The organism is Paractinoplanes pyxinae, from assembly GCF_026626335.1.
GTDB lineage: Bacteria > Actinomycetota > Actinomycetes > Mycobacteriales > Micromonosporaceae > Actinoplanes > Actinoplanes pyxinae.
Genome location: NZ_JAPNTZ010000005.1, coordinates 1 through 53,861, shown reverse-complemented (window position 1 = coordinate 53,861; position 53,861 = coordinate 1). Strand labels below are relative to the sequence as shown.

61 protein-coding genes (1 of these 61 running past the window's edge) are annotated in these 53,861 nt (G+C 70.2%); 24 read left to right on the top strand and 37 right to left on the bottom strand.

Annotated elements, in window-relative coordinates; genetic code table 11:
- The 3 genes from OWR29_RS14610 to OWR29_RS14600 all read right to left on the bottom strand — a co-directional run.
- Positions 1-1,201, bottom strand: partial view of an AAA family ATPase gene (locus OWR29_RS14610; RefSeq protein WP_267563337.1) — the 5' end (the start) only. The gene continues 1,472 nt to the left of window position 1, outside the view; 1,201 of the gene's 2,673 nt are visible here — the first part of the coding sequence; it begins with the start codon at positions 1,199-1,201; the stop codon falls past the left edge of the window.
- A 100-nt stretch (positions 1,202-1,301) separates the two neighbouring features.
- The gene (locus tag OWR29_RS14605; RefSeq protein WP_267563867.1) at positions 1,302-2,222 is read right to left on the bottom strand and encodes a helix-turn-helix domain-containing protein; all 921 of its coding nucleotides are present in this window, start codon (positions 2,220-2,222) and stop codon (positions 1,302-1,304) included.
- 56 nt (positions 2,223-2,278) lie between these two features.
- Positions 2,279-3,637, bottom strand: coding sequence for a cellulase family glycosylhydrolase (locus OWR29_RS14600; protein ID WP_267563336.1), 1,359 nt, complete (start codon positions 3,635-3,637; stop codon positions 2,279-2,281).
- Between the two features lie 221 nt (positions 3,638-3,858).
- Here OWR29_RS14600 and OWR29_RS14595 point away from each other — a divergent pair, with 221 nt between their 5' ends.
- Genes OWR29_RS14595 through OWR29_RS14585 form a run of 3 tightly spaced genes read left to right on the top strand, consistent with a single transcriptional unit; the run spans position 3,859 to position 5,932 of the window.
- On the top strand, positions 3,859-4,317 hold the full coding sequence (locus OWR29_RS14595) for an RNA polymerase sigma factor (RefSeq protein WP_267563335.1): 459 nt from the start codon (positions 3,859-3,861) through the stop codon (positions 4,315-4,317).
- Between the two features lie 2 nt (positions 4,318-4,319).
- Positions 4,320-5,363 carry a hypothetical protein gene (locus OWR29_RS14590; RefSeq protein ID WP_267563334.1) on the top strand — a complete coding sequence of 348 codons (1,044 nt, stop codon included), beginning with the start codon at positions 4,320-4,322 and terminating at the stop codon, positions 5,361-5,363.
- A 41-nt stretch (positions 5,364-5,404) separates the two neighbouring features.
- On the top strand, positions 5,405-5,932 hold the full coding sequence (locus OWR29_RS14585) for a GNAT family N-acetyltransferase (RefSeq protein WP_267563333.1): 528 nt from the start codon (positions 5,405-5,407) through the stop codon (positions 5,930-5,932).
- A 27-nt stretch (positions 5,933-5,959) separates the two neighbouring features.
- Here the strand turns inward: OWR29_RS14585 and OWR29_RS14580 are convergent, their stop codons facing one another.
- From OWR29_RS14580 to OWR29_RS14565, 4 genes are all read right to left on the bottom strand, one after another.
- Positions 5,960-7,630 (bottom strand): glycoside hydrolase family 43 protein, encoded by a 1,671-nt coding sequence (locus tag OWR29_RS14580; protein ID WP_267563332.1) that lies wholly within the window; start codon positions 7,628-7,630, stop codon positions 5,960-5,962.
- On the bottom strand, positions 7,542-8,528 hold the full coding sequence (locus tag OWR29_RS14575) for a methylenetetrahydrofolate reductase (protein ID WP_267563331.1): 987 nt from the start codon (positions 8,526-8,528) through the stop codon (positions 7,542-7,544). Before OWR29_RS14575 ends, OWR29_RS14580 begins: the two co-directional genes overlap by 89 nt.
- A 234-nt stretch (positions 8,529-8,762) precedes the next feature.
- On the bottom strand, positions 8,763-9,200 hold the full coding sequence (locus OWR29_RS14570; RefSeq protein ID WP_267563330.1) for an acyl-CoA thioesterase: 438 nt from the start codon (positions 9,198-9,200) through the stop codon (positions 8,763-8,765).
- A complete protein-coding gene (locus tag OWR29_RS14565) occupies positions 9,197-9,832 on the bottom strand; it encodes a TetR/AcrR family transcriptional regulator (RefSeq protein ID WP_267563329.1) in 636 nt (211 codons plus the stop codon). The genes OWR29_RS14570 and OWR29_RS14565 overlap by 4 nt, the downstream gene beginning before the upstream one ends.
- A 61-nt stretch (positions 9,833-9,893) precedes the next feature.
- On the opposite strand from OWR29_RS14565, the gene OWR29_RS14560 reads away from it, so the two are divergent.
- Positions 9,894-10,643, top strand: coding sequence for an SAM-dependent methyltransferase (locus OWR29_RS14560; protein ID WP_267563328.1), 750 nt, complete (start codon positions 9,894-9,896; stop codon positions 10,641-10,643).
- 410 nt (positions 10,644-11,053) lie between these two features.
- On the opposite strand, the gene OWR29_RS14555 is transcribed toward OWR29_RS14560, so the two are convergent.
- Both OWR29_RS14555 and OWR29_RS14550 read right to left on the bottom strand, forming a co-directional pair.
- Positions 11,054-11,593: a histidine phosphatase family protein gene (locus OWR29_RS14555; RefSeq protein ID WP_267563327.1), complete on the bottom strand. Its 540-nt coding sequence runs from the start codon at positions 11,591-11,593 to the stop codon at positions 11,054-11,056.
- A gap of 248 nt (positions 11,594-11,841) precedes the next feature.
- Positions 11,842-12,522 carry a hypothetical protein gene (locus tag OWR29_RS14550; protein ID WP_267563326.1) on the bottom strand — a complete coding sequence of 227 codons (681 nt, stop codon included), beginning with the start codon at positions 12,520-12,522 and terminating at the stop codon, positions 11,842-11,844.
- 120 nt (positions 12,523-12,642) lie between these two features.
- Here OWR29_RS14550 and OWR29_RS14545 point away from each other — a divergent pair, with 120 nt between their 5' ends.
- Positions 12,643-13,260 (top strand): CPBP family intramembrane glutamic endopeptidase, encoded by a 618-nt coding sequence (locus OWR29_RS14545; RefSeq protein WP_267563325.1) that lies wholly within the window; start codon positions 12,643-12,645, stop codon positions 13,258-13,260.
- A gap of 12 nt (positions 13,261-13,272) precedes the next feature.
- Here the strand turns inward: OWR29_RS14545 and OWR29_RS14540 are convergent, their stop codons facing one another.
- The 5 genes from OWR29_RS14540 to OWR29_RS14520 form a co-directional block, all read right to left on the bottom strand.
- Complete coding sequence (locus OWR29_RS14540) at positions 13,273-14,064, bottom strand: SAM-dependent methyltransferase (protein ID WP_267563324.1); 792 nt, start codon at positions 14,062-14,064, stop codon at positions 13,273-13,275.
- Positions 14,065-14,117: 53 nt separating this feature from the next.
- Positions 14,118-14,993: a Sco1979 family transcriptional regulator gene (locus OWR29_RS14535; RefSeq protein WP_267563323.1), complete on the bottom strand. Its 876-nt coding sequence runs from the start codon at positions 14,991-14,993 to the stop codon at positions 14,118-14,120.
- Between the two features lie 23 nt (positions 14,994-15,016).
- The gene (locus OWR29_RS14530) at positions 15,017-15,799 is read right to left on the bottom strand and encodes an SAM-dependent methyltransferase (RefSeq protein ID WP_267563866.1); all 783 of its coding nucleotides are present in this window, start codon (positions 15,797-15,799) and stop codon (positions 15,017-15,019) included.
- 174 nt (positions 15,800-15,973) lie between these two features.
- Positions 15,974-16,651 (bottom strand): MBL fold metallo-hydrolase, encoded by a 678-nt coding sequence (locus OWR29_RS14525; RefSeq protein ID WP_267563322.1) that lies wholly within the window; start codon positions 16,649-16,651, stop codon positions 15,974-15,976.
- A gap of 29 nt (positions 16,652-16,680) precedes the next feature.
- Positions 16,681-17,064 carry a hypothetical protein gene (locus OWR29_RS14520; protein WP_267563321.1) on the bottom strand — a complete coding sequence of 128 codons (384 nt, stop codon included), beginning with the start codon at positions 17,062-17,064 and terminating at the stop codon, positions 16,681-16,683.
- Positions 17,065-17,270: 206 nt separating this feature from the next.
- Between OWR29_RS14520 and OWR29_RS14515 the strand changes: the two genes are divergently transcribed.
- The 5 genes from OWR29_RS14515 (at position 17,271) to OWR29_RS14495 (ending at position 22,005) form a co-directional block, all read left to right on the top strand.
- Entirely contained in the window at positions 17,271-18,374 is a 1,104-nt protein-coding gene (locus OWR29_RS14515) for a ScyD/ScyE family protein (protein ID WP_267563320.1), read from the top strand.
- A 65-nt stretch (positions 18,375-18,439) separates the two neighbouring features.
- Complete coding sequence (locus OWR29_RS14510) at positions 18,440-18,766, top strand: DUF3817 domain-containing protein (RefSeq protein ID WP_267563319.1); 327 nt, start codon at positions 18,440-18,442, stop codon at positions 18,764-18,766.
- Positions 18,767-19,068: 302 nt separating this feature from the next.
- Positions 19,069-20,052: an ArsR/SmtB family transcription factor gene (locus tag OWR29_RS14505; RefSeq protein ID WP_267563318.1), complete on the top strand. Its 984-nt coding sequence runs from the start codon at positions 19,069-19,071 to the stop codon at positions 20,050-20,052.
- Positions 20,053-20,090: 38 nt separating this feature from the next.
- Positions 20,091-21,680: an SLC13 family permease gene (locus OWR29_RS14500; protein WP_267563317.1), complete on the top strand. Its 1,590-nt coding sequence runs from the start codon at positions 20,091-20,093 to the stop codon at positions 21,678-21,680.
- 28 nt (positions 21,681-21,708) lie between these two features.
- Positions 21,709-22,005 (top strand): FAD-dependent oxidoreductase, encoded by a 297-nt coding sequence (locus OWR29_RS14495; RefSeq protein ID WP_267563316.1) that lies wholly within the window; start codon positions 21,709-21,711, stop codon positions 22,003-22,005.
- On the opposite strand, the gene OWR29_RS14490 is transcribed toward OWR29_RS14495, so the two are convergent.
- Genes OWR29_RS14490 through OWR29_RS14480 form a run of 3 tightly spaced genes read right to left on the bottom strand, consistent with a single transcriptional unit; the run spans position 21,979 to position 25,484 of the window.
- The gene (locus tag OWR29_RS14490; RefSeq protein WP_267563315.1) at positions 21,979-22,302 is read right to left on the bottom strand and encodes an ArsR/SmtB family transcription factor; all 324 of its coding nucleotides are present in this window, start codon (positions 22,300-22,302) and stop codon (positions 21,979-21,981) included. The two genes, OWR29_RS14495 and OWR29_RS14490, sit on opposite strands and share 27 nt — an antisense overlap.
- Positions 22,295-22,732: an SRPBCC family protein gene (locus tag OWR29_RS14485; protein ID WP_267563314.1), complete on the bottom strand. Its 438-nt coding sequence runs from the start codon at positions 22,730-22,732 to the stop codon at positions 22,295-22,297. The genes OWR29_RS14490 and OWR29_RS14485 overlap by 8 nt, the downstream gene beginning before the upstream one ends.
- 34 nt (positions 22,733-22,766) lie before the next feature.
- Entirely contained in the window at positions 22,767-25,484 is a 2,718-nt protein-coding gene (locus tag OWR29_RS14480) for an ATP-binding protein (RefSeq protein WP_267563313.1), read from the bottom strand.
- A 50-nt stretch (positions 25,485-25,534) separates the two neighbouring features.
- Between OWR29_RS14480 and OWR29_RS14475 the strand changes: the two genes are divergently transcribed.
- Entirely contained in the window at positions 25,535-25,906 is a 372-nt protein-coding gene (locus OWR29_RS14475; protein WP_267563312.1) for a PCC domain-containing protein, read from the top strand.
- Positions 25,903-26,916, top strand: coding sequence for an NACHT domain-containing protein (locus tag OWR29_RS14470; RefSeq protein ID WP_267563311.1), 1,014 nt, complete (start codon positions 25,903-25,905; stop codon positions 26,914-26,916). Before OWR29_RS14475 ends, OWR29_RS14470 begins: the two co-directional genes overlap by 4 nt.
- 116 nt (positions 26,917-27,032) lie before the next feature.
- Here the strand turns inward: OWR29_RS14470 and OWR29_RS14465 are convergent, their stop codons facing one another.
- A complete protein-coding gene (locus OWR29_RS14465) occupies positions 27,033-27,587 on the bottom strand; it encodes a Uma2 family endonuclease (protein WP_267563310.1) in 555 nt (184 codons plus the stop codon).
- A 276-nt stretch (positions 27,588-27,863) separates the two neighbouring features.
- On the opposite strand from OWR29_RS14465, the gene OWR29_RS14460 reads away from it, so the two are divergent.
- Genes OWR29_RS14460 through OWR29_RS14450 form a run of 3 tightly spaced genes read left to right on the top strand, consistent with a single transcriptional unit; the run spans position 27,864 to position 30,369 of the window.
- Entirely contained in the window at positions 27,864-28,889 is a 1,026-nt protein-coding gene (locus OWR29_RS14460; RefSeq protein WP_267563309.1) for a methionine ABC transporter ATP-binding protein, read from the top strand.
- A complete protein-coding gene (locus tag OWR29_RS14455) occupies positions 28,886-29,542 on the top strand; it encodes a methionine ABC transporter permease (RefSeq protein ID WP_267563308.1) in 657 nt (218 codons plus the stop codon). The genes OWR29_RS14460 and OWR29_RS14455 overlap by 4 nt, the downstream gene beginning before the upstream one ends.
- Positions 29,543-29,550: 8 nt before the next feature.
- Positions 29,551-30,369, top strand: coding sequence for a MetQ/NlpA family ABC transporter substrate-binding protein (locus OWR29_RS14450; protein WP_267563307.1), 819 nt, complete (start codon positions 29,551-29,553; stop codon positions 30,367-30,369).
- Positions 30,370-30,431: 62 nt separating this feature from the next.
- On the opposite strand, the gene OWR29_RS14445 is transcribed toward OWR29_RS14450, so the two are convergent.
- Together OWR29_RS14445 and OWR29_RS14440 are read right to left on the bottom strand one after the other, a co-directional pair.
- Positions 30,432-31,118, bottom strand: a complete 687-nt coding sequence (locus tag OWR29_RS14445) for a SprT-like domain-containing protein (protein WP_267563306.1) — start codon at positions 31,116-31,118, stop codon at positions 30,432-30,434.
- A 24-nt stretch (positions 31,119-31,142) separates the two neighbouring features.
- Positions 31,143-32,072, bottom strand: coding sequence for a M56 family metallopeptidase (locus tag OWR29_RS14440; RefSeq protein ID WP_267563305.1), 930 nt, complete (start codon positions 32,070-32,072; stop codon positions 31,143-31,145).
- Between the two features lie 84 nt (positions 32,073-32,156).
- Between OWR29_RS14440 and OWR29_RS14435 the strand changes: the two genes are divergently transcribed.
- The 3 genes from OWR29_RS14435 (at position 32,157) to OWR29_RS14425 (ending at position 34,230) form a co-directional block, all read left to right on the top strand.
- Positions 32,157-33,563 carry an MFS transporter gene (locus OWR29_RS14435; RefSeq protein WP_267563304.1) on the top strand — a complete coding sequence of 469 codons (1,407 nt, stop codon included), beginning with the start codon at positions 32,157-32,159 and terminating at the stop codon, positions 33,561-33,563.
- A gap of 140 nt (positions 33,564-33,703) precedes the next feature.
- Complete coding sequence (locus OWR29_RS14430; RefSeq protein WP_267563303.1) at positions 33,704-34,090, top strand: hypothetical protein; 387 nt, start codon at positions 33,704-33,706, stop codon at positions 34,088-34,090.
- Between the two features lie 5 nt (positions 34,091-34,095).
- Positions 34,096-34,230 carry a hypothetical protein gene (locus OWR29_RS14425; protein ID WP_267563302.1) on the top strand — a complete coding sequence of 45 codons (135 nt, stop codon included), beginning with the start codon at positions 34,096-34,098 and terminating at the stop codon, positions 34,228-34,230.
- On the opposite strand, the gene OWR29_RS14420 is transcribed toward OWR29_RS14425, so the two are convergent.
- Positions 34,221-34,823 (bottom strand): TetR/AcrR family transcriptional regulator, encoded by a 603-nt coding sequence (locus tag OWR29_RS14420; RefSeq protein WP_267563301.1) that lies wholly within the window; start codon positions 34,821-34,823, stop codon positions 34,221-34,223. The two genes, OWR29_RS14425 and OWR29_RS14420, sit on opposite strands and share 10 nt — an antisense overlap.
- Positions 34,824-34,892: 69 nt before the next feature.
- On the opposite strand from OWR29_RS14420, the gene OWR29_RS14415 reads away from it, so the two are divergent.
- Positions 34,893-35,621 (top strand): SDR family oxidoreductase, encoded by a 729-nt coding sequence (locus OWR29_RS14415; protein ID WP_267563300.1) that lies wholly within the window; start codon positions 34,893-34,895, stop codon positions 35,619-35,621.
- Positions 35,622-35,627: 6 nt separating this feature from the next.
- Here OWR29_RS14415 and OWR29_RS14410 read toward each other — a convergent pair whose 3' ends face one another.
- Positions 35,628-36,884 carry an SGNH/GDSL hydrolase family protein gene (locus OWR29_RS14410; protein ID WP_267563299.1) on the bottom strand — a complete coding sequence of 419 codons (1,257 nt, stop codon included), beginning with the start codon at positions 36,882-36,884 and terminating at the stop codon, positions 35,628-35,630.
- Between the two features lie 117 nt (positions 36,885-37,001).
- Between OWR29_RS14410 and OWR29_RS14405 the strand changes: the two genes are divergently transcribed.
- A complete protein-coding gene (locus OWR29_RS14405; protein WP_267563298.1) occupies positions 37,002-37,718 on the top strand; it encodes an alpha/beta fold hydrolase in 717 nt (238 codons plus the stop codon).
- Here OWR29_RS14405 and OWR29_RS14400 read toward each other — a convergent pair.
- Entirely contained in the window at positions 37,702-38,724 is a 1,023-nt protein-coding gene (locus tag OWR29_RS14400; protein ID WP_267563297.1) for a methyltransferase, read from the bottom strand. The genes OWR29_RS14405 and OWR29_RS14400 overlap by 17 nt on opposite strands.
- Positions 38,718-39,155: a hypothetical protein gene (locus tag OWR29_RS14395; protein WP_267563296.1), complete on the bottom strand. Its 438-nt coding sequence runs from the start codon at positions 39,153-39,155 to the stop codon at positions 38,718-38,720. The genes OWR29_RS14400 and OWR29_RS14395 overlap by 7 nt, the downstream gene beginning before the upstream one ends.
- A gap of 78 nt (positions 39,156-39,233) precedes the next feature.
- On the opposite strand from OWR29_RS14395, the gene OWR29_RS14390 reads away from it, so the two are divergent.
- The gene (locus OWR29_RS14390; RefSeq protein WP_267563295.1) at positions 39,234-39,809 is read left to right on the top strand and encodes a GrpB family protein; all 576 of its coding nucleotides are present in this window, start codon (positions 39,234-39,236) and stop codon (positions 39,807-39,809) included.
- Between the two features lie 153 nt (positions 39,810-39,962).
- On the opposite strand, the gene OWR29_RS14385 is transcribed toward OWR29_RS14390, so the two are convergent.
- From OWR29_RS14385 to OWR29_RS14365, 5 genes are all read right to left on the bottom strand, one after another.
- On the bottom strand, positions 39,963-40,700 hold the full coding sequence (locus tag OWR29_RS14385; RefSeq protein ID WP_267563294.1) for a methyltransferase domain-containing protein: 738 nt from the start codon (positions 40,698-40,700) through the stop codon (positions 39,963-39,965).
- 83 nt (positions 40,701-40,783) lie between these two features.
- Positions 40,784-41,731, bottom strand: coding sequence for an NAD(P)-dependent alcohol dehydrogenase (locus OWR29_RS14380; RefSeq protein WP_267563293.1), 948 nt, complete (start codon positions 41,729-41,731; stop codon positions 40,784-40,786).
- Complete coding sequence (locus OWR29_RS14375) at positions 41,728-41,955, bottom strand: helix-turn-helix transcriptional regulator (RefSeq protein ID WP_251798487.1); 228 nt, start codon at positions 41,953-41,955, stop codon at positions 41,728-41,730. The genes OWR29_RS14380 and OWR29_RS14375 overlap by 4 nt, the downstream gene beginning before the upstream one ends.
- On the bottom strand, positions 41,949-42,338 hold the full coding sequence (locus tag OWR29_RS14370) for a hypothetical protein (protein WP_267563292.1): 390 nt from the start codon (positions 42,336-42,338) through the stop codon (positions 41,949-41,951). The genes OWR29_RS14375 and OWR29_RS14370 overlap by 7 nt, the downstream gene beginning before the upstream one ends.
- Before the next feature lie 190 nt (positions 42,339-42,528).
- A complete protein-coding gene (locus OWR29_RS14365) occupies positions 42,529-43,524 on the bottom strand; it encodes a zinc-binding alcohol dehydrogenase family protein (RefSeq protein WP_267563291.1) in 996 nt (331 codons plus the stop codon).
- 74 nt (positions 43,525-43,598) lie between these two features.
- Between OWR29_RS14365 and OWR29_RS14360 the strand changes: the two genes are divergently transcribed.
- Both OWR29_RS14360 and OWR29_RS14355 read left to right on the top strand, forming a co-directional pair.
- A complete protein-coding gene (locus OWR29_RS14360; RefSeq protein WP_267563290.1) occupies positions 43,599-43,976 on the top strand; it encodes a winged helix-turn-helix transcriptional regulator in 378 nt (125 codons plus the stop codon).
- A gap of 582 nt (positions 43,977-44,558) precedes the next feature.
- The gene (locus OWR29_RS14355; RefSeq protein ID WP_267563289.1) at positions 44,559-45,335 is read left to right on the top strand and encodes an ACT domain-containing protein; all 777 of its coding nucleotides are present in this window, start codon (positions 44,559-44,561) and stop codon (positions 45,333-45,335) included.
- Here OWR29_RS14355 and OWR29_RS14350 read toward each other — a convergent pair.
- Positions 45,302-46,534, bottom strand: coding sequence for an endonuclease/exonuclease/phosphatase family protein (locus OWR29_RS14350; RefSeq protein ID WP_267563288.1), 1,233 nt, complete (start codon positions 46,532-46,534; stop codon positions 45,302-45,304). The two genes, OWR29_RS14355 and OWR29_RS14350, sit on opposite strands and share 34 nt — an antisense overlap.
- Before the next feature lie 98 nt (positions 46,535-46,632).
- On the opposite strand from OWR29_RS14350, the gene OWR29_RS14345 reads away from it, so the two are divergent.
- The gene (locus OWR29_RS14345; RefSeq protein ID WP_267563287.1) at positions 46,633-47,742 is read left to right on the top strand and encodes an erythromycin esterase family protein; all 1,110 of its coding nucleotides are present in this window, start codon (positions 46,633-46,635) and stop codon (positions 47,740-47,742) included.
- A gap of 56 nt (positions 47,743-47,798) precedes the next feature.
- Here OWR29_RS14345 and OWR29_RS14340 read toward each other — a convergent pair whose 3' ends face one another.
- The 7 genes from OWR29_RS14340 to OWR29_RS14310 form a co-directional block, all read right to left on the bottom strand.
- Positions 47,799-48,914, bottom strand: coding sequence for an alpha/beta fold hydrolase (locus OWR29_RS14340; protein ID WP_267563286.1), 1,116 nt, complete (start codon positions 48,912-48,914; stop codon positions 47,799-47,801).
- Between the two features lie 129 nt (positions 48,915-49,043).
- Complete coding sequence (locus OWR29_RS14335; protein WP_267563285.1) at positions 49,044-50,228, bottom strand: serine hydrolase domain-containing protein; 1,185 nt, start codon at positions 50,226-50,228, stop codon at positions 49,044-49,046.
- A complete protein-coding gene (locus OWR29_RS14330) occupies positions 50,225-51,115 on the bottom strand; it encodes a hypothetical protein (protein ID WP_267563284.1) in 891 nt (296 codons plus the stop codon). The genes OWR29_RS14335 and OWR29_RS14330 overlap by 4 nt, the downstream gene beginning before the upstream one ends.
- Positions 51,116-51,247: 132 nt before the next feature.
- The gene (locus OWR29_RS14325) at positions 51,248-52,120 is read right to left on the bottom strand and encodes a class I SAM-dependent methyltransferase (protein WP_267563283.1); all 873 of its coding nucleotides are present in this window, start codon (positions 52,118-52,120) and stop codon (positions 51,248-51,250) included.
- Positions 52,121-52,235: 115 nt separating this feature from the next.
- Positions 52,236-52,628 (bottom strand): hypothetical protein, encoded by a 393-nt coding sequence (locus tag OWR29_RS14320; protein ID WP_267563282.1) that lies wholly within the window; start codon positions 52,626-52,628, stop codon positions 52,236-52,238.
- Between the two features lie 99 nt (positions 52,629-52,727).
- Positions 52,728-53,060, bottom strand: a complete 333-nt coding sequence (locus OWR29_RS14315) for a helix-turn-helix domain-containing protein (protein ID WP_267563281.1) — start codon at positions 53,058-53,060, stop codon at positions 52,728-52,730.
- Positions 53,061-53,109: 49 nt separating this feature from the next.
- Complete coding sequence (locus OWR29_RS14310; protein WP_267563280.1) at positions 53,110-53,604, bottom strand: GNAT family N-acetyltransferase; 495 nt, start codon at positions 53,602-53,604, stop codon at positions 53,110-53,112.
- Positions 53,605-53,861: the final 257 nt, after the last annotated feature.

The following is a 53,861-nucleotide window of genomic DNA, read 5'->3' as shown; positions in this document are numbered from 1 at the left end:
GCAGGCTGGCCACCTCGGCCGCGCGGATCAGCAGGCCGGTGCGACGGCGGCCGTCCCCGGCCAGTTCGGCTGCCCGGCGCAGGGCGGGCAGGGCGGCCGCCATCCGGCCCTGGGTCAACGCCGCTCCGGCGAATGTCTCGAGCCGGTCGGCCAGATCGTCGTCCGGTCCGATCGTCGCGGCGGCCTCGTGCGCGAGCCGCCGTTCGGGTGATTCGGCCAGCACCCGCGCCAGGGCCCGGTGGGCGGCCAGCCGCTCGGGGACGGTCGCGCTCTTGTAGATGGCCGAGCGCATCAGCGGGTGACGGAACTCCAGCCGGGTGTCGCTCAGGGTGACCAGCCCCGCGTCGACGCCCGGCTGAATGGCGTCCGGCCCCACCGCCGTGCCGGTGATGCCGCCCGCCGCCTCGAGCAGGCGGTCCAGCGGTGTTCCGGGTTCGGCGGCCAGCGCCAGCAGCAACGCCCGGCCGGCGGGGTCGGCGGCGTCGGTGCGAGCGGCGAAGGCGACCTCCAGCCGCCGGGTCAGCGGCAGCCCGTCGGGCTCGGCCGGCCCGTCGCCGACGGCCTTGGGCAGCTCGACCAGGGCCAGCGGGTTGCCGGCGGCCCGGTCCAAAATCAGCGAACGGGTGGTGGCGGGCAGGTCGGGCGCGCCCGCGTCGAGCAGCCGCTCGGCGGCCGCGCCGGCCAGCGGCTCGAGGTGCAGGTCGGGCATCAGATCCGGGCCGCGCCAGTCGGATTCGGGTCTGCGGGAGGCCCCGACGACCAGCAGGCGGTGGTTCACCGTGCGCCGGGCCACGAAGCCGAGCACGTCCCGGCTCGGCTTGTCGATCCACTGCAGGTCGTCCGCCAGCACCAGCACCGGCTGCCGGTCGGCCGCGTCGGCCAGCAGTTCGAGGACGGCCAGCCCGATCCGGTAGACGTCGGCGTCGGCCTCGGCGGGCCGGTTCGCCGCCTCCCGTCCGAGCGGTTGCAGCAGCAGGTGCAGGGCCGCGAACGGGAACCAGCGTTCGGTTTCGACGCCCGACGTGGACAGCACGAAGAAGCCGCGTTCGGCGGCCCGCTCGGCCGTCGTCCGCAGCAGGGCCGACTTGCCGAGCCCGGCGGCCCCGTGGATCCGCAGGGCGGTGCCCTGACCGGCCTCGGACGCGCTCAGCAGGGCGTCCAGGAGGCGCAGTTCGTCGTCCCGGCCGACCATGCGGTTCATCGTGGTTGCTTGCACAACCGCAACGATGACGCGCGTTCCTGCTCGGACGCCGGTTCGCGGCCGGGGTCAGCAGTCTCGGGCAAGAGCACCGCAGTGTGGGTCAAGCCCGCCATTCCGAGGGCGTCACGCCGTACGTCGTCTTGAACCGGCGGGTGAAGTGGGCCGCGCTGCGGAAACCGCGGCGGTGCGCGATCGCGGCGATCGACAGACCGGCGCACGCGGGATCGGTCAGGTCGGCCCGGGCCGCCGCCAGCCGCTTCTCGATGACCCACTGCTCGATGCTGAACTCGGCGCGCGAGCAGACGTCGTACAGATGGCGCACCGAGACGTTGAGGGCGGCCGCGATCGACATCGGGCCCAGCCCGGGCTCGTCGAGGTGATGGGCGATGTAGGCCCGGACCTGGGTCAGCAGAGTGCCGCGCTCACCCTCCTCGCCGGCCGCCGACAGCAGCAACGCCCGCACCAGTTCGATGCTGGAGCGGCCGACCCCGGCCGCCACCTCGGCCGCGCCGAACTGACCGGGGTCGCGGGTGACGGCGGTGAGGTGGGCGCTCGCCAGGTCGTAGAGCGGGCTGCGGGCCAGGTGCGGCGCGGCCCGCCGGATGACGTCGCCCGGCAGGCCCAGCCGGTCGAGCGGGATCTGCAGCGCGTAGCCGATGTGGCGGCCCGGCTGCCGGAACTGGTACGGCTCGGTCAGGTCGATGCAGGCCAGCGCGCCCCTCGGCACGATGCGCCGGACCCCGAACTGCTCCTCGTGGGCCGGGGTTACCGCGACGGCCAGCGAGACCATCGGCACGCAGGCCCGGCGAACCTGGCGTGGGGTGCGCACCAGGTCCATCCCGTGGCTGGTGCGGGCCTTGACGACCTGGGCGTCGCCGAGCCGCCAGGACTCGACCCGGGCCCGCACCGACGCCGGCGGCACCGGTTCGAACTCGACGCTGGAGGGGACGGTCTGGTCGACGAGCACGGCGCGCAGCGCCGCGAGCCGGTCGCGGACCGGCACGGCCTCGGTGTCGAACATGACGGCCACGGGCTGCATTCTAGGAACCACAGCCCGTGGCTCGCCAGGTTCCGGTTCTAGGCTGCGGCGCAGGTCACGGCCGGGGCGGTGTTGCTGCCGGTCCATGACCCGAGGAAGCCGAACTGGGTGCTCGCGCCCGCCGCCAGCGCGCCGTTGTAGCTGACGTTGCGGGCCGTGACGGCCGATCCGCTGCTGGTCACGGTGGCGTTCCAGGCCTGGCTGACGGTCTGGCCGTTGGAGTAGGTCCAGGTCACCGTCCAGCCCTTGATGGCGCTGCTGCCGGCGGTCACCTTGACGTCGGCCTGGAAGCCGCCGCCCCACTGGCCGGTGACGGCGTAGGTGGCGGTGCAGGCGCCGGTCGGCGGAGGCGGTGTGGTCTGGGTCGGCGTGGGCGTGGGCGTCGGGGTCGTCGGCGTCGGGGTCGGCGTCGTCGGCCCGGTGCCGAAGATGGTGGCCTGCTTGGCGGTCGCCTTGAGGCCGTTGGGGCCGTTCACGATCCGCTGGCCCCAGGTGGTGAGCTGGCCGGCGTCGAAGTTGGTGGTCATGTCGAGGATCGGGTCGGTGTTGCCCGACCACGACCAGGCCAGATAGCCGAGGTTGCGCTTGACCGCCTCGGACAGGATCGTCGTGTCGTCCACCTCGCCCGAGGCGAACTGCCAGCCGAACTCGCCGATCACCAGCGGCCAGCCGTTGCGCTCAAACGTGTCCAGGTAGCTGGTGATAGCGCTCGCCTGGTTGAACACGGCGTACATGTGAATGGACAGCACCGTGTTCTTGCGGGTGTCGGCGTCCAGGATCGTCTGCGCGTTGTCCCGCATGACGTACGTCCAGTCCTGACCCCAGTTGGGCGCGTCCACCATCAGCAGGTGCTCGAAGCCGTTGCTGCGCATCTTCTGGATGGCGGCCGTGGTCGCGGCCGTCCACTGGCCGGGGTTGGTGTTGCCGATCGGCTCGTTGCCGATGTTGATGACAACGTAGTCCTCCTGGCCGACCAGCACGCTCTTGAGGCCGATCCAGTAGTTGGCGGCCTGGTCGAGGGTGTACGCGGCGCTGTCCTCGCCGTACCCGGTCGTGTCGTGATTTTCGAGTACGCAGATGAGCTTGTTCTGCTTGCACAAGGTGATCACGTTCGACACGTCGGCGGCCGTGTTGGTGGTCCAGCGGCCGCCGCTGAGCACCACGCGGACGGTGTTGGCCCCGGCCGCCTTGATGTCGGCGAACGAGCCGGTGCGGCTGGCGTACCAGGCGTGCGGGTGGTTGACGCCGCGCATGACGAACGTCTGGCCGTTGGCCTCGACGATGTTGCGCCCGACGATGTGCAGGCCCGTCGCGGCGTACGCGGGACCGGTGAAGAACAGCACGGACGCGGCGGCGGCGAGCAGAGCGGCGGCGAGGACGGTGAGTTTCCTCTTCATGACCTACCTCTGGAGTGGGGGCGTGACTTCACGTCGACGTGCCCACTCACGCCGTTCACCGGGATCGCGCTCGGGCCGGGGGTGGTGGCCTCGCGCGCTCGCGGTGCCAACACCGTAGCTTTTTTGCGTACGCCTGGGAACCTCACGTGGTGCGCCCGCGTGTATCGGACATGGTGGTTCCCACGGCAGCGCCGCGATCCGTGTCCTCGTCCGATCCGGCGGTGGACGGGTTCGAGGCGTTCTACCGCGCGCACGTCGACCGGATCTACCGCGCGCTGGCGGTCACGCTCCGGCGGGACGACCTGGCCCACGAGGCGGTCGACGAGGCCATGGCCCGCGCGTACGCGAAATGGCCCGTGGTCGGCTCGCTCGACAACCCGGCCGGCTGGGTCTTCCGCGTCGGCCTCAACTGGGCGACGTCGTTCTGGCGCAAGCTGCGCCGCGAGAGCCCGCTCCCGGTCGACGCCGACCATCCGGTCTCGGACACCACTCCCACCGGCGCGCTGTTCATGCTGGCCGAACTGCCGCTTCCGCAGCGGGCCGTCATCACGTGCCGCGTCCTGCTCGACCTGTCCACCGCCGAGACGGCCGAGGCCCTCGGGCTGACCGAGGGGACGGTCAAGAGCCGGCTCTCCCGCGGCCTGGCCGTTCTCCGTACGCAGATGAGCTCCGAGGAGTGAGCATGGACCAGATTCCCCGCGACATCGAACTGGCCGTCCGCGCCGCGGCCGAGGACTCCAAGGGGTACGCCGGGGAGCTGCCGGGCGTCTACCGTCGGGCCCGCCGTCGCGCCCGGCGTCGCGTCACGGCCGTGGCGAGTGCCTTCGTCGTGCTGGCCGGCCTTGTCGGCGGCGGTCTGGTCGTGCGTCAGCGTCAGGCCGCGTACGAGCCGGCGGTCGCTCCTCCGGCGCCGGCCCAGCGGCTCATCCTGTCCGGCGTCGCGGGGGAGTACGAGGCGCCGCAGAACTTGCCGACCCCGGTCCGGCTGGGCGGCAACCTGCAGATCGGCGAGGTGTCGGCCGACGACCACCTGATCACGCATTCCGTCGTGGGCGGGGGCAGCTACGACCGTTCGATCGGCTTGCCGGACGGCCGGCTGGTCTCCCTGGGACCCCGATCCGGCGGGGCCATGCTGCTCACCGTCCAGTCCCTCGGCGGGGAGACCCAGCAGCGTGACATCCGGCAGATGGCCGAGCCGGTCGCCCTGGCCGCGGCAGACGCCGCGACGGCGTACCTGTGGCGGCCGCACGGCCTGTACGCGCACGACCTGGCCGGCGGCCTGGAACGCCTGGTCATCTCGTCGGCCATGCTAGACGTCTCCGAAGCCGATCCCGGAGCCGCCCTGGACGCGGCCGACGTGGTGGGCGACCGTTTGATCATCGCGGGCAAGAGCCGGTCGTGCCGCCCGTTGCTGCTGGGCATCGACCCGCCCGGAGGTGTTCGCTTCCTGCCGCTGACGTCGCTGGGGTGCTCGCGGGTGACCGATCTGCGCCTGTCCCCGAGCACCAACCGGCTGGCCGTGACCTACACGAAGGCGGCCGGCGGCGTGCGGGTCGCGGTGCTCAGCACCGAGGACGGGGCGATCCTGGCCGACCGGGAAGTGGCCACCGCCAGCACCTGCCAGGTGCGGATCGCCTGGCTGAACGAGCGAGTGGTGCGCGGCGTCACCGTGCCGCCCCGCTCGCCGGAGCCTCAGGAGCTGAGTCTGTTCCGCATCCCGACCTGACGCCCGCGGATTTCGGTTGACGCACGGCCGACGATGGCGATGTGGAACATCTTCGACGGCGGGCCCTGGACTACCTCGGCGAGCGTGGCAACGATGTCGACGGCGAACTGTTCGTCCTGACCGGCCCACCGTGGCCGCGGCCGCCGGCCGGCCCACCGGGCGTCGAGGTGGTGCTGCTCGACGAGAATGCGCCGGTCGCCCTGATCCGCGAGAACCTCGACGTCAACGAGCGCGGCTTCGACCCGTCGGCGGCCGCGGTCACCGACGAGCAGGCCAACGCATTCCGCCCGCAACTGGCCGGCGCCCGATCCGTCACGGTCCGGCTCGACGGCGAGCCGGCGGCCGCCGGCATGGCGCTGCCGGTGAGCTCCGGCGTGTCCGAGCTGGTCGGCATCACCAGCCTGGTCGGCCACCGCCGCCGCGGCCTGGGCCGCCTGGTCACTCACGCGCTCATCGAAGCCGTCGTCGGTCAGGGCGCCGACCTCGTTGTTCTCAGCACGTCCGACGGGGCCGCCCGCCGCCTGTACGCGTCGATCGGCTTCCGTTCCGTGCCGCTCGGCGTGGCGTGACGGCGCGGTTCTGTTCGACTGCGCGTTCTATTCGACGGCCCGGTAAGAGGCTCGGTCGAAGTCGGCGTAGGCCCCCTCTCGGCCCAGGTCCTGGACCCACAGGCCGACGAAGGCGCCGGTGAAGCCCCAGGCGGAGGGCTCGCCGTTGACGACACTCGCGGCGTACTCGTCGGAGAGCGTGGTGGCGTCCAATGTGGGACCTGCATCGTGAACGCCCGACGAATCAGTCGAGCCCGGGAACTCGTACGAGAAAGAAAGCGACGGACCCGCCAAGCGCAAGCCGAGTCGAACCGGCCCCGGGCCGGGGACGGGGGTGCGGACGCCGGGGACGATGCTGACGCGGCCGCTGTCGCAGGCGAGCAGGTCGAGCACCGGCGTGCCGTCGTCGTCGGCCGTGACGTGCAGGAAGTACCAGTTGCGGGTGTTGTAGTAGGCGGTGATGCCGGCCAGCTGGCGATAGTTGCGCGGGGTGAACTCCATGTCGGCCTCGAACTCGCTGCCGGTGGCGACCACGCGGCGGGCGACGAGGCTGGGCTGGTGCCGGCCCATCGGCGACCGGCCGCCGTGGATGCGCAGGTGGGACGGGCGCTCGGTGAGCGAGACCCAGTCGGGGGTGGCCGGGCGGCGCAGCGTCGACCAGTTCACGCCGAGGACGGGGGAGTCGAAGTCGTCGTCCTCCTGCTGTTCGGAGGAAACGGGAGCCTCGGCCGGCACCTCCACGCCGACCGGGGCGGGCACGGTGTCGGCGGGCCGGCCGTCGGCGATGCGGGGCCAGCCGTCCTCGGTCCAGGTGACCTCTTGGATGGCGGATTCGCGGCCGAGGACACAGCGGCCCAGCGGCGTGTACGGGCGGCCGACCAGATGGGCCAGGTACCACTGACCGCTCGGGGTCTCGACGAGGCTGCCGTGGCCGGCCTTCTGCAGCGTGAGCTCGGGGTGCCCGACCGAGGTGAGCAGCGGGCCGGCCGGATCGGCGAGATAGGGCCCGAGTACGTGGGACGAGCGGGCCACGGTGACCTGGTGCTCCCAGCTCGTCCCGCCCTCGGCCGTGACCAGGTAGTACCAGCCGTCCTTGCGGTACAGGTTGGGCGCCTCGGTGACCGCAGCGGCGGTGCCCGTGAAGATCATGTGCTCCGGGCCGGCCAGGCGGCGGGCCTCGGGGTCGTACTGCTGGATCGAGATGCCGCCGAAGCGGTTCCGGCCCGGGCGCCAGTCGGCCACCATCGACAGCATCCACGTGGCGCCGTCGTCGTCGTGGAAGAGCGAGGCGTCGAAGCCGCGCCCGTGCAGGACGACCGGATCCGACCACGGCCCGGTCGGCGTCGGCCCGGTGACCAGGAAGTTCTGCGGATCCCAGTAGCCGCCGGCGAACGTTGCGACATCGGAGTAGAGCAGGTGGAACTCGCCGTGCGCGTACGTGAGGTTGGGCGCCCAGACGCCGTTCGAGTCGCCGGTGCCGGTGAGGTCGAGCAGGCGCTTCTCGTTGAGCGCGCCGCCGAGCGGAGTCCAGTCGACCAGGTTGACCGAGTGGTGGATCCGCACGCCCGGGTACCACTCGAAGGTCGAGGTCGCGATGTAGTAATCGCTGCCCACCCGCAGGATCGACGGGTCAGGATGGAAGCCGGTCAGCACCGGGTTCCGGATGCCCCGGCTCGCGGTGGTGGCTCCGCTGAGCGTGCTCACTTCGGCGCTCGTCATCGATGTCCCCTGCCGCTCGACTTCCGCAACTTCCGGACTGTACCGCAAGTTCCATCGTTTCAGACCGGAAGTCCCTTATCCATTCCGTCGTCGCGCGCAGGCCGCCGAACGTGTAGAAGTGCAGCTTGACCCGGCCGTGCCGGTCGGGGTGGTAGTCGGTGGCGAGGGCGCGCAGGAAGGCGTCCGGGCCGGCGGTGGCCAGCAGGTCGGCGCCGTAGCGCTGGGCCAGGCCGGCGCTCGTGCCGACGCCGAACCGGGTGGCGAAGCGGAGCAGCCGTCGCACGCCGGCCGGGCCGGGCACGCCGACGCGGATCGGGACGTCGAAGCCGCGCTCGCGGACGGCGGCGATCCAGTCGAGCACCGGATCGGCGTCGAAACCGAACTGGGTGATGACCTCGGCGGCCAGGCCGCGGCTGTCGAGGGCGGCGAGCTTGCCGGTCAGCGTCGGCCACAGCACGTCACCGGGGATGCCGGGGTGACCCTCCGGATATCCGGCGATGCTCACTCGCCGTACGCCGTGGTCCTCGAGCAAGCCGGAGTCGATGACCGACCGTGAGTCCGCGAACGGGCCCTGCGGCTGGTCCGGGTCGCCGCCGGCCACGAACACGTTGTCGGCGGCGACCCGGACCAGCCGCAGGGCCTCGAGGAAATCGGCCAGCTCGCGTCGCGAAGACAGGCGGCGCGCCGAGATGTGGGGGACAGGCGTCAGCCCGTACGCCTTGACGGCCGCAGCCGCCGCCAGCCGCAGCCGGACGTCCTCACCGCCCAGGAACGTGATGTTCACCCGGGCGCCGGCGGGGAGGAGTTCGCGGGCGGCGCTGAGCTCGGCCACGTCCTTGCCGGTCATCTCCAGGGAGTAGTCGTCTAGCAGGCCTGCCAGCCGCGCAGCCGGGTCCATGGCCTCACCGTCCGATTCGAGGGTTTCGCTGCGCGGGGCCCGGCTCGCGTTCGTGCACGCGGCTTCGCGGCCGGGGCGATCTTCTGTTGGCCGTTGGCTGACCGCTGGTTGCTGGTCGCCGGTGGCAGTTCGCTAGCCGTCGGTTGCCGGTTGCCGGTTGCCGGTGGCTGATCGCCGGCTGCTGGTCGTCGGTGGCCGTTCGCTGGTCGCTGGTCACTGGTTGCCGGCCGTTGATCAGGGGCGCAGCAGGGTGGCGGCTATGGCTCGGCCGTCGGGGGTCCAGGGGGCTGGGCGCATGGTGGCGGGGTCGAGGCGGATGTTGACGCGGCGGCCCTCGGCGTACACGGTTTGCGCGTCGGCCGACGTGACCTGGAAGCCGTACTCGGCGCTGGTCGTGCCCATGCGGTCGAGCCAGAAGCGGACGTCGATCTCGCCCGTGCCGCGGATCGGTGTATGGAACGTGATCTGGTATTCGCGGACCACGTTGAACGCGTCCGGCGTGGTCGGGCGGCCGCCGGTGAACGACACGCGACGCTCGGCCCACCAGACGACGATGGCCCTTTCCACCAGAACGGCGTACCGGGAGTTGTGGAGAACGCCCATCGCGTCGAGGTCGTCGAAATGCACCGGCTGGGGGACGACGGCGCCGTAGGTGTGGACAGCGGTTGTCATGTCGGCTCCGGAAGAATCGTCGGGTCAGTGGCAACTGCTCGCAGGTGATCGAGCAGGGCGCGGCGGGCGTGCCGGAAGGTGACATCGGCGCCCAGCACCGGCGCCTGCATCACCGCGCACACCCCGAGGGATTCGGCCTCGTAGGCGAGACCGGCCGGATCCGTGCCGGCCCTTATTTCCTGGCGCGCAACAGCGTCGGCGGCCAGGCCGGTCAGGAAGCCCATCCAGTCCTTGAGTTCGACCGCCAGCCTGTCCTGCACCGGGCCCGGGCGGGCGTTGAACTCGAAATGCGCGTTCGCGAAGAAGCAGCCGCCGGGCAGGATCTCGGCCTCGTAGAAGTCGAGCCGCCGGTTGTGCACAGCCCACAGCCGGCGCACCCCGCGCGGGGCTTCCAGGGCAGGAGTGATGACCAGATCGGTCCATTGCGCCCGGGCGTGCGCGATGACGGCCAGCTGCAGCTCTTCCTTCGAGCGCCAGTGCGCGAACAGGCCCGACTTGCTGACGCCCAGCGAATCGGCGACCTGGCTGAGCGAGAGCCCGTCGAGGCCGGCCGAGGTGGCCAGCTGCAGGGCGCGGTCGAGCACCGCGGCGCGGGTTCGCTCGCCCCGCAGCAGCCTGCCGTCAGTCCCCATGACGACGACAATACAAAACGACCGACCGTTCGTAAATATAGTGTCGTGTTGACTGGACCACGTGGATCGTCAACGTGCCAGCGCCCTAGCCCACACCCATCACCCGATCGCCGCCCCGGTCGCCGGCGTCAACGTGAACAAGTTGCTGCGCCGAGCCGGCCGCGGACCGGCCGCCCGCATCCTTGATCTGGGCTGTGGACAAGCCGCGTGGGCACTCCAGGCGCTGGCGCACTATCCCGACGGCCACGCCGACGGCGTCGATCTGAGCGCACACGCCCTGGAACGCGCGGAGGCGGCCGCACACATGCGCGAACTCTCCGATCGCCTCACCCTGCACGAACGTGACGCGCGGGCATACGTCCCCGACGGCGATTACGACCTGGTTCTGTGCGTCGGCTCCACGCACGCGTTCGGCGGCTTCGCCGAGACCTTGGAGCTGGCCGGCCGCCACGTGAACCCGCACGGCGTGCTGATCATCGGCGACGGCTTCTGGGAGACGACGCCGACCCCGCAGGCGCTGGCCGCCCTGGACGCCAAGCCCTCCGACTTCACCGACCTCACCACGCTGATCACCACCGCCGCCGACGCCGGCTGGCACCCCGTCTACGCGCACGTGAGCGACGCCGCCGAGTGGGACGACTACGAGTGGTCGTGGACCGGTTCGCTGCTGGAGTGGGCCCTCGAAAATCCCGGGCATCCCGACGCCCCCGACGCCGCCCGCCTGGCCCACGACCACCGCGACCAGTGGCTGCGCGGCTACCGTGGCGTCCTCGGCTTCGCGACCCTCGTGCTGCGCCGCTCGACTCTCTAGAACGAGGCTCGCCTGGCTCACAACCACCCAGACCAGTGGCTGCGGGGCTACCCCCTGGCGTCCTCGGCTTCATGACCCGCGTGTTGCGCCGCTCGACCCTTTAGAACGCGGCTCGCCTGGTCCATGACCACCGTGACCAGTGGCTGCGCGGCTACCGTGGCGTCCTCGGCTTCGCCACCCTTGTCCTGCGCCGCTCGACCCTCTAGAACGCCGGCCGCCCGGCCCATGACCACCGTGACCAGTGGCTGCGCGGCTACCGCGGCTACCGTGGCGTTCTCGGCTTCGCCACCCTCGTCCTGCGCCGCTCGCGCGGATTGTGGCCGGTGGGTGCTTGCCCGGATGAGGTAGCCGACGAGGGTCAGGCCGGCGCGCTGGTCCGCAAGCGCGTCCTCCCGGACTTCGCCCGTAGGTCACGACAGGTGGTACTCCCAGCCTTCGGGTTGCCACTCGAAGGTGGCTGCGACCAGGTCGTGAACCGTGCGGCCGGTGGTCGCCTGTTCGAGGGCGCGGTAGGTGGCCATGTGGCCGATCAGCATGATTCGGCGGCCGGCCCAGCGGGTGGCCAGGTCGGGGAAGACGGAGGCCACGCGGGCGATCGCTTGCGTGTGGCTCTCGCCGCCGGGGTACGGGGTGTCGCAGTAGTTGAGGCGGTCGCGGCCTACTTGGGTTGAGGGCGCTCCGTTGTGCTCACCGAAGTCGCACTCGCGCAGGCGCCAGTCGTACAGGATGGGAATGCTGGTGTCGCCGAGGGCGATCTCCGCCGTTTCGGCCGCCCGCCGCAGGTCCGAGCTGAAGACTGCCGCGATCCCGTCGTCACGGCGCCGGCGCCCCATGTCGGCGGCGTTGGCCCGGCCACGCTCACTCAGGCGACCGGGCAACCACCCCGTGGCGAACCCGCGCTCATTGTCCTCGCTCAACGCGTGGGTCTCGAAGACGACGTCGATGGCCATCGCAGGCTTCTCCTTTGTCCGGCGTTCGGTCGACTGTTGGCAGCGCCGCGCGCGCCTGGTTATTCGACGGCGCGGGCGCGCTCGTTCGCGGCAACAGGTGTTCGTTTGCGCGTTTGGTGTCGTGTATTGCGCGACAGCGCTCGTTTGCGCGAGTTCGGCCGTCGCCTGTGTGCACGTTCGGCCGTGCGGGTGTGTTGCGGTTGCTCGTTTTTGCGCGCTGCTTAGCGAACAGCTCGGATGGGGAGTGGTCAGTCGAGGGCGGGCATGCTGGCCTTGCCCTTGTCGGCGATGACGAACGGGGTGTCGATGTCCGGGGTGCCCTCGCCGATTGTCACGGCGGCCACTCCGGTGCCGGTGTGGGCGATCTCGCCGGTCGGGTCCTGGATGACGTAGGTGTCCTGGCCGGTGCGGATTGTGTACGTGGGCTTTCCGTTCGACTCGCCGGTTTGGCGGAATCGGAACAGTTGGTCGGAGGCTGCAGCGTCGCAGGCTGTGGTCTTCACCGCGGCCGGCTTGCCGCCGGGGCCGAGCTTGGCCGACAGGCAGTACGGCTCGCCGCCGGCGCGCAGCTTGGCGGTCTGGATCCAGTACTGGTCGCCGCCGGGGCGTACGGGCTTCAGGACGAACAGTTCGTTGTCGCCGAACTTCTCCGAGAGGCCGATCTTGCCGTCCTGGACCACGCCCAGGGTCGCCTCGCTGTTCTTGGGGAGCAGGTTGACCTGGCGAGTTCCGCTGAAGACGCCACCGCCCCCGGACGAGGAAGTGCGGGTCGCCGTGGGCGAAGGGGACGGCGGTGGGGATGAAGGCGAGGGAGCGGAGGAGGCCGGCGCGGGGGCCGCTCCCGCGGAGTCGTCGGTCGCGCAGGCGGAGGTGAGCAGCAGGCCGCCGAGGAGGACGGCGGCGGCGGGGACACGCGAGGGCAGACGCACGGGAGAACTCCTGAGTCGGGGGGTATGGGTCAGGTGCTTGATGTGCATCTTTGGGGACAAGCCGACCCTGCTCCCGGTCCCACCGGTCCTGATGGCAGTAATGGGGGAGATCTTGCAACCGTGCTGACGGCCTTCGTGATCCTGCTGATGATCTGTGTGCGCGTCTGGAACTACCGTGGTCCGGGCGCGGCCCAGCCGATCACCGGGCCGGTCGCCGCCGGCCTGCTCCTGCTGGTCGCGTGGGCCGCTGGGCTCGAGCTCGGCCGGCCCACGGGCAGATCCGCGGCGTACGCGCTGGTCGGGGTTCTCGTGCTGGCCGCCTGCTGTGCCGCGGCGCTGGCGATTCCGCCCATCCGCCGGCTGCTCGCGCAAGCTACGCCGGCGCCCCACCCGTGGCGCTCGGCTCTGCGCGACATCCCGCTGGCCACCGTCACCTTTGAGGAGGTGGCCTTCCGCGGGGTTCTGTGGGCGTCGATCGCCCGCGACTTCGGCGGCGCCTGGGCCACCGTTGTGACGGCCGTGCTCTTCGGGCTCTGGCACATCAAGCCCCACCGCGAGCGCCCGGTCGTCGCGGCCGGAACGGTCGTCTTCACCGGTCTGGCCGGCGCCCTGCTGGCCGTGCTGTGTCAGGCCGGCGGCAGCCTGGTGGTCCCGTTCGCCATCCACTGGGCCGCGAACGCCTTCGGGGTCCTGACAGTGAAGGCCGCCCACACCGGAACCGATGAGGGCGGCCCTTGAAGCCGGCGAGCGTTACGGCTTGCGGCCGACCGCGCCGTAGGCCTCGATCGGCTCGATGCCGTCGCCGTCGGGGCGCCAGGAGCTGATCTGGGTGAGGCCGGGCTCGACCAGCTCGAGGCCCTCGAACACCGTGGCCAGCTGCTCGGGGCTGCGCAGGATGTACGGCACGCCGCCCATCTCGGCCAGCTTGGCCGCGCCCTCGACAACCGCCTCGGAGGTGTCGGTGCCGTCCCAGAAGACCAGGTAGCTGCCCGAGGGCACCTTCTCCATCACGGTGTTGACGATGGAGCGGACGACGTCGAGGTCGGGCTCGTAGCCCATCACGCCCATGAACATGACCACCACGGGCTGGCTGAAGTCGAGCGCGGCCGAGGCCTCGTCCAGGATCTTCTTGGGCTCGTGGTAGTCGGCGTGGACGTACGTCGTCACGCCCTCGCTCGTCGTGCCGACCAGCAGCGCGCGGGCGTAGGCCAGCACCATCGGGTCGTTGTCGACGTACACGATCTTGGACTCGGGGTTGATGCTCTGCGCCACCTCGTGCGTGTTCTGCATGGTGGGCAGGCCGGTGCCGATGTCGAGGAACTGACGGACGCCGGCCTCGGCGGCCAGGTGGCGGACGACCCGGATCAGGAACTTGCGCGACTGCTGCGCCATGACCACGATCTCGGGATAGACCTGGGCCACGGCGTCGCCGGCGCCGCGGTCGGCGGCGAAGTTGTCCTTGCCGCCCATCCAGTAGTTCCACATGCGCGCCGCGTGGGGCACGTCCGGCTGCAGTTCGGCGGGGGCCTCTTGGTCCGTCATGGGGAAGTTTCTATCGGGTGGCGTCACCGAGCACAACCACCCAATGTGGAGACTTACATGCGTTCCAGGTCGATCAGGACGGCCTTCAGGATGTCCGGCGTGCGGGCCGGTGGCGCGGCCTCGATGATGAGCCGGCCGAACGCCGCCGCGTAGTCGTCCACGTCCTCGCGTTTGTCCAGGTAGAGGGCGCTCGTCAGGTGCTCGATGTAGACGACGTCGTCGAGCTCTTCGTGCGGGAAGCGCAGGATGCTGAACGCCCCGCCCGCCGCCGCGTGCCCGCCCGAGTCGAACGGGATCACCTGAAGACGTACGTTGGGATTGTCGCAAGCCTCGAGCAGGGCCAGGATCTGCTCGCGCAGCACCTCGCGCCCGCCGATAAGCCGGCGCAGCACGGCCTCGTCGAGCACCGCCCAGAAGGTCGGCGATTCCGGCCCGGCCAGCGTCTCTTTGCGGGTCATCCGCAGTTTCGCGAGCCGTTCCACCTCGTGCTTGCTCGGGTTGTTGTGCCCGAGGCGGATCACCGCGCTCGCGTAGGCCTCCGTCTGCAGAAGGCCAGGAACGAACTGAATTTCGTACGTACGGATGAGCTCGGCCGCCTGCTCGAGATCGAGATAGCTGTGGAACCAGCTCTCGAGCACATCGCCGTAGGTGTGCCACCAGCTCGGTGAGTTGGCCGCCTTGGTCAGTTCGAGCAGCCGGGCGTGCTCCTCGGGGTCTTCGACGCCGTAGAGGACCAGCAGATCCGTCACGTCGCGGGCCTTGAAGCCGACCCGGCCCAGCTCCATGCGGCTGATCTTGGATTCGGACGCGCGGATGCGGTAGCCGGCCGCCTCCCGGCTCACGCCGGCCGCGAGGCGCAGCTCGCGCAGGCGTGCGCCCAGCTGCAATCGGCGGACGGTCGAACCGCCGCTGTCCCCTCGCCCGATCATGATGACCCGCTTGTCACTGTTGGTTACGGCTTGCGGCCGACGGCGCAGTACTGGGAGATCTGTGGACCATCAGATCGCCACCGGGTGACCGGGACCACCCCCGGATGGACAAGTTCGAGCCCTTCGAACAGGTGAACGATCCGCTCCGGACTCCGCAGATGATATTTCGGATTGGCCGAGACGTTCCAGATGCGGGTGGCCTCGCGCGTCGCCGGGTCGGTGTCGGCGCCGTCGTACATCGCCAGGTAGCTGCCGGACGGCAGGTCGCGCAGCAGCCGGACCAGGATCGAGCGGGCCGTGTCGTCGCTCTCGATGTGACCGAGCACCCCCATCAACGTCAGGGCGACGGGCTGGTGCAGGTCGAGGGTGCGGGCGGCGGCCCGCAGGATCGCCTCGGGGTCGCGCAGGTCCTCGTGGACATAGTCGGTCGCGCCCTCGGGCGTGCTGGTCAGCAGCTCGCGGGCGTGGGCCAGCACCAGCGGGTCGTTGTCGACATAAACGACGCGGGCGTCGGGCGCGGCGGCCTGAGCCACCTGGTGGGTGTTGTCGGCCGTGGGCAGCCCGGTGCCGATGTCGAGAAATTGGCGTACGCCGGCCTCGAGCACGAGGAAGCGGACGGCGCGGGTGAGGTAGGCCCGGGAGAGCCGAGCGTTGTCGGCCAGCTGGGGGAGTGTGGACATGATCTGGTCGCCCACGGCGCGGTCGGCCGCGAAGTTGTCGGTGCCGCCGAGCAGGTAGTTCCAGATCCGGGCGGTTTCCGGAACGTTGGTGTCCAGCCTGGACACGTCTTCGGCCACGCTGATCATCCTCACCTCGGTGGACCCCGGTGTCCAGTGTGGATCTGCCGTGATCGGCGCACGACGGCCTGTCCCGCCGGTCCCACGCGAGCGCCGGGCACGGACAGTACCGCACCCGGCGTTGCTTCGCGCCTACTCTCCGCCTTTTTTCTGGCGTGGCGCTCAAGAAAAGCCCGGTGACGCTCAGGCCGGGGCGGAGTATTCGCGGAACCGCTCGACGGCCTGGCCCGCGACCGCCTTGCCATGCCCGAACACCGCGTGCTCGAAGTTGTAGGAACCGAGCTTGGCCAGGCTGCGCCCCTGCTCGGCCGGGTCGGCCGACACCTGCTTCGGCCCCAGCGCCACCTTGCCGTCTTTCGTGCCCGACGCCGTGTCGCCGGCGAACAGGATGCCGCCGGCCCGGTCGAGCAGATAGGACACGTGCCCCCGGGTGTGCCCCGGCGTGTGGATCGCGGTGAAGCCGGGCAGCGGCTCCGACTCCTCACCGGTGATCACCTGGTCGAGCTTGGTCGGCTCGGCCGTGCCGATCAGGCGCACCGCGAACCGGGCCAGGCCCTTGGGTTCGGCCGGGCGGATCGCGCCGGTGATGGCCGGCGCGTCGGCGGCGTGCGCGAACACCCGGGCGCCGCTGCGGCGCCGGACGTCGGCCACGTTGCCGATGTGGTCGATGTGCTGGTGCGTCAGCAGGACGGCGGTGACGTCGCCGATCTGCTTGCGCAGCTCGTGCAGGGCCCGGTCGATCCGCTTGGCGTTGCGGGGGAGCCCGGTGTCGATCAGCACGACCCCGTCGTCGGTCACGACGAGATGCATGTTGACGAAACCCAGGCTCAGTTCGAAGACACCGTCGATTACCTCGCGCACACGCCCATCCTGCCAGGCGCGCCTCGCGGTCAGGCGGTAAGGCGCAGCACCGGCTCGGTGTCGGAAAGCGGCAACTCGGCGGCGCCGGCCCCGGCGATCGGGCGAGGACGCCGCGGATGGGGCTGGCCGTTGCTGCCGCCCCGGCCGGGATGGACGAACAACCCGTACGCGGGATCGGGCACCGCGTCGAGGGCGGCGGAGACCAGCGGCAGGGCCCGGTAGCCGGCCCAGGCCTCGTCGGTGCGGAACGCTATTTCGAACAGCACGCCCCAGGTGTGGGTGTGCCATTCCCATCGGTAGGCGCCGTGCGTGATGGCCGCCTCGGTCAGGGCATTGCCCAGGGAGTCGCGCCAGGCGCGCGCGGTGCCGCGGGGCCCGTCCAGGACCTCGATCGACCACCAGCGCAAATTCATGCCTCGACTGTAGATCCGCCGGGCCGGGGCCGGGATCCCTTCGCCGAACCTGGCACAAACGACCGGAACTGATCAGTTCCGGTGAGCACTAATCGGGGAGTCCTTTTTCCGCGGGGGCTGGCCGAAAGGACGGTTGCCGGGGTGCGCGGCACGTTCAAAGGTTGAGTTCGCTGACAACGCATAAACATATCTGTCGGGGGGACAGGATGAAATTCACGCATGCGTTGAAAATGGTCGCGGCGGTGGGGACGGGCGCGGCCACTGTGCTGGCCGGCGCGCCCGCTCTGGCTGGGGGTGGTCACGGCGGTTCCAAGCCGGCCATCAGGACCGTCACCACCAAGTTGAACGGTCCGTTCGGCCTGGATGTGCTGTCGCCGCACGTCGCGCTGGTCGCTCAGGCGGACGCCGGGAAGATCACGGCGGTCAATCTGAGAACCGGTAGCCGCACTTCCCTGATCTCGAACATGCCCGGGGTGACGGGGGTCGCCGCCGCGCACGGAAAGATCTTCGCGCTGACCGGCGGGCCGAATGAACAGGGCGCCACGCCGCCGTCGAAATACCCGGCGGCATCGGTGCTCGTGGCCGACCGGAATGGCAAGCACGTCCGTCCGCTGGCCGATCTTCTGAAATACGAGCTGAAGCACAATCCGGACCGCCAGAAACAGTTCGACAAGTCCGGAAAGCCCTATGACGCGTTGTCGAACCCGTTCAGCCTGGTCGCCACCCGGTGGGGGCTGCTGGTGGCCGACGGGGGCGCCAACGACGTGCTGCGGGTCAACCCGCGTACGGGCAAGGTGTCCACGTTCTTCGTGCCGCCCAACCCGCGTACGAAGGACTGTCTCAAGAAGGGCGCGCAGGCCAACCCCGGAACCGTGGGCTGCGACCCGGTGCCGACCGGCATCGCCGTCCTGGGTCGGCACGTCTACATCTCGACGCTGGGCGCCGAGCAGCCGGGCGCCGCGGCGATCTACAAGCTGGACGGCCGCAGCGGCAAGGTGCTGCGCAAGTGGTCCGGCTTCACGTCGCTGACCGGCGTGGCAGTCAGCCCGCGGGGCACGATCTTCGCCTCCGAGGTGCTCTTCGGCGCCCCGGCCGGTGAGGGCCCGCCGCCGCCCGGATTCGATCCGTCGAAGGTGGGCCGCCTGACCCGCATCGACCACGGCCGGGTCACGCACGCCGCCGTGACCATGCCGACCGGGCTCGAGTACGCGAACGGCAAGCTCTACGCGACCTCGTGGAGCATCGCCGGCCAGCTCGGCATCAAGGACGCCGGCCGCCTGGTCCAGGTGAACCCGAGCGCCTTCAAGTAAGGACACAGCGAACGCCGTTACGATCGGGCCCCGTCAGGTTGATCTCGAACCCAGGGGGCCCGATCGTGCAGCCGTACCGCATCTTCCGCATCACCGCCGTGGCGGAGGCGTTCTCGTGGGCGGGCCTGCTCGTCGGCATGTACCTCAAGCGCGTCGCCGAGGTGACCGACCTGGGGGTCTGGCTGTTCGGCCGGATCCACGGCGCGCTGTTCGTGGCCTACATCGTGGCTGCCCTGTGGGTGGCCAGCCGCGAGCGCTGGTCGCTGCTGCGCACGCTGACCGGGCTGGCCGCCTCGATCCCGCCCTTCACGTCGCTGATCTTCGAGCGCTGGGTCGCCAAACGCCGCCGACCGGCCGAAGCCGCCATTTCGGAAATGACTGTTCCGAGCTGAACGGCATTGGTCGCATCGGCCGTTCGGATGAACCCGGGCCCATGGTTTCAGGGACGCATTAAACGTCTTGTCGCACCCCTTGCCCACCGGCAATTGTCATCCCGCCGGGTCGGCCACGAGCCGGGCCGACGGGGTCATGTCGCATGACGGATATGCCGTTATCGGGGGTGCATATCCGAGACTTGCCCGATTCGTCGGTGCTGCTCGTGGCGACGCCCGCCCATCCGTAGGACCCGAGGGTCGTACGGATCTTTGTCGTGGACCGGTTAGACTTTCGGCCGTGAATCCTTGCTGAATGGCAAATGGGGGCCGACGTGTTGCGCATCCACTTCACGCCGGAGGATGTCGGCCGCGTGCGGATCGCGAGCGAACCCGATCCGCTGTGGGAGACGATCTTCAGCGTGTGGCGCCTGCGCCGCCCCGGGCCCGAGCTGATCTACGGCCGCTGGCGCGACCACGCTCTGCGCACCAGCCGCCGCGATGACCTGGAACTGCTGCTCCCGCTGGTCCGCGGCGCCTACTACCCCGACTTCCTCACTCCCGCCGAGGGTTCGCAGGGCCTGTCGGCCGCGCTCGAGGTGATCAAGTCGACCCCGGCCACCCGGCTCCGCGAGGAACTGGAAGAGCTGGTCCGCCACGCCGGCCCCAAACCGTCCTGGATGGCCCGCCTGGCCGAGGGCGAGAGCGAGATGATCCAGCGGCTGGCGGGCGCGCTGCAGTCGCAGTACGAGAGCGCGATCGCCCCGTTCTGGGCCGAGGGCCGCGCCCACATCGAGGCCGAACGCTCTCGCCGGGCCCGCGTGCTGCTCGACCAGGGGGCCGAGGGGCTGCTCGACAGCTTCCGCCCGATGATGCGGTGGGAGCCGCCGGTGCTCGAGGTCGACACCCCGTTCGACCAGACGCTGCACCTCGACGGCCGCGGCCTGGTGCTGCTGCCGTCCTTTCTCTCGTACGGCACCCCGGACGCGCTGCGCGACACCACGCTGCCGCCGGTGCTGGTCTATCCGATCGAGCACGACCTGACGCTCAACCCTGGGCTGCGGCCGGCCGACGGGGCCTCGCTGGCCGCGCTGATCGGCAAGACGCGGACGTCGTTGCTGGAATCGCTGGGCGACGGCCGCACCACTTCGGAACTGGCCCGGCGGGTCGGCGTCAGCGCCGCCTCGGTCAGCCAGCACACCGCGGTGCTGCGCGAGGCCCGGCTGATCCAGACCAACCGGGCCGGCAAGGCCGTCGTGCACACCCTGACCCCGCTGGGCGAGGCGCTGCTCGGTGATCAGCCCTAGTATTGAGTGATGTAGATCACTCGATCAAAGGGGCTGGTATGAACGGCGCCAAGACCGATGTGGAGAGCCGCCTGCTCGGCGGTGCGACCTACCGCAGCCTGGGCGAACAGAAACTGTCGCCGGCCGAGGAAAGATTCGAGCGGGGACGCCGTACGGTGGGGCTCTTCCTCGCCCCGGCCGTGACCCTGATATTCCTGGCTCTGCCGCTCAGCATTCCCCCCAGCCAGCAGGTGCTCGGCGGCCTGTTGCTGGGCGTCATCGTCCTGTGGATCACCGAGGCGGTGCCGATCCCGATCGGCGGGCTGATCGGCGTGGCCCTGATCGTCGTGTTCGGGGTGGCGGACGCGACCGATGTGCTGGCGCCCTTCGGCTCGTCCACCGTCTTCACCTTCATCGGCGCGTTCATCCTGGCCCAGGCGATGCTCAAGCACGGGCTGGCCCGGCGGTTCGCCTTCCGCATCCTGTCGCTGCCCGGCGTCGGCCGCTCGACGCCGCGGGTCATCGTGGCCTTCGGCGTGGTGACGTGCGCGCTGTCGGCGTTCGTCTCCAACACCGCCACGGTGGCGATGCTGCTGCCCACGGCGCTGGGCATCCTGTCGGTCATCGCCAAGCTGCTGCAGGACCGCGGCGTCGTCGAGGCCGGCTTCGACCCGACCCGGCTGCGGGTGGGGGCGGCGCTGATGCTGATGCTGGCCTACGGGGCGAGCGTCGGCGGCCTGCTGACGCCGGTCGGCTCGCCGCCCAACCTGATCGGGCGCGGCCTGATCGAGGAGGCCACCGGCGAGCGCATCTCGTTCGCACAGTGGATGGCCGTCGCGGCGCCCATCTGCCTGCTGATGTTCGTCGTCCTGGCGGTCGTCCTGCTGCTGCTCAACAAGCCGGAGATCCGCCGCATCGAGGGTGTGGCCGAGTACGTGGCCGAGGAGCGGGCCAAGCTCGGCCGGTTCTCGGTGGCCGAACGCAACACGCTGATCGCCTTCGCCGTCACGGTGACCCTGTGGATCCTGCCGGGTCTGGTTGCGCTGTTCGCCGGCACCGAGTCCGCCGTCTACGACACCGTGTCGGCCCGCCTCAACGAGGGCGTGGTAGCCGTACTGGGAGCCTCTCTGCTCTTTCTGCTGCCCGTGTCGTGGCGCGAGCGTGAGTACACGCTGAACTGGAGCGACGCCGCCCGCATCGACTGGGGGACGATCGTTCTCTTCGGTACGGGCATCATCTTCGGGTCGCTGCTGGCCGACACCGGGCTGGCCGAGACGATCGGCACCTCGAGTGCCGACGCGCTCGGGCTGAGCAGCACGTTCGCCATCACGGCGTTCGCGGTGGCGCTGGCCATCGTGGTCTCCGAGACGACCAGCAACACCGCCTCGGCCGCCGTGGTCGTGCCCATCATCATCCCGATCGCGGTCGCGGCCGGCGTCAATCCGCTGGTGCCGGTGCTGGCCGCCACCTTCGCGGCGTCGTTCGGGTTCATGCTGCCGGTCTCGACGCCGCAGAACGCGGTCGTCTACGGCTCGGGCGTCGTCCCGATCACCACGATGATCCGCTCCGGCATCTCGTTCGACGTGCTCGGCGCGATCATCATTCTGCTGCTCCTGCCGCTGATGGTGGCGGCGGTGGGCCTGGGCTGAGCACTGCTCGAAGTCCATACTGAACGGCATGGCTGACGAGCGGGTGCTCGTCGTGGGCGCCGGCATCTCGGGTCTGGCGCTCGCGCGGGCCTTGAGAAAACGCGATGTCCCGTACGTGGTGATGGAGCGGCACGCTCGGGCCGGCGACGCCGGGCCGGCCATCAACCTGCCGGGCAACGCGGTGCGGGCGCTCACGGCGCTGGGCCTGCGCGACGGGCTCGAGAGCTGGGGCGCCCGACGCGGCGGCGCGAGTACCGGTCGGAGCGGGGGCGGCTCGTACCGGAAGGCCTATGGCCCCTTACGAGTCGGTGGCGGCGTCGCGTAGGCGGTTGAGCGCGTCCGACCAGTATGCCTCGTAGCGAGCCACCCAGGGCGCCATGGCCTCGGCCATCGTGTCGGCGTCGATGGCGTAGCGCTGATGGCGGCCCTCACGCGTCGCGGTGACCAGGCCGGCCGCCCGCAGCGCCATCAGGTGCTTGGAGATGCCCGAGGCGACCAGGCCGGGGAACTCGGCGACCAGCTCGGCGACGGTCAGCGTGCCATGCTCGGCCAGCAGGTCGAGGATGCGCCGGCGGGTCGGGTCGGCCATCGCCCGGAACAGGTCGTCGCTGCGGTCAGGCACCGGCGCCCGCGTTCGCGACGGCCTCGGCCAGGCGCTGCAGCACCTGATGCTTGTCGGCGCCTCGTTCGTACGCCTCTTCGGTGCCCTTCCAGTCGGCCTTCCCTATCCCGGCGAACCCGTCGTGGACGAGCGCGACCCGGGTGCCCGCGGCGACCGCCTCGAGCGTGATGACCAGCCGGCCCGGATGCACCCAGCCCGCGTCCTCCTCCAGCCAGGACAGCACCAGCCGGCCCTCGGGCACCAGTTCGAGCACGACGCCGCTGATCCAGGTGCTGCCGTCGGCGCCCGGCATGCGGTAGGCGCCGCCGACCCGCAGGTCGATCTCGACCTCGGGGGAGAGCCAGCGGCGCAGCCCCTCCTGGGTGGACAGTTGCCGCCACACGGCGCTCGGCGGGGCAGCGATCTCCAGCGTGCGGGCGACCTCGGGCATGTCCTCACTCCTTACTGTCTGGTAATGCATTACCCTACAGTAAGGCGTCGGTCCGGCCAAGCTTCTGGCTCACCGCGGCTCCGGCCGGGTGCTGCAGGTCGTTGAACAGGGTGAGCGCGCGGCGCCAGGCGGCGGCCGCCTCGGCCGGGCGATCCATCGCGCTCAGCGTGTTGCCGATCCGGTCGAGGGTGGCGGCGTGTTCGTACACATCGGGCAGTTCCTCGTAGAGGGCCCGGGCCCGTTCGTAATTCTGGAGCGCGGCGCTGAACCGCTTGGCGCGGTGGTGGATCAGGCCGAGGCTGTCGCTGGCGGCCGCGATGCCGCTGCGGTCGCCCAGCTCCTCGAACAACTCCAGCGCCTGGGTGCAGCTCGCCAGGGCCAGCTCGTGCCGGCCGAGCACGGCGTTCCACCAGCCGACCTCGTTCAGCGCCACCGCCACCGCGCGCTGGTTCCCCGAGTCGCGCGCGGCGGCCAGGGCCTGCTCGGCGGTGTCCAGGGCCTCGGGCACCCGGTCGAGCAGGCCGAGCAGCCAGGCCAGCAGCGTGCGCAGCCGGTAGGCCCGGGCCGGGTCGGTGACCAGCGGGACCGCCCGTTCGGCCTCGCGCAGCGCCGCCTCGGCGCGGCCCTGCCAGCCCAGGGCCCGGGCCAGCTCGATCAACGTGTCGGCCACGTCGCCGACGTCGCCCAGCCGCCGGGCGCCGGCCAGCGCGATCCGCTGCGCGTCGTGGTATTCGTGCCAGCGGCCCTGCCGGATCTGGTAGTTGGCCGACATCCGCGGCAGCTGCACGGCGTACCGGGGAAGGCCGGCCCGTAGCGCGCGCTCGGCCACCGCGGCCAGGTTGAGCGCCTCGGCCCGCAGCCAGGCGGTGGCCGCGGCGTCGTCGGCGAGCGGGGTGACCACGACGCCGGGCGCGGGTGGCACGCCGTCGGCGACGTGCGAGTACGGCCCGAGCACGCGGTCGGCCGCGGCCGCGGTGTGCAGGTAGTGGTCGAACAGGCGAACCGTGGCGGCCGGGTCGTCGTCGTCCACCTCGGCGGCGTACTCCCGCAGCAGCGCATGCATCGCGTAGCGCCCCGGCGCGGGCGAACTGACCAGGTGCGCCGCGGTCAGCTCGGCCAGCGGCGGATCGGGCTCGCCGGTCAGGCTGGCCGCCGCGGCCACGGTGAAGTCGGGCCCGGGATGCCGCGAGAGCAGCCGGAACAGCCGCGCCGCGGGGGCCGGCAGCCGGTGGTACGACCATGAGAAGGTCGCGCGCGGGTCGGTCGGGCCGTCGCCGGTGGCGATCGCGTCGAGCCGCCGGCCCTCGGCCCGCAGCTGCTCCACCAGCTCGGCCAGGGGCTGGTCGGAACGTTCGGCGGCCTGCGCGGCGACGATCGCGAGGGCCAGCGGCAGCCCGGCGCACAGCCGGATCAGCTCGGCCACCACCTCGGCCGGCTCGCCGTCCAGACGCCGGCGGCCGAGCCGGGCGGCCAGCAGATCGCGGGCGGCCGGTTCATCGAGCAGTTCCAAGGTGAGCGCGGCGGCGCCCGGGGCGACGGCCAGGCCGTTCAGGCGGGTGCGGCTGGTGACGACGGTCAGGCACGAGTCGGACCCGGGCAGCAGGGCCCGCACCTGCTCGGCGTCGGCCGGATCCTCGAGCACGATGAGCAGGCGGCGGCCGGCGGCGAGGCTGCGGAACAGCCCGGCCAGCTCGGCCTCGCCCGAGGGCAGCCGGTCGGGCGGCACACCGAGAGCGCCCAGGAAACCACGCAACACCTCGCCCGGCTTCCGCAGGTTCGCGTACAGCTGCCCATGGGGATAATCGGCGGCGACCGACCGGGCCCAGTGGACGGCCAGGGTGCTCTTGCCGACCCCGGCGGTGCCGTAGACGAGGACGATCGGCGGGCGCGGGCCGGTCAGGTCGGCCAGCTCGGCCAGGCGGGCCAGTTCCCGCGCACGCCCGGCGAAGTGAGCCGTCACGGCCGGCAACTGACGAGGGACGGCGGTGTCGTGTCCGTCCCCGCCCGGAGTGCCCAGAAGCGGGTCGCGCACGCGGATACGGTCGGCCAGCGCACGGGTGGCCGGGGCCGGCGTGGTGCGCTGGGCCAATCTCTCGTACGCCTCGACGGCCGTACCGTAGTCGCCGGCCAGATAGGCCGCGTGCATCTCGAGCCGCACCACCCGCTCGTCGTCCGGGCTCTCGGCGGCCAGGCGTTCCGCGTCCGACCGGGCCTCGTCGACCAGCCCGCACCGCAGCCGCGCCTCGGCCAGCCGGGTCGACGCCTCACGCCGCTCCCGTTCCAGCTGACGGCGGATGCCGGCCGCCCAGTCGCCGGGCACGCCCTCCAGCGCGTTCGCCGAACCGTGCCACTGCTCCAGGCTGCGCTCGAGGTCGGCCAGCGCGGCGGACCAGTCGCCCCGGGCGATCAGCTGCCGTGCGGCCTCGGTGGCAGAACGGAAACCGTGCACGTCCACCCGGTCGGGCGGGACGTCGAGCTGATAGACGCCACCCTGCCCCTGGCGGGGCAACGTGAAACCGTACCGGCGAAGGGCGAGCCGAAGGTCGCCGATGTAACCCCGCCGGGTTTCCGGGTTGCGGGCCTCGGCGCCCCACAACGCGTTGTCGAGGAAGGTGCCGGTGACCGGCCGCCCGCGCGCGAGCAGCAGCGCGGCCAGGACACAGTGCACCTTGGGCAGTTCGGCGTCACGCCCCAGATGGATGCGGGTGTCGCCGTCGAACAGGCCGACCGGGCCGAGCAACCGGAAATCCATGCCCCCATGTTCCCCGCCGGATTCCCCGTTACCGAAGTCAATGTCTCCACATGGACATCGAGAGCAACGGCAGCCGCATCTTCGTACGGGTCGACCAGGACGAGGACGTGGTGGCCACCGTACGCTCGGCCGTCGAACGGCTCGACCTGTCGGCCGCCGTCGTGACCTCGGGCATCGGCCTGGTGCGCTCGGCCGAACTGGGCTCGGCGGCGGGCCGGCGATCATTTGCCGGCCCGCTCGACCTCAGCGCCCTGTCCGGGAGCGTCCTGCGCCGCCACGGCACCCAGGTGGCCCGGTTACAGGTGGTTCTGAACGACGCCCGCAACCGTACGATCGGCGGTCGCCTGCTCTCGGCCAAGTGCCACGGGGTGGTGGGCGTGCTGCTGGCCGCGGTCGACCTGTCCATGGACGTATCGACGTGAGCACGCCCTACCTGCCGCCGGCGCTTCGGCTGCTGCGCCCCGGGGAGCCCCTCGAACAGCAGTTGTGCTTCGCCGAGGCGTTGTGGACCACTTCCGAGTACGCGCGGAAGGCCGCCAACTTGCTCGAGCTGCACACCTCGTGGCGGGCGGTCGTCTACGGCGGTCCGGGCAGCGGCAAGTCGACGTTCGCCGCGCTGGCCGCGCAGGGCCTGACCGACCGCCGGGCTTCCGTCGTGCCACTGCTGTTCTCGATGAACTCGCGGCGGCACCCCGACGACCTGTCCGGCTGGCTGAGCCGGCGCATGGCCCGCGCGTACCCCCACCTGCCGCGCAACGCGGTGGCCCGCCTGGCCAACAGCGGCGAGTACCTGTTCATCCTGGACGGGCTCGACGAGATGCCGGCCCGGATGCGGCGCTGGGCGTTGGAAGAGGTCAACCTGCTGTTCGGCGTCGAGGCGCCCGTGGTGCTGCTGACGAGCGACGCCGGCCTCGACCACCCGCTGCGCCTCGAAGGCGCGCAACACATCGGCATCGACCCGGCCGGGCCCGCCGCGGTAGCCGACTATCTGGACGCTCTGGGCCGCCTCGAGATGCCGAACATCGCGGGTGCCACGGCCGGTTTCGACCGCCTGGCCAAGGCGGTGCGCGAGGATCCGTACGGCCCGGTCGGTCTGCTGTTGTGCCGGCCGCTCGACCTGGCCCTGACCGTCCAGGCGATGCGCCGCGGCCTGCTCTGGCCGGCCGACTTGACCGACTGCCTGGCCCGCGACGGCCTGGCGGGCGCGCGGGAAGTGCTGCTCGACCTCGAGATAGCGGGGGCGCTGAACGGCCGCTGGCCCCGCCGCCGCACCGCCACCCTGGCTCGCCGGTTGCGCGTCTCCGACGTCGGGCCGCGGCCTGGGCCTTTCCTGCCCGCCCTGCATGCCGCCGGCCTGCTCCGCCGGGAGGGCCGCCTGTACGACTTCCGCCACACCGAATTGCGCGACTACGCCGCCCTGGCGTTCAGCTAACTTCTCCGCGCCGAAGTTCAACGCTTCCTGCGTACGTCGTCATGCGCGCGTTTCTCAACTGAAGTTCAACCCGCTCAGGTCCGTCCGTGCTTGGCCGATGTCGACGGCCGGAGTCGTCAGCTGAGGTCGTGCTCCGTCGGGTTGGTGTTGAGGAGCCAGGCCAGCGGCATGGTCGCCCGCACGGTGTAGTGCCTGTCAGCGAGGGCGTGCATCGTCACGTTCTGCGCCGCATCTTGGTCTACCACCCAGTACTGCGGTATGCCCGCGGCCGCGTACTCGCTGCGCTTGGTGACGGTGTCGATGCCCTCTGAACCTGGCGAAAGGATTTCGATCACCAAAAGGACATCATCGACAGGCAGCCAGACGCCATCGCTCTGTTCCTTGTTCCAGACAACCAGGTCAGGAATGCGGCCGCCGATTCCGCCGGAGCGGCCTGGAATGCGAATACCGACCGCCTGAGCGATCCGTTCCGCCGGCACGCCCGCCGCCAGCAACCATCCCGTGAGCCGAGTCGCGATGATCGCGTGGATGTAGCCGGGCGGCGGCATGATCGAGAGGGCTCCCTCAGGACTGATCTCGTATCGATGATGCTCGTCCGCGGCCATCATCGCGGTCAGGTCGGCGAGCGTCACCACCGGGGGCATGTACCTGCCGACAGCTTCCGCACTCATGCCGACATCGTACTGATTTCTGAGCCACCGATGTCGTTCCCGCGTCGACCTGTGGATAACTCGCCAAGCGGTGAGCGTCACCGTCGCTCTCGGTATGGGGCGGGGGAGTGCGGGGCGTTGGTAGTTAGTGGCTGGGGTTCGTGGGTAGTCAGGTGCGTTCGCCGTGATGGTCGTTACAGCGGTTGGCGTGCGAACTCTCAGGCCGCTATCTTGTCGATGTCTCGAAATCTATGGGAGTTATAGGTTTTACGGGCTCGTCAACCACGCATAACAGGGATGTACGTGATTGAGATCGCAGGGCTCCGGAAGACCTACCGGGCCAAGGGACGACGCGACCGGGCGGTCGTGGCCGTGGATGGGGTCGACCTCAGCGTCGCCGAGGGTGATGTCTTCGGTGTGCTCGGGCAGAGCGGCGCCGGCAAGAGCACGTTGCTGCGCTGCGTGAACATGCTCGAGCGGCCGGATGAGGGCACCGTCAAGGTGGGCGGGGTCGATCTGACCGCTCTCGACCGGCGGGGGCTGCGCGAGGCCCGGCACGGGATCGGCATGATCCACCAGCATTTCGCGCTGCTGTCATCGCGTACGGTGGCGGGGAATGTCGCTTTTGCCCTTGAGGTCACGGGTGTGCCGCGCAATGAGCGACGCGAACGGGTGGCCGAACTGCTCGAGCTCGTCGGGCTCGGCGGTCGCGCTGACGCGTACCCCAGTCAGCTCTCCGGTGGGCAGAAGCAGCGTGTCGGCATCGCCCGCGCGCTGGCCGCTCGGCCCAAGGTGCTGCTCTCGGACGAGGCCACCTCGGCGCTCGACCCCGAGACGACCGACTCGATCCTGCGGCTGCTGCTCGACCTGAACCAGCGGCTCAACCTGACCATCCTGCTGATCACCCACGAGATGAACGTGGTCAAGCGGATCTGCCGGTCGGCCGCAGTGATGCGCGACGGCCGGTTCGTCGAGTCGGGGGCGATCACCGACCTGCTCGACCGGCCCGATTCCGAGCTGGCTCGCGGGCTCTTCCCGCTGGACGCCCCCACCTCGCTCGACGGTCACACCGTCGTGGACGTGACGGTCAGCGGCGACGGGGCCGACGCGCCGCTGCTGGCCGAGGTCGCACGGCGCTTCGACATCGACGTACGCATCATGGCCGGCTCGGTCGAGCAGCTGGCCGCGACCCGGGCCGGCCGGTTCCGGCTCGCGGTACCCGCCGGTGACGACGCGCCGCTCAATTATCTGAGCGAACGCGGCGCCCGGATCGGCCGGCCCACCGCCCCGTCCCCGATCGAGATTCAGGGAGCCGCGTCGTGACCTGGTCCGAACTGTCCGAGCTGCTGGCCGTCGGGCTGCAGGAGACGGCCTGGATGGTCTTCGTCTCGACCGTGCTCACCGCGGTCGGCGGGCTCCTGCTCGGCATCCTGCTGGTGCTGACCGCGCCCGGCGGCATGCTGGCCGCGCCCGCCGTGTCATCCGTACTGGGCTTCATCGTCAACGTCACCCGCTCGCTGCCGTTCATCATCCTGCTCGTCGCGGTCATCCCGTTCACGCGGGCCGTGGTCGGCACGACGATCGGCACCGACGCGGCGATCGTGCCGCTGACCATCGGCGCCATCCCGTTCTTCGCCCGCATCGTCGAGGCCGCCCTGCGCGAGGTGCCGCCGGACGTCGTGGCCGCGGCCACCGCCATGGGCGCCACCCGCCGCCAGATCGTCGGCAAGGTGCTGCTGCGCGAGGCCCGGCCCGGCCTCGTCGCGGGCCTGACGATCACGGTGATCGCGCTGGTCGGCTACTCGGCCATGGCCGGCGTGGTCGGTGGCGGTGGGCTCGGCGACCTGGCCATCCGATACGGCTACCAGCGCTTCGACACGCAAGTGATGATCGCGACGGTCATCGCGCTCATCGTCTTCGTCCAGCTTGTCCAGACCGCCGGCGACATCCTCGTACGCCGCTTGTCCCACAGATAGGAAAGTGCATGCGCCGCACCATCGCCGCCGTCCTCACCTCGGCCACGCTTCTGCTGGGGCTGGCCGCCTGCGGCTCTTCCGACGACGAGGCCGCTTCGAGCAGTGACACCCTCAAGGTCGGCGTCAGCCCGGTCCCGCACGGCGAGATCCTGAAGTACATCTCCGACAACCTGGCGTCGGCCGAGGGCCTGAAGCTCGACATCGTCGAGTTCAACGACTACATCCAGCCCAATGTGGCGCTGCAGGAGAAGCAGCTCGACGCCAACTACTTCCAGCACATCCCGTACCTGGACGAGGAGAAGGCGGCCAAGGGCTACCAGTTCACCGCGCTCAAGCCGGTGCACATCGAGCCGCTGGGCGTCTACTCCAAGTCGGTCAAGAACATTGCCGACGTCCCCAACGGCGGCGTGGTCGGCATCCCGAACGACCCGTCCAACTCGGGCCGCGCGCTCAACCTGCTCGCCGCCAACGGCCTGCTCACCCTGAAGGACGGCGTGGGCGTCAAGGCGACCGAGAAGGACATCACCGCCAACCCGAAGAACCTGCAGTTCAAGGCGCTCGAGGCGGCCCAGCTGCCGCGCAGCCTGGAGGACACGGCGATCTCGGTGATCAACGGCAACTACGCGATCGAGACCGGCCTCAAGCCGGCCACCGACTCGCTGGCGCTGGAGAAGGGCGAGGGCAACCCCTACGCCAACCTCCTGGTCGTCCGCACCGGCGACGAGGGCGACGCCCGCGTCGTGAAGCTCGAGAAGCTGCTGCACTCGCCCGAGGTCAAGAAGTTCATTGACGACAAGTACCAGGGCTCGGTGCTCGCCGCGTTCTGACGCTCGTTTCCTGAAAAGGCCGGGGCCGCGCTGCGGTTCCGGCCTTTTGCTGAGCGCCGCCCTCAGGCGTCGGGTGGCAGAGGTTCCACTGCTGTGAACGGCGCGCTCAGCAGGCCTGCGCTGGTCTGCACCTGGTAGCGGCTGCGCCCGCGCTTGGTGACCGTGCCGGCGAGGCCGTGATACTTGCCGGCGCCGGTCAGGCGTACGCGTTGGCCGACCCGCACCGCCACGGCGACCGGCGCCGGCGGCTGAGCCAGCAGGCGGGCCAGCTCACTCTCGTAGCGGGGGTGCATCGGCGCCGGGCGGCCGGCCCTGGTCCAGGTGTAACGGGCCGACACGTCGAAGCCGCGCGAGCAGGTGGGACACGACCGTACGCGGACGGGACGCCGATGGGCGGTGACCCGGTGACCGGCGGGACAGCTGCCCTCCCACACCCCCTCGACCCGGGGCGCGTCGGCCGGCACGCACCGCGTCGCCGAGCAGCCGATGCGCCGCGCGGTGGCCTGCCACACCCGGTCGTGGCCGTGGCGCGGACCGGCCAGGGCGTGCGCGATCTCGTGCAGGATCGTGTCGGTCACCTGCTCGACGGAGTGCAGCTCGGTCAGGACGCGGGAAAGACCGATCTCTTTACGGTCGAAGCGGCACACGCCGGCGCGGGTGCGGGCGTTGTCGAAGACCAGCCGCCAGCCGGTCAGGCGGTGCTGCGTCATCAGGTCGGCGGCGAGTGCCCTCGCGTCGGCCACCTTCACGTTCCGTGCTCCCCGTTCGCGTTCCTAATGCAGCATGCCCGCGGCGTACAGCAGTTCGCCCAGATCGGCCACGCACTCGCCGGTCCAGACTACCGACCCCGCGGCCACCGCCACGGGCACCGCGACCAGCATCAGCAGCCGGGCGGCGTAGCGCGGGGCGAGCAGCGAAGCCACCCGGCGCGGAACCACTCCGGCCCCGCGCAGGTCACGCCGGCCGGGCGCCATCGAGAGGCCGAGCCGGGCCTCCGAGGCGCGCAGGGCGGCCGCGCCGATCGCCCGGGCCACCACACGCCGGTCGCCCAGCTTCTCGGCCGCGCGTTCGTCGGCGGCCCGCTCGACCAGGAAGTCGATGCGGCGGGTCAGCCATCGGAAGACCGGGTGCACGGCGGCGGCCAGCCGCGCGTACAGCACGAGGGCGTGGTGGCGGGAGTCGAGGTGGGCACGCTCGTGGGCGAGCAGGGCGCGGTACTGCTTGTCGTCCAGAACCGAGCGCATGCCGGTGGTCACCACGACCCGCCCGGGCGGCCCCGGCACGGCGAACGCCTCGGCGCGGGAGTCGTCGATCATCGTGACCCGGTCGGCGTCGACCGGCAGCCCGCTGAACTCCCGGGCGATGCCCAGCTCGCGGCGGTGCTGCCGCCACACCCGGACCATGCCGGCGACGGCCACCACCAGCAGCGCGACCGACAACCAGGACACCCACGGCTCGTGGCCGGTGTCGGCCCGCACCATCGAATCCGAATAGCCGAGCCACCGGCCCACGGCGTGCACCTCGGCCACCGCCTTGAGGGCGAACGCCGTCAGGCTGATCAGGCAGGCGGCCGCCGCGGTGACGATCGACATCACGAGCACGGTGACCGCGGCCTCCGGGCGCAGGCGGTCGGCCAGCCACCGTACGGCCAGCGCCACCAGCACCGGACAAATCACGACGGAGACCACGAAGTGGTCGAACATGTCGCCTCCCAACACCCGAGCACCACAGTCTCACACCCGAAGTCGGTGGACCTGAAGCGTGCTTCAGGTCATAGGGTCGTGGTCATGGGGGCTATCCGGGGTCACGTGCGCGTCTTCTACCAGCTGCTGGTCAACACGCTGCTCGTGTCGGTCACCAACTTCACGGTGTGGTTCGCGATCACTTTCTACACCTACCTCGAGACCCAGTCGGTCTTCGCCACGGGCGTCATCTCGGGCGTGTTCCTGGTGCTGACCGCGCTCACCGGCATCTGGTTCGGCAGCCTCGTCGACAACCACCCCAAGAAGCTGATGATGCAGATCTCGGCCGGGGTGTCCCTGATTCTGTACGTGGTGTCGCTCGTCATCTATCAGCTGACCCCACGCGAGGAGTTCCGGAACCCGGCCGGCGTGCCCCTGTGGATCCTGATCGTCCTGCTGATGGTCGGGGTGATCGCGGGCAACATTCGCACGATCGCCCTGCCGACGATGGTGACGGCGCTCATCGAGGAGGACACGCGCGACCGCGCCAACGGCCTGGTCGGCACCGCGTCCGGAGTGTCGTTCCTGGTCACGTCGGTGATCAGCGGTCTGCTGGTGGCCCTGGGCGGAATGTTCTGGGTGCTGGTGGCGGCGATCGTCGTGCTTGCGCTTTCGATCGTGCATCTGGGTCTCGTACGCGTACCGACCGGCCTGACCGAGCCGGCCGCAGCCGCCGCCGCCCCGGCCCCCGCGCAGCCGGCCAACGTCACCGCGGCCACCGGCGAACCCGCGCCCGACCAGCCTTCCGTTAGCAAGATCGATCTGCGCGGCACGATCCGCATCATCAGCCAGGTGCCCGGCCTCACCGCGCTGATCATCTTCTCGGCCTTCAACAACCTGCTCGGCGGCGTCTTCATGGCGCTGCTCGACGCGTACGGCCTGTCGATGATGTCCGTGCAGGGCTGGGGCCTGCTGTGGGGCGTCCTGAGCACCGGCTTCATCGTCGGCGGCCTGCTCATCTCGAGGACCGGCCTGGGCAAGAACCCGGTCTGGCTGCTGCTGATGGTCAACATCGTCTGCTGGACGGTGACCCTGCTCTTCCCCCTGCGCGACTCGGTGATCTGGCTGGCCGTCGGCCTGTACGCGTACATGCTGGTCGTGCCGTACGCCGAGGCCGCCGAGCAGACGATCCTGCAGAAGGTGGTGCCCTACGAGCGCCAGGGCCGCGTCTTCGGCTTCGCCCAGAGCGTCGAACAGGCGGCGTCCCCACTAACCGCTTTCCTGATCGCCCCGGTGGCCCAGTTCGTCTTCATCCCCTTCATGACCGACGGAGCCGGCGCCCGCCTCATCGGCAGCTGGTTCGGCACCGGAGCCGCCCGCGGCCTGGCCCTGGTCTTCATGCTCACCGGCGTAGCCGGCCTCATCATCACCGCGATCGCCCTGCGCAGCCGTCCCTACCGCCGCCTGAGCAACCGCTACGCCGCCGCGCAACCCGAGCCGGTGGTGCCGTAAGCCATCCGGGACGGGTTGACAGCCCAGACCCGGCGAGCGGCGGCACCTGCTGTCGCGCGGCACAATCGACGGAACGCCGGCATCCGAAGGGGACTCATGGCGATCGTCGGGGTGCACGGATCTGGAACCGCAAGGACGGGATGACGCCGGAGGAAGCGGCGGCGGCCTTGGGGGAGGGATGGACCGCGAGCCTGGCCAAGGGCTATCGCGACGCCGGGCTCGGGCAAGCGGCGCCGGCCGTCGAAGCGGCCTACTACGCGCATCTTTTGCACGACGAGGCTCAAGGGGACGCGCTCGACCTGGACGATCTCACCCCGGTCGAGCGGGAGTGGGCCTGGCAGTGGCTGGTCGCCCACGGGGTGCCGGACGAGGCGGCTCAAGGGCCGGTGACCAAGCCGGTGCAGGGTCGCCGCTCGCCCTGCCGGAGGTGGTGTTCGAAGGGCTCGTGCCGGAGCCACGCGCAGGGCGGGGGCAGCGGCCGCCCAACGTGGGGCGGTGGGTCAACATCGCCGACCCCGGGGACCTGATCGCCGTGCCGAAAAGGCTGGGGGACCGGTTCGACGTCGATCACCACGACGAGGCGTACCTGGGGCTGGTGGATTTTCATCGGTTCGACGGCTATTTGAGTTCGGGGCTCATGGCGGCGGCGGTCGCGCCCTACGTCTGAGTGATGCCGCGCAGCAGGTTGCGGAGCAGGGCGTCGACGAAGTCCAGGGTCAGGGGCTCGGCGGGCATCAGCAGGCGGTGGTAGCAGGCGCCCCACAGCTGGTCGACGACTACCTGCAGATCGACGTCGGGGGCGATCTGGCCGTCCTGCTGGGCGCGGCGGAGGCGTTCGACGGCCAGGGTGCGCCGGGGCACTGTGTATTGCGAGGCGAGCACCGTGGCCAGGCCGGGGTCGGACTGGGCGGCGCCCACCAACGCCGCGATCACCGGGCCGCCACGGTCGGCCGTCAGAAGGCGTACGAAGGAACGCAGTTGATTTCGCAGGTCGTGCTCGATGTCGCCGGTGTCCTCGAACGCCAGCCGGGGCTCGACGGCCGCGAAGTAGGCCTCGAAGGCGAGCGCGCCGGGGGAGGGCCACCACTTGTACAAGGTCATCTTGCTGACGCCGGCCCGCTGGGCGACCTTGTCGAAGGTCAGGCCGGGCAGGCCGCTCTCGAACAGCATCTCGCCGGTCGCGGTCAGGGCCGCGGCGCGCACGGCCTCGGCCGGTCGGCGTCCGCGGCCGCGTCGCAGGCCGTTCCCCAGGTCACTCACCCTTGCAGTATATGGACAAGCCGTCTACTTTTAAATGGACAGCTTGTTTACTACTGAGGGATGGTCATCATGAGCAGGGTTGCGATCGTCACCGGCGGGTCGGGCGGCATCGGCCGGGCGGTGGCCGAGCGTCTCGCGGCCGACGGCCTGGCGGTGGCCGTGCACTACGCGGGCAACCAGGCCGCCGCCGACGAGGTCGTGGCCAAGATCCAATCCAACGGCGGAAAGGCTTTCACGTACGGCGGTGACGTGGCCGACGAGCAGGCGATGACCGCGCTTTTCGACGCCACCGAGGAGCGCTTCGGCGGGGTCGACGTGGTGGTCAACCCGGCCGGCATCATGCTGCTGGCGCCGGTGGCCGAGATGAAACTGGATGACTTCGACCGCATGATGCGCACCAACATCCGTGGCGCCTTCATCGTGTCGCAGCTGGCGGCGCGGCGGCTCCGGGCCGGTGGCGCGCTCATCAACGTGTCGACCTCGGTGGTCCGGCTGCAGCAGCCGACCTATGCGGCGTACGTGGCAAGTAAGAGCGCCGTCGAGGCGATGACCCTCATCCTGGCCCGTGAGCTGCGCGGCCGCGACGTCACTGTGAACACCGTGGCGCCCGGCCCGACCGACACGCCCCTGTTCACCGACGGCAAGCCGCAGGAGCTGATCGACCGGATCGCCGCGGCGAACCCGTTCTCGCGCCTGGGCACCCCCGACGACATCGCGCGCAGCGTCTCGTTCCTGGCCGGGCCCGACGGCCGGTGGATCAACGGCCAGACCCTGTACGCGAACGGCGGCGCCGCCTGACTCGTCTCAGGCGAACAGCTTGAGGTCGACCGCCGCGGCGAGCGCCTCCATCCCGGCGTCGTTCGGGTGGAGGTGGTCGCCGGTGTCGTAGCGGCTGTTGTAGCTGGTCGGGTCGCTCGCGTTGTGGGTGGCCGTGTCGAAGTCGATCACCGCGTCGCAGCCGCTGCCGTCGGCCTTGACGAAGTCGTTCCACGCGTCGCGGCCGGCCTCACCGTTCTCGCTCCAATAACCAGCTCCCTTGTACGGCGTGAGAGTGGCACAGAAGATCTTGATCCCGGCGTCGTGGCTGCGCTGGATCAGCTGCTGCAGCCCGGCGATCAGGTCGTCGCCACTGGGGTTGTCGCCGCCGAGGTCGTTGATCGCCAGGTCCGAGACCACGACCCACTTGACGCCGGTCTGAGCGAGTACATCCCGGTCGAACCGGTTGATGGCGCTCTGCCCCGATCCGTCCTGCAGAAGCATGTTGCCGCTGATCCCCGCGTTGAGCACGCCGACCGGCTGCCCGCCGCTGACCAGCCGCCGCGCGAGCTGGTCGGGCCAGCGCCGGTTCTCGTTGAACGTCGAGTCGAAACCGTCGGTGATCGAGGCGCCCAGCGTGACGACGGCGCCCGCCGACTCGGCGTTCTGCACGTCGATGCCGGCCAGGAACGCGTACTGGTCGAAGGTCTTGACGCCGGACAGCGCGCCCTTGGTGCTCTGGTTGCCCGAGGCGACGTAGTTGTTGCGGTTGGCGAACGCGTGCTGGGTGACCGAGCCGATGCGCTGCGGGACGTAGGCGCTGACCGCGATGTCGCCGCCCGCGGGCAGACTGAACTGGACCGGGTCGCTCACGGCGGTTTGGCCGGCCTCGATGGTCACCGAGTCGCCGCCGTCGAAGGTCACGTGCGCGTTGGTGCTCGCGTCGACCGTGCTGGCCTGCTGGTGGGCCGCGACGTAGACGGCGCTGACGGTCAGCGGGTCGCTGCCGAACTCGTTCGAGAGCTTGATGCGTACGGTGTCCCCGCCGATGCTCGTGCGGACCACCTGCCGTACGGTCTGCCGTTCGAAAGCGGGACCACCGTTCTGCACCGCGACCGCCCACGTGCCCGTCCACGGCGTCTCCGCCGGAGTGGCCGAAGCCGAGGGCTCATTGCCGGCCGGGGCCGGGGTCGCCGTGTTCTCATCGCTGCCGGACGACCCGCGCCGCACCAGCACGAACGCCACCACAACAAGGACCACGAGGGCTGCCGAAACCGCGAGCGTCGTCTTCCTGGTCCATTTCACCGCGCCCACGGTACTGGGTGCGATCACGCGTTCCTGTTGCGCCTGAGCTGGGAGATTCCTGACAGTACGGCGTACGCGTGACGTGGATCTCAAGCATCGGTGGGGCATGCTGTCCGGGTGACCGATTTGCGTGTGCTCAGCGGCGGCGAGACGTCGCCCACCTATCTGTTGCTGCACGGCCTCGGGGCCACCGCCAACGTCTGGCTCGGGCTGGCCGGCATGCTCGGGGACGCGGCGTGGGTGGCTCCCGATCTGCCCGGGCACGGGGGATCGGCGCCGCTGCCGTCGTACTCGTTCGCGAGCGTGGCCGAGGCGGTGGCGGGGTTGGTCGACCCGCGGGGAACGGTGATCGTCGGGCACTCGTTCGGCGGCGTGGTCGCGCTGCACCTGGCCACCCGGCCGGGAGTGCTGGCTGTGGTGGGGCTGGGCATCAAGGCGGAGTGGTCGGACGAGGAACTGGCCCGCGCGGCGGCGATGGCGGAAAGGTCGGCGCCGGTCTACGCGACCCGGGCCGAGGCGGCGCAGCGGCACCTGCGGGTGGCCGGGTTGGAAGGGCTGCTGTTCGAGGCGCCCGAGGCCGCGGTCGTCCAGACCGAGCACGGGTGGCAGCCGGCCTTCGACCAGCGGGCCTTCGCGGTGGGCGATCCGGGGGTGGCGGCGCTGGTGGCCGCGTCGCCGGTGCCGGTCGTGCTCGCGCGGGGCGAACACGACCGGATGGTGCCGGCGTCCAGCGCTCCGGTGGCGCTGCCCGGGCTGGGGCACAACGCCCACGTCGAGGATCCGGGCGCAATCCTCACCCTGCTGAGCCCGCCGCCCCTCAGCCCGCCGGTTTGACGCCGACCACTGCTCCGTTGGCGCCGGGGGCGTCGAAGCGGACGGTCCGGATGTCGGTGAAGCCCGCTGCGGCCAGCCAGCCGGCGTACTCGGCGTCGGAGTAGTTCCGGCCGCCAACCGTCTCGACCAGCATGTTCATGCCCATGAGCGCGGCCGGCGCCGGTCCGGTGCGGTCGGCGTCGAGCAGCAACTCCGAGATCACCACGCAGCCGTCGGGCTCCAGGGCCTCGTACGCATGGGAAAGGAGCCTTTGATTCGCCGGCTCGTCCCAGTCGTGCAGGATCATGCTGAAGAGCACGACGTCGTGACCGCCGGGCAGGCTGTCGTCCCGCAGGAAGTCGCCGGGCGTGGCGCCGATGCGGTCGCTCTGTCCCGCTTCGGCGACGTTGGCGGCGGCGATCTCGCAGACGTGCGGCAGGTCGAACACGGTGGCGGTGAGGCCGGGCAGCGAACGGCAAAGTTCGATCGCGTACGCACCTGAGCCGCCGCCGACGTCGAGCAGCCGCTTGCTGTGGCTCAGATCGACGTGCTGGGCCAGCGATTTCGCGGTGAAGACGGACGTGGAGTGCATCGCGCCCCAGAAGCTCTGCAGCATCACGGGATCGGCAGTGTCGAACATGGACTCCTGAGTGGCCGGATCCCACGTGAGCGGCCGATCCTCGCGCAGGGCCTCGCCTATCCGGTGCCAGGGCAGGTACGTGCGCTGGTCGCAGTAGGTGACCTGTCCGCCGAAGTAGTACGGCTTGCCCTTGACCAGGAACTCCTCGGCGAGCTCGGTGTTGCGGTAGCCGTCGCCGTGCCGTTCCAGCAGGCCGAGCGAGGCGCACGCGGTGAGCAGCAGATCGGCCGGGCGTTCGGGCAGCCCCAGCTGGTCTTCGGCCTCGGCGACGGTGATCGTGCGACCGCCGGCCAGCCGGGTGAACAGATCCAGTTCCACCGCGGCCGCGAACGTCTTGAAACTCCAGAACCCGGTGACCAGCCCCATCAGGGGCGTCGGTGTCAGCATGGGGGTCTCCCGAGGGTCAGGCGGACAGCACCAGGGCCCGCAGTGATCAGGGCGGCGACCTTGGCCACTTCGAGGACGATGTAGGCGATGTGGGCGTGCGACCGGGGACCGTCGTCGCCGGCCAGGACCTGTGCCGTCCGACGGCTCAGCCGGGGCCGGACGAGCAGCAGTTGGACCAGCAGCAGCGCCGGGGCAACACCGACGGCCACGCCGGCGGCCGTGCCGATGCCGCCCACCGCGGTTAACACGCCGATGCCGATCGCCAGCGCGACCTCGGCCACGTTCAGGGCCCGGAAGACCAGGCGCCCGATCCCCAGGCCGATCGGCAGCGTGACGCCGGGCGCCCGGAACTTCAGCGGGGCTTCCAGGAACGAGATGGCGAGGACCATGCCGAGCCAGACAAAGATCAGAGCGGCCGCGGTCCCGAGCATGATCCAACCTTAATCGCTACCGCCCGATCCACGGCGGTGGATAGTCTGGCCGACTTCCCCATTCCCGGAGGTGCGCCCATGCCCGACTATCCGCCCGAGGTCAGGAACCGCTTCGTCGGCGACAGCAAACCCGGTCTGGTCGGCGAGACGCCGCAGCGCTGGCTGGCGCCGGTGGTCATCGAGGACTACGACCCGGCCTGGGCCGAGCGCTACGCCCAGGTACGTGCGGGCATCGTGTCCGCGCTCGGCCCACGCGTCCTGGCCATCGAGCATGTCGGGTCGACGTCGGTGCCCGGCCTGGCCGCGAAGCCCATCATCGACGTCGACCTGCTGGTGAACGACTCGGCGGACGAGGACTCGTATGTGCCCGGCCTGGAGCCGCTGGGCTACCGCCTGCTGCTGCGAGAGCCCTGGTGGCACGGCCACCGCATGCTGATAGGCGGCGACGAGGACATCCACCTGCACGTCTGGTCGGGCGACGCCCCCGAACCAGTCCGCCACCGCCTCTTCCGCGACTGGCTGCGAACCCACCCCGAGGACCGCGACCTCTACGCCACCACGAAGCGCCGCCTGGCCGACGACCGGTCACCCGACTACACCATGGCCAAGAGCGACGTCATCGACCAGATTTTCGCTCGCATCTTCGCGGACTGACCGCGCCGGCCGGCGCTGTCGCGCTTGCTCAGTCGTCCCGCAGGCCCAGAGGTCGCTGAGCCTTGTCAGCTCTGGGCCGCGGCCGTTTGGGCGCGGCCGTTTGTTGCGCTTGGGCCGCGGCCCGTTCGTGGGGCTTGGGCCGCGGCCCGTTCGTCAGGCTTCGGCCACGACCAGGTAGAAGGTGAAGCCGGCGACGACCGGGCCTGCCTCGAGCCGGCTCAACCAAGCGTCGGCCCGGTCGCGGGTGATGTCGCCGTTGTCCACAGCGCGAGCCGAGTTCCGTTGCAGACCAAGTATCCGGTTCGCCGTGGGGTAGTCGCGGAACAGGACGGGGACGGGCTCCACAGCCCGGATGTGGAAACCGGCGTAAGTACACAGGCGTACGAGTTCACGGCCGATGGTGGCGTTGCGGACCTGACGGGCGTTGAACCGAGCGAAGGCCCGGCTGGTTTCCACATCCTCGTCCGCCACGGCGAGGGTGTCCCAGTCGGGTTCAGCCATCCCGAACAGCCCACCGGACCGCAGCGCCCGTCGTGCCTCCACCACCGCCGCCTGTGGATCGTCGGCATGTTGAAGCACCCGATCAACCTTGATGCAGTCAACACTGCCGTCCTCCAGCGGCAATGCGTGCAGATCACCGGTTCGGACGTCAACCCCCGGATGCCGGCGTCGCGCCTCGTCCACCATCCGAGCGTCCCGATCGACCCCGATCACCCGGCCGCCGTCGCCCACCGCTTCGGCCAGCGATCCCAGATCCGTTCCCGGCCCACAGCCGATGTCCACAGCCGTCTGCCCCGGCGCGATCGCCAGCAACTCGATCAGCCGCCGTTTGTAGGCCGTCCCCACATCGGTGGCCGCCGCATCATCCATGTACGCGATCTGGTCAGTCATCCACAGACTTCATCAGGTATCCGAGCGTTTCGGGTGTCGAACTTGTGGAGAACCGGAGGAGCTTCACCACCCTGGTTGGTCGGTCACAGAGTCAGGGCGATCTTGCCGGTTACTTGGCCCGTGGCGAGGTTGTGCATCGCAGTACGGGCTTCCTCCAACGGATACGTTCGCTGCAGGGGCGACGGAATAGAGGTAAGTGCAGCCAGGTCGGCGCGCTTGGCGATCACGACCGGGGCGCGCAGCGTCTGCTTGAGGAACGGCGAGATGGCCAACGCCTGCAGGTTGCGCTCGAGGCCGCCGAAGAAGCGTCCACCCTGTTCGCCCCCGGCGATGGACAGAATGCCGCGCGGCTTCAGCAGCGCCCGCAACTGTGCAAGCGATCGGTTCCCCGCGATATCCACAATCAGGTCGTACGACCCGGTCAGCGGTTCGCGCGTGTAGTCGATGACCCGGTCGGCGCCGAAGCCCCGCACGGCCTCCACCTTCCCTGTGCTGCACACCGCGGTAACCGTGTCGCCGTGCGCCTTGGCCAACAACACGGCGAACGACCCCACCCCTCCGCCGGCGCCGATGACCAACACATCGCGACCAGGAGGTGTGGGTGCGGACGGAGCCAGGAGCAGCATGTGGAGGGCGGTGGCGGCCGAGGTGGGGATTACCGCGGCCTGCGGGAACGTGAGGTGGGCAGGCTTGTGCAGCAGGCGATGCTGCTTTGCCTTGGCGTACTCGGCCCAGCTGCTGGAGCCCTCGCCGAAGACCTCGTCGCCGGGCTTGAAGTCGGTCACGTCGCGGCCTACGGCTTCTACTACGCCGGCCAGGTCGAGGCCGATGACGGGGTTGCGGGGGCGGCGGAGGCCGAAGCCGAGGCGGGCAATCTGAGGGAGGCCGGTCATCGCGTGCCATGCGCCCCGGTCGACGCCGGCGGCTGTGACCCGTACCAGGACCTCGTTGGGTTTGATCGTGGGTTTCGGCACGTCGGCCAGGTGCAGGACGTCGGCGTCGCCGTAGGTGTCGCGGACTATGGCTCTCACGATGGCTCCTCCGCTGGGTATTGGAAGACGTCGTCCAGGCCGACTCCGAAGACCCGCGCGATGCGGAACGCCGTCTCCAGCGATGGCGAGTATCGGCCCTGTTCGATGGCGATGACGGTCTGGCGGGTGACGCCGATGCGCTCGGCCAGATCGGCCTGCGTCATCTCGCCGGCCGCGAAGCGCAGCGCCCGGATCTCGTTGGTGATGCTGGTCGGTTTCACCACGGGTGGAAACCCCGGCGGTACGCGAAGATCTTGGCGGTCGAGCCGAGCACCGCCGACAGCACGAACGCCAGGTAGATGACGTTGGCGATCCAGAAGTAGCGCGCCTCGAACAGCGCCAGCAGCATCGCCGTCACCGCCCCGGCGACGACCATCGACTGTCCGATGTGGTCGCCGAAGCGGCCGATCTCGCGGTCGCGCTGATCGGGCTTCTGGCCGTGGCCGAAGGAGATGTCGACGGCGATGTTGACGACGATCGCGCCGCCGATCGTCCACAGCAGGGCCGGCACGTAATCGGCCCCGGCGAGGACGGCCACGAGGTACACCAGGTACGCGATAAGGCTGATCACGGCGAGACTCCAAGCCCGCCGCTCCTCACTTGTCATGCCCTCCAAGGTAAAGAAACTCGGACACGAGGTCGAAGTTTCTTTACACGTCTCTCAGCGGCGCCTCAGCTTCGCGTAGGGCGGACGATGCGGACCTGCGGCGTTCTGGCTGGTTGAAGCCGCAGCGGATTCGTGCGAACGCAAAGCGGCTCAGTTCCCCGGAACAGGGGAGCTGAGCCGCTGGTGAGGATCAGAAGCCGGAGAGGACTGTCTTGCCGATGGCGGAGCCCGACTCCTGAGCGGCGTGGGCCCTCTTCATGTTGACTGCATTGATTCCGTCAATGCTGACAGTCAATGTTGATTGGACAACATCCTTGTCGACCAGGGCGGCCACCTGCGTCAGGATCTCGTGCTGGGCGAGGCTCGTCGGGTCGTAGAGGGCGCGCGTGAACATAAGCTCCCAATGCCAGGCGATGCTCTTCGACTTGAGGGCGACAAGGTCCAGGCCGTCGGGCTCGTCGATGGCGACCACAGCACCGTACGGGCGAATGATTTCAGCGAACGTGTCGATCATGCCGGCCGAGTGCGGGCTGAAGACGTAGTTGACGCCGCCGTCAAGTTGAGCCGCGAGGTCGCCGTGGTGGTCGACGACGGAATGGGCGCCGCGGTCGAGCACGTACTGGCGGGACTCGGGACGCGAGGCGGTGCCGATCACTTCGAGGTTGGTCAGGCGGCGGGCGAGCTGGACCAGCACCGCGCCCACGCCGCCGGCCGCGCCCAGCACCAGCAGGCGGCCCGTGCTTTCGGAGGTCAGGCGCAGCCGGTCGAACAGGGACTCCCAGGCGGTGAGGGCGGTCAGCGGGAGCGCCGCGGCCGCCGCGAAGTCCAGCGACGCCGGCTTGCGGGCCACGATGCGCTCGTCCACCAGGTGCAACTCGGAGTTCGTACCGGGACGGGCGATCGAACCCGCGTACCAGACCTCGTCGCCCGGCTTGAACAGCGTGACCGCGGCACCCACCCGTTCCACGACGCCGGCCGCGTCGTAGCCCAGGATCTTGGGCTCGCCGCCGGGATCGGAGCCGGCCCGCACCTTCACGTCGACTGGGTTGACCGACACCGCCGCCACGCGCACCTGCAGATCGTGCTCACCGGGGGTCGGGACGGGAACTTCGAGGTCGAGCAGTGAGTCCGGGTCGGAGATCGGCAGGTTCTTGCGGTAGCCCACCGCGCGCATCAGATCGGTCATGAGCTGGACGGTATTCGGGTGACCCTAGTTACCCGCAACGGCTCTTAGTTCCCTTTGGGTACTACGATCGCCGGGTGCACACGACCAGCTGCGACCGTAAGCACGACGTCTACGACGCTTCCTGCCCGTGCCGCCAGGTGCTGGATCTGCTGGCCAACAAGTGGAGCGCGCTGGCGCTGGGCGCGCTCGAGGACGGGCCGCGCCGCTTCGGCGCCCTGCGCGACCGCCTGGACGGCGTGAGCCCGAAAGTGCTCACCGCCACACTTCGCCGCCTCGAAGACCAGGGGCTCATTGACCGTACGGTGTTCCCGAGCGTTCCCCTGCATGTCGAGTACTCGCTGACTGCCCTCGGCAAGGACGCGTGTGCCCCGCTGGCCGCCCTGCGCGCCTGGGTTGTGGACAACATCGAGCGCTTCCCGACCGCCGCAGTGAGCGCAGGCGACGGCCGTTAGCGCGGGTGGCCGCAGTCAGCGGAGGTGGCCGCGGTCAGCGCAGGTGTCCCACTTAGCGCGGGGCGGTCGCAGTGAGCGGAGGCGGCCGCGGTTAGCGCGGGTGGCCGCGGTTAGCGGGAGGCGGTCGCATCTAGCGGGCGGTCGCAGTCAGCGCGAGGGAGCCGCAGTTGGCGCGGGCGGTCGCGGTTAGCGCAGGCGGTCGCACATATCCTGGGCGGTCGTAGTTCGGGCGGGCGGTTGCGATTGGCGCAGGCAGTCGCGGTTAGCGCGCGCGGTCGCACATATCCCGGGCGGTCGCAGTGAGGGCGAGCGGTCGCAGTGAGCGGAGGCGGCCGCGGTTAGCGCGGGCGGTCCCGGTCAGCGCGAGGGGGTCGCGGTCAGCGCCGACGGCCGCGATCGACTTTGGCGGCCGCTGCAAGCGTCGGGCGGCGTGTGCCGGCGGCTGATTGTCGGTCGGGGCGGTTGTGGACGCGGCCGGTTCCGGGGACCGGCAATCGCGAATTCACAAAGGGCCGTTCTGTTATCGCGGCCGACACGGCGAGTAACTGACGGGGACATGTCGGGCGTTGAGTATCGCTGGGCATGAAGGCTATTCGGGTGGCCCACTGGGCCGCCGACCTCATCGAGGTGGCCGCCGTGTTCTTCGCGGTCGGCACGGCTCACCTGTTCGTCACGCTGCTGGGCGAGCGGGCCCATGGTCCGCAGATGCTGGCGGCGAGCGGCGTCATCGTCATCGCCGGAGCGCTTCTGCGGCGGCGCTGGAAACGACGTACGGCGCCGGTTGCGTCACGGCACGCCGCGATGCCGGATCTGCTCGGGTTTCCGGCCGCGCGTAGCGATCTGATGCGGGTGCGCACCACGCTGCCGGACCGGCCGGGCACGCTGGCCGCGCTCGCTGAACGGCTCGCCGGGCGGGGCATCAACATTCTGGCGATCCAGATACATCCGGGGGAGCGCGGCGCCGTCGATGAACTGCTGGTGGCTGTGCCCGCCGAGCTACCCGCAGCCGAAGTGGTCGCTACGGTGGCGGCCGGCGGCGGCGAGGCCACCGAGGCCAACCGGGCCGACGTGCACGACCTGGTGGATCCGGCGACGCGGGCCCTGACCCTGGCCCGGCACGCGGCCACCGGCGCGATGAGCCTGGCGGGAGCCGTCCACAGCCTGCTCGGCGCCGACCTCGCGGCGACCCGGCCGACGGGCCCGGCTCACGTCGCCGTGCTGCACGACGCCGGCGGCGATGAGCGTTATCTCGTACGGCCCGCGCCCGCGTTCACTCCGACGGAGATCTCGCGGGCGCAGGCCCTGATGGATCTGTACGAGGACGATCAGCGGCGCAGGTCGAGCCAGACCAGGCGGTGATCCGAGGTGGGGAAGCCGTTGACCGGGGCCCAGATCGGGTCGTAGACGCCGCTCAGACGGGAGAGCGGGTTGGCCTGCACCGGCCAGAAGACGCCGGAGCCGGTCACCTTGAGACCCTTGCGCGGCAGCACGTAGTCGGCGCGCAGGTTGCCGGGGGCGGTGTCGGCGAAGTCGGCCGTGTCGTAGCGCGGGTTGCCGGTGTGGGTGTGGTTGGCTCCGCCTTGCAGGGTGGCGGCCTCGGCGGCGCCCGCGCTCGACGGGGTGGTCCGCGTGTTGATCAGCGGGTGGGTCAGCAGCTGGTTGATGGCGTGGTCGTACGAGTCGCCGTCGTTCGGGTCGGCGTTCTGGTCGCCGGCGATCACGAACGCCTGACCGGGCTTGAGCCCGCCGCGGCGGCCCTTGTCGTCGTAGATGTACGCCGACCGCTTGCCGGGGGTGACGTAGTCGGCCCAGAAGCGGATCTCGTCGTGGTTGCGGCGGCCGTTGCGGTCCTCGGGGCCGTCGAACGTGGGCGGCGTCGGGTGCGAGACCAGATAGTGCAGCGTACGGCCGCCGACCCGGATCGGGACGTCCCAGTGGCTCTTCGACGACAGGCGCAGCACCTTCTGGGCCTCGGCCGAGTAGAAGTCGGTGGGGATCAGGTTGCCCGGCATGTCCTTCCACTTGAACAGCTGGAAGGTGCGGACAGCCTTGGTGTCGATCGGGTACTTCGAGTACACGACCATGCCGTACTGGCCGGGGAAGAGCCCGAAACCGAACGAGTCGTCGCCGTACGCCTGGTCGCCCGGGGTCGTGTCGGCCACGCCGTTGTTGTTCAGGTCGAGGCCGGACGAGATGCCCGTGTTCGACGGCGCCACGTACCGGTACGGGTAGCGCTGCGCCGGCGCGCCGTTCTGCGACACCGCCAGGAAGTTGCGCGCGAACAGCCGCGCCGCCTCGGGGTCGTAGTCGAACTCGTTGAGCAGGACCACGTCGGGGTGGGCCCGCTGGATCACCTCGGCGACGTTGCGCGCCTGGCGGCGGTAGACGTCGTCCACCGCCGGGTTGGCCAGATGCTCGCGCAGCAGCCCCTCGGACGGCCGGTTGAGCGAAAGGTTGTACGTAGCGACACGTAACGAGCGTTCGTGCGCGGAAACAGGAGCGGCGAGACCCAGCACCATGGCCGAGGCTGCTGCCGCACCGACAAGAAGTCGCCTCATGAATTCTGTGTCTACCGGACCGGCCACACCCACGCCACGCTGCGACGACCTCCGACGTGGACAGTTCACCGCACGGACACCCACTAGGGTCGGGCGCCATGCGGATCGACTGGGAACCCGTTCTTGAGCGAATCGGCGACGCGCGCGTGGTGGCGATCGGCGAATCCGCTCACTTTGTGCGCGAGTACCACGTACTCCGTCAAGAACTGATCGCTTTTCTGCACGAACGTGCAGGGTTCTGCACGGTGGCGTTCGAGTCGGGCTTCAGCGAGGGCCTGGCCGTGCGCGAGTGGATGCGCGAAGGTGTCGGCGACCCGCCCGCGGACGGCATGACCTACCGGTTCGCCCAGTGCGCGGAGATGAGCGATCTGTTGCGCATGTTGAACGAACGTGCAATCGAGTACTGGGGCCTCGACCTGCCCGGCGACCTGGCCTCGGCCGGTCCCGCGCTCGACCATCTCGACCGGCTCGCGGGTGCGCCTCGGCAAACCCTTTCCGTCGTACGTCGTCACATGTCGAAGTTCGCGTCGGCCTACACGATTCCGGCCTTCTCGGCGTACCGGGAAATGGCCCTCATCGACCGTGACGCGCTGACGCTGGCCCTGGCCGAACTGAGCGCGCGCTTCGACGCGACGCCCCGCCGGCCCGACCCCGTCGCCCGGCACGAGCTGCGCCTGCTCGTCCTGCTCGATCAGATGTTGCGCGCGCAGGCGGCCGCCGTCGAAGGAATGCACGAATATGCGCGTTTGAACGTTCGCGATGGTGCGATGGCGCGCACGGCCGAGTGGATCCTCGACCGCACGCCGGGGCGCCTGATCATCGCGGCCGCCAACTCGCACATCCAGCGCCGGCATCCAGCGTTCGACGTCCTGGGCACCCACCTGGCCGCCATGCTCGGCGACGACTACGTGGCGATCGGCGTGACGTGCGAGGGCGGCCGCGTGGCGACCCGCCGGCTCGCGCCCGACGCCCCGGCGATGGCCGAGACGGTGGAGGTCGAGCTCGAGCCGCCGGTCGAGGGAAGCATCGAGGCAGCGATGGCGAGCGCAGGCGTCACCGTCGCCGACCCGAGCCGGTTCGGCGCCGACAAGATCCGGCTGCTCGACACGTACGCCGAGGGCCCGGTCGCCGAGGCCTTCGACCTGGTCGCCTGCGTCCCCGTCAGCACGCCCACCGAGCAGGCCATCTGGTCCGGCGGCCGCCAGTGATCGAAACGCCCGGCTGAGGCGGCCGGTGGGGAGCCCGGCCGCCTCAGCGGGAGCGGTTACGTGAAGCGGGCGGCGATCCAGTCGGCGACCAGCGTCGTGCTTTGGAAGACGGCGCCGTCGTGGGTGGCGCCGTCCAGCTCTACGAACTGGACCGGCTGGTTGTAGGCGGTCAGCTGGGTCAGCAGGGGACCGGCGGTGATCACGTACGGGACGGCCTCGTCGGCGGTGCCCTGGATCAGCAGGATGGGGGAGCTGGGGGCCTTCTGGGCCGGGTTGGCCGTCTTGGACAGCTTGGCGATCACCGACTGCGGGAGGGCGCCGCCGACCAGCAGCTCCGAGGCGGTCAGGGACTGGTACGCGGTCAGGATGTCGTTCAGGCAGCCGCTCTGCAGCACGCCGGTGCGCTGGCGGGCGGGGGCGGCCAGGATCGTGTTCGGGTTGACCGTGGGGTCCACCGCCTGCAGGCCGTACAGGGCCATCACCAGGTAGCCCTGGGCCGGCGTGCCGGGGATCAGCGGCGCGAACAGGTCGGCGTTGGACACGGGAGCGACGGCCGAGACGCCGCGCAGCACCAGCGCGCCGTCGTACGAGGGGGCGAGCTCGTTGGCGAACAGCGCGCCCTGCCCGCCCTGCGAGTGCCCGTCGATCACGTACTGGGTGCTCAGCGCGCTGTCCAGGTTGCGGGCGGCCTTGGCGCTGTCGATCATCGAGCGGGCTTCGCTGAGGCCGACCAGGTAGGGGTGGGCCAGGGGAGTGCCCAGGCCGGGGTAGTCGGGGGCGGCCACCGTCCAGCCGCGGCGCAGCAGTTCGGCGATCGCGGCCCGCGCCTCGGGCCAGAACACCGCCTGGCTGGCCGAGGGGGCGCACTGGTCGGCCAGTCCGGTCGTGCCGTGTCCCCACACGACCGTACGGTTCTTCTTGTTGGTCTTCGGAGTCAGGATCAGGCCGGTTGCCGTTATCGGCAGCCCACTTGTATTGCTCGACAGGTACGAGATCTTCTTGCCGTTGGCCAGCGGCGCCAATTCGGCCGGAAGGGTCGCGGTGGCGCTGGTGAGAACCGTTCCGGCTAATACGGCGGCGCGCGCCGGCTTACCCGCGACAAAAGCCGCGGAAATGGCCAGAAGAACGGTCAGAATGGACGCGAGAAATGTTCTTCTCAGGGCAGGGTTCACCGATGGTTCCTTTCGAAAAGAAAGATTTCAGGCAGAATCGATCGCGCCGCCCGATGGGGCGGCGCGAAAGACGATCAGAAATCGCCGGACCTGGCCGCGAGAGGGCCAGGTCCGGTGGAGGAAAGAGAGCTAGCGCGTGGTGGCGAAGTGGTCGGCCACGCTGCGGAGGGCGGCGACGGTCTCGGCGTCACGGCGCTCGTCGTCCTGCGTGGGCCACGCGCTGCACTTCACGATGACGACCTCGGCGGCCGGATCGATGAAGAGGTACTGTCCGTGCACGCCCAGGCCGGTGAAAGCGTGGTGAGCCTCCGGGCCGAGCGTCCACCACTGATTGCCGTACCCGTAGTGGCTGTATCCGCTGGGGCCGAGCGCGCCCACGGCCAGGTGCGGGCGGTCGTCGCCCCGGCTGCGGCGCACCCATTCGACGGGCACGATCTGCTCGCCGTTGTAGGCGCCGTCGCCGGCCATCAGCAGGCCGACGCGGGCGACGTCGCGGGCCGTCGCGTTCAGTGAGCCGCCGCCGATCGCCGTGCGCGGGCGGCCGCGGGTGAGCCAGTAGTACGCGTCACGGTCGCAACCCAGCTTCCGCCACAGCCGCTCCGACGCGTACGCCGCAAGGGTTTGACCTGTCGCTGCCTCGAGCACCCAGCCCAGGATCTGCGTGTCGAACGTGGAGTAGTTGAAGCGCTCACCGGCCGGCGCGGTCCGCGTTGCCGCGCGGACCACGTCGGCGATGTCGCCCCCTCCCATGATCGTCTGCTCGAAGCGCTTGATGCCGCTGTCCGGCACCTCCCAGGTCTCGAGGTCGCCGACGCCGGTGGTCATGTCGAGCAGCTCGGCGATCGTGTTCTCTTCGTACGCCGTACCGAGGAAATCGGGCCGATAGTCGGTGATCCGGTCCTTCTCGCTCCCGATGGCGCCGTCGTGCAGGGCGATGCCGATCAGGATCGAGGTGACGGACTTCGACACCGAGAACAGCTGCATGCGCGAGCGAGGGCCGGTGAACGCGCCGGGGTACGTCTCGTGCACGATCTTGCCCCGGTGCAGCACGACGAACGCCGTGGTGTGGGTACGGCGGTGCAGCTCGTGCAGGGTGCGGTCGTAGCCGTCGAACCGGTAGGAAAGCGAGAGCGGCTGGTTGTCGACCGGCAGGGGAATGCCGGCGTCGCCGCTCGCGACCCGTTCCGTCGGCATCAGCCAGTTCATGTGAGTGAAGGTCCACTCGTTGAACGGCCGGCGCATGATCAGATCACCCTGCTTGTCCCACCAGGAGGGCTCCCGGTTGCCGTGGGGCCTCTCCGTGGTACTTGTCATGTCGGTCCCCCGTTGTTGTTCTTCGCCGATCGTTCGAACAGTTCGCGCAGGGTCAGGCCGGACGGTTCGTCGACCGGTTCCAGGTAGGCCGCCATCAGGCCGAGCACGCCCTTGCCGACCAAGTTCTCGGTCGGGCCGTGGTCGGCTATGTCGACGCTGGGGTCGCCCAGGTGCCGCACGGCCAGACCCTCGGTGACCGCGGCGAGCAGGTTGCTGAACTCCTGGATGGTGATGCCCGGGCGCAGCCGGTAGCCACGGGCGGCGATCGTCTCCTCGTAGATCTTCATCCACGGTTCGAGCGCGCCGGCGTAGTTGTTGGCGATCGAGCTGCGGATGCCGTCGTTGCGGTGTGCCGTCGCGACCATGATCAGCTGCAGTTTGAACAGCGGCATGCGGCACAGCGCCATGAGCTCGTGGTAACTGGACCGGTCGACCGCGTCGACGAAGCTCTCGTCGGTGGCCAGCCAGTCGCCGCGCGTCTCGACGTCGGCCCCGTACTGCGGGTCGTAGTTGATGGCGTGCAGCATGAAGGCGAGCAGGTCGTTCAGGTAGTCGTCGTGGCTCGCCCACGTCGACCGGTAGGGCCCGGCGCCTTTCTGCCGCAGGAACGGCAGCTCCAGCTCCTCGACCTCGGCCGAGAGCGCCCGCTCGGTCAGGAAGCTCAGGCCCGACCAGTACTGCTTGCGGCCGTCGCCGGTCGCGGTGGCGGGCCGTTGCGCGCCGAGGTTGCGCTCGATGAGGTTCGCGCCGGCCTTCAGGTACGACGCGACCTTGAGCGAGTTGACCAGGGCGGCCCGGGTCGACTCGCGCACTCCCTTGACGCGAGTCACGATCCCCGAGAAGTCCGCGCAGTACGGGTAGGGCAGATCCTTCTTGCCGTACGTCATGCAGGTGATTGTTGTCGGAATCCTCGGACCTTCAAGTGCGCACGTGCGTAGTACTCGCAGGCTAAGACTTCGGGCATTAAGCACGTACGCTCCGTGAGCGCACGGTCGCGCTGCGTGGATTTCCGCTGCTTGTTACGGGTGCAGAGCGCGGAGGTACGCGGTGGCGAGCGTACGCCGCGTAGGGGTGCCTGACTGGGCAAGTTGCGTCATCCGCGTGTCGAGACGCTGACACTCCGCCTCGGACAGGGCCATCGTCATCGCCTCGCCGTAGGTCGGCGCCAGCGGATTGGGGGAGACGTTCTTGCGGGCTTCCCAGTCGCCGATCGGCTCGGCCGGCACGTCGAGCTGCGCCCGGTAGTCGACCTCGACGCCGTCGAAGCCCGCCTCGGCCGCCCAGCGCAGCAGATCCCGTTCGTCGAAATCGGTCATCGGGTTCTCGCCGCGCCGCGCGCCGTCGCGATAGATGGCGACCACTTTGGCCAGCAGATCGGCCACCTCGGGATCGCGTAGCCCGAAAAGGCTGTCCGGCCGGTGCTCGAGCAGGAAACGGTTGATCGGCTCGAAAATGGAGAGCCGCCCGCCCGGCCGCAGCACCCGGAAGAATTCGTGGAAAGCCTGTGCCTTGTGGTCGCAATAGATCAGGACGGAACGGGTTGTGACAACGTCGACAGAATTATCCGGTACGGCTGACAGGTCCTCGGCCGGGGCATGCAGAAAGCTGCAGCGCTTGTCGTCGCCGGCGCGCTTGCGGCATTCCTCCAGCCCCGCCTCCGAGACATCGCTGAAGATGACATGGCCGTCCGGGCCGAGCCGCTCGAGGGCGCCGAAGGCGATCAGCCCGGTGCCGGCGCCGACGTCGAGGACGGTGTCGGACGGCGTGAGCGCCGCCCGATCAAGCACCTCGTCGCGGAAGACCTCCAGCGCGGTGGCGTGTTCCGCCCGCAGTGCGGCGTTACCGCCGTCGCGGCGCGTCAGCAGCCACCGCGTCCACTCGTCCGACCCCATCGGATCACCGTAGGGCACGACATCTCTCGATGGGTGAGACATACGCGGGAGGCAATGGAAACGTGATCAGTGATGGGGTTTCGATAACGTCCCCGATATGTTGCGGCGTTGATTCTCAGACTTCGACCACAGTGGGCCCGGCCCAGGTCGGCCCGGCCCAGGCGGCTCGGACGACGGTCGGTCCCGCCCAGCTGTCACCGGCGACGGTCGGCTTGCCGCGACCGGCGAGCACAATGGTCGGTCCGGCCCAGCTCGGCTTGCCACGTCCGGCGAGGACGACGGTCGGCCCGGCCCAGTCGGCCGTCGGTCCCGCCCAGTCGGCCGTCGGTCCGGCCCAGTCCGTTCCCGGTGCGCGGTCCCAGTTCGTGCCCGCCACGACCGTGTCCGTGCTGGTGGCGCCCTTGCCGGCGACGGCCGCGCCGCCCACCCCGGCCCCGAGCAGTGCGGAGCTCGCAATGGCGGCGCCCGTGCCGAGAACGATCAGGCTGCGGCGTGCGATGCGGTTCATGGTGTGCCCCCGTTTCGTCGATGTGGACACCAGCGTGTCGCCTACCCCGGGCGCTGACCAGCGGGAACGCTTGCCGGGAACATCCCGGGACGCGGGCCCTCAGCGCCGCCCGAGCGCCCACCCGACGGCACCCGACGCGGCCATCAACGCGCACACCCCGACGACCGGCCCGAACCGCCGCACTTCTCTCTCCTCGGGCCAGCGTGTCTGCCGGCGGGCGCGCCGCGCGGCCTCCCACTGCCGCCGCAACCGGGCGTGGTCACCCCCGCCGAGATCGGCCAGCACGACCACCACCTCCCACGGTGGTAGCGCCTGCCCGCCGAAATACCGTGACAAGGACGAGTCGCTGACGTGCGCCTTCAGGCTGAGTTCCCGCAGCGTGAGCCCCGCCTCGCTGCGTAACCGGCGCAACTCTGTGGTGAGTGCCGACATATCGCTCATGTTCATCCCCCGATGTCCGCGATGGCGTCCATTGTGGGTGTCAGAGCAAAGGCGCCGACAGATCAAGCTCGTGCCGGATGCACGGCTGCCCGCTCCGAACGGCGTCACCGACCTCGACGAACCCGGTCGCCCGCAGAACCGCCCGCGAAGCCCCGTTGCGAACTTCAGCGTCGGCAGTCAACCGCTCGAGCCCGTACGAGTCACGAGCGAGCGCGATAACCAGCCGCACGCCTTGTTTGGCCACCCCGCGCCCCGCCGACGCCTCGCCCACTCGAAACCCCAGCTCGGCGGTGCCGTCGGCCACGTCGAACAGGTTGAACCGCCCCACCACGCGCCCGTCCTCGCCGACCAGCACATGAAAGTGGCAGACGCCGGCCCGCTGCTCCTCCAACAGGGCTGCATGCCGCTCATCGAACCGAGCGAAGTACTCGTCCCCGCGATCGCGCACCGACCGTGCGAAGAAGGCCCGGTTCTCCGTCTCGAACCGCAGCAGTTCAGCCGAGTGCCCCTCCGCCAGCCGCTCCAACCTCAACACCTTGGTTACTGCTCCTATCCAGCCCACCCACCCGGGGGCCACCACCCTAAGGCGGCGCTGTCAAATGGGCGGCCCAATTATCCACAGCAGCCCGTTTCCGCGGTTTCGGGTTGTCCACAGGCCCGAGTCGATCCTCCTTCCTGATATGGGCCGCATTCAGCGCCCGACGGCGGTTCGGGCATTGCCGGCGGTCGCTCGGGGAGTCCCGGATGCGCATGGCGTCGGGCTATCGTGCCTCGGACCGTGGTTCCGGAATC

Coding starts and splice junctions, on each gene's coding strand:
- OWR29_RS14605 (WP_267563867.1), bottom strand. CDS start 2,222: ATGTTCGACACCGAGGCCGTGCCGGTCCGCGACCGGCTCGCGGCGCTG.
- OWR29_RS14600 (WP_267563336.1), bottom strand. CDS start 3,637: ATGAAGAGGAAACTCACCGTCCTCGCCGCCGCTCTGCTCGCCGCCGCC.
- OWR29_RS14590 (WP_267563334.1), top strand. CDS start 4,320: ATGGACCAGATTCCCCGCGACATCGAACTGGCCGTCCGCGCCGCGGCC.
- OWR29_RS14580 (WP_267563332.1), bottom strand. CDS start 7,630: ATGACGAGCGCCGAAGTGAGCACGCTCAGCGGAGCCACCACCGCGAGC.
- OWR29_RS14575 (WP_267563331.1), bottom strand. CDS start 8,528: ATGGACCCGGCTGCGCGGCTGGCAGGCCTGCTAGACGACTACTCCCTG.
- OWR29_RS14570 (WP_267563330.1), bottom strand. CDS start 9,200: ATGACAACCGCTGTCCACACCTACGGCGCCGTCGTCCCCCAGCCGGTG.
- OWR29_RS14565 (WP_267563329.1), bottom strand. CDS start 9,832: ATGGGGACTGACGGCAGGCTGCTGCGGGGCGAGCGAACCCGCGCCGCG.
- OWR29_RS14555 (WP_267563327.1), bottom strand. CDS start 11,593: ATGGCCATCGACGTCGTCTTCGAGACCCACGCGTTGAGCGAGGACAAT.
- OWR29_RS14540 (WP_267563324.1), bottom strand. CDS start 14,064: ATGACGGACCAAGAGGCCCCCGCCGAACTGCAGCCGGACGTGCCCCAC.
- OWR29_RS14535 (WP_267563323.1), bottom strand. CDS start 14,993: ATGATCGGGCGAGGGGACAGCGGCGGTTCGACCGTCCGCCGATTGCAG.
- OWR29_RS14530 (WP_267563866.1), bottom strand. CDS start 15,799: ATGATCAGCGTGGCCGAAGACGTGTCCAGGCTGGACACCAACGTTCCG.
- OWR29_RS14520 (WP_267563321.1), bottom strand. CDS start 17,064: ATGAATTTGCGCTGGTGGTCGATCGAGGTCCTGGACGGGCCCCGCGGC.
- OWR29_RS14515 (WP_267563320.1), top strand. CDS start 17,271: ATGAAATTCACGCATGCGTTGAAAATGGTCGCGGCGGTGGGGACGGGC.
- OWR29_RS14505 (WP_267563318.1), top strand. CDS start 19,069: ATGGGGGCCGACGTGTTGCGCATCCACTTCACGCCGGAGGATGTCGGC.
- OWR29_RS14500 (WP_267563317.1), top strand. CDS start 20,091: ATGAACGGCGCCAAGACCGATGTGGAGAGCCGCCTGCTCGGCGGTGCG.
- OWR29_RS14495 (WP_267563316.1), top strand. CDS start 21,709: ATGGCTGACGAGCGGGTGCTCGTCGTGGGCGCCGGCATCTCGGGTCTG.
- OWR29_RS14485 (WP_267563314.1), bottom strand. CDS start 22,732: ATGCCCGAGGTCGCCCGCACGCTGGAGATCGCTGCCCCGCCGAGCGCC.
- OWR29_RS14480 (WP_267563313.1), bottom strand. CDS start 25,484: ATGGATTTCCGGTTGCTCGGCCCGGTCGGCCTGTTCGACGGCGACACC.
- OWR29_RS14475 (WP_267563312.1), top strand. CDS start 25,535: ATGGACATCGAGAGCAACGGCAGCCGCATCTTCGTACGGGTCGACCAG.
- OWR29_RS14465 (WP_267563310.1), bottom strand. CDS start 27,587: ATGAGTGCGGAAGCTGTCGGCAGGTACATGCCCCCGGTGGTGACGCTC.
- OWR29_RS14460 (WP_267563309.1), top strand. CDS start 27,864: ATGTACGTGATTGAGATCGCAGGGCTCCGGAAGACCTACCGGGCCAAG.
- OWR29_RS14450 (WP_267563307.1), top strand. CDS start 29,551: ATGCGCCGCACCATCGCCGCCGTCCTCACCTCGGCCACGCTTCTGCTG.
- OWR29_RS14440 (WP_267563305.1), bottom strand. CDS start 32,072: ATGTTCGACCACTTCGTGGTCTCCGTCGTGATTTGTCCGGTGCTGGTG.
- OWR29_RS14435 (WP_267563304.1), top strand. CDS start 32,157: ATGGGGGCTATCCGGGGTCACGTGCGCGTCTTCTACCAGCTGCTGGTC.
- OWR29_RS14430 (WP_267563303.1), top strand. CDS start 33,704: ATGACGCCGGAGGAAGCGGCGGCGGCCTTGGGGGAGGGATGGACCGCG.
- OWR29_RS14415 (WP_267563300.1), top strand. CDS start 34,893: ATGAGCAGGGTTGCGATCGTCACCGGCGGGTCGGGCGGCATCGGCCGG.
- OWR29_RS14400 (WP_267563297.1), bottom strand. CDS start 38,724: ATGCTGACACCGACGCCCCTGATGGGGCTGGTCACCGGGTTCTGGAGT.
- OWR29_RS14395 (WP_267563296.1), bottom strand. CDS start 39,155: ATGCTCGGGACCGCGGCCGCTCTGATCTTTGTCTGGCTCGGCATGGTC.
- OWR29_RS14390 (WP_267563295.1), top strand. CDS start 39,234: ATGCCCGACTATCCGCCCGAGGTCAGGAACCGCTTCGTCGGCGACAGC.
- OWR29_RS14385 (WP_267563294.1), bottom strand. CDS start 40,700: ATGACTGACCAGATCGCGTACATGGATGATGCGGCGGCCACCGATGTG.
- OWR29_RS14370 (WP_267563292.1), bottom strand. CDS start 42,338: ATGACAAGTGAGGAGCGGCGGGCTTGGAGTCTCGCCGTGATCAGCCTT.
- OWR29_RS14365 (WP_267563291.1), bottom strand. CDS start 43,524: ATGACCGATCTGATGCGCGCGGTGGGCTACCGCAAGAACCTGCCGATC.
- OWR29_RS14355 (WP_267563289.1), top strand. CDS start 44,559: ATGAAGGCTATTCGGGTGGCCCACTGGGCCGCCGACCTCATCGAGGTG.
- OWR29_RS14350 (WP_267563288.1), bottom strand. CDS start 46,534: ATGAGGCGACTTCTTGTCGGTGCGGCAGCAGCCTCGGCCATGGTGCTG.
- OWR29_RS14345 (WP_267563287.1), top strand. CDS start 46,633: ATGCGGATCGACTGGGAACCCGTTCTTGAGCGAATCGGCGACGCGCGC.
- OWR29_RS14335 (WP_267563285.1), bottom strand. CDS start 50,228: ATGACAAGTACCACGGAGAGGCCCCACGGCAACCGGGAGCCCTCCTGG.
- OWR29_RS14330 (WP_267563284.1), bottom strand. CDS start 51,115: ATGACGTACGGCAAGAAGGATCTGCCCTACCCGTACTGCGCGGACTTC.
- OWR29_RS14325 (WP_267563283.1), bottom strand. CDS start 52,120: ATGGGGTCGGACGAGTGGACGCGGTGGCTGCTGACGCGCCGCGACGGC.
- OWR29_RS14320 (WP_267563282.1), bottom strand. CDS start 52,628: ATGAACCGCATCGCACGCCGCAGCCTGATCGTTCTCGGCACGGGCGCC.
- OWR29_RS14315 (WP_267563281.1), bottom strand. CDS start 53,060: ATGTCGGCACTCACCACAGAGTTGCGCCGGTTACGCAGCGAGGCGGGG.